Origin of the sequence: Methylomonas sp. MED-D (genome assembly GCF_050276835.1) — a bacterium.
Taxonomy (GTDB): Bacteria; Pseudomonadota; Gammaproteobacteria; order Methylococcales; family Methylomonadaceae; genus Methylomonas; species Methylomonas koyamae_A.
The window spans coordinates 56,333-112,213 of record NZ_CP189966.1 but is presented as its reverse complement, the minus strand read 5'-3'; the positions used below and the strand labels follow the sequence as shown (position 1 = coordinate 112,213).

General features: G+C 53.1%; 58 protein-coding genes and 4 pseudogenes (2 of these 62 only partly in view). 16 read left to right on the top strand and 46 right to left on the bottom strand.

Features of this window, described 5'->3' with window-relative positions:
- The 3 genes in view from ACQE3E_RS23685 to traF are tightly spaced (at most 33 nt apart) and all read right to left on the bottom strand, a layout consistent with a single transcriptional unit that may run on beyond the window.
- Positions 1-511, bottom strand: the 5' end (the start) of a protein-coding gene (locus tag ACQE3E_RS23685; protein WP_427501681.1) for a conjugal transfer protein TraG N-terminal domain-containing protein. It extends 3,131 nt beyond the left edge of the window; 511 of the gene's 3,642 nt are visible here — the first part of the coding sequence; its start codon is at positions 509-511; its stop codon lies off the left edge, out of view.
- A complete protein-coding gene (locus ACQE3E_RS23680) occupies positions 508-1,956 on the bottom strand; it encodes a conjugal transfer protein TraH (RefSeq protein ID WP_427501680.1) in 1,449 nt (482 codons plus the stop codon). Before ACQE3E_RS23680 ends, ACQE3E_RS23685 begins: the two co-directional genes overlap by 4 nt.
- Before the next feature lie 33 nt (positions 1,957-1,989).
- The gene (traF, locus tag ACQE3E_RS23675) at positions 1,990-2,952 is read right to left on the bottom strand and encodes a conjugal transfer protein TraF (RefSeq protein WP_427501679.1); all 963 of its coding nucleotides are present in this window, start codon (positions 2,950-2,952) and stop codon (positions 1,990-1,992) included.
- Positions 2,953-3,059: 107 nt separating this feature from the next.
- Between traF and ACQE3E_RS23670 the strand changes: the two genes are divergently transcribed.
- Positions 3,060-3,584: a hypothetical protein gene (locus ACQE3E_RS23670; protein WP_427501678.1), complete on the top strand. Its 525-nt coding sequence runs from the start codon at positions 3,060-3,062 to the stop codon at positions 3,582-3,584.
- Between the two features lie 129 nt (positions 3,585-3,713).
- On the opposite strand, the gene ACQE3E_RS23665 is transcribed toward ACQE3E_RS23670, so the two are convergent.
- The 17 genes from ACQE3E_RS23665 to traL form a co-directional block, all read right to left on the bottom strand.
- A complete protein-coding gene (locus ACQE3E_RS23665) occupies positions 3,714-4,664 on the bottom strand; it encodes a S49 family peptidase (RefSeq protein WP_427501677.1) in 951 nt (316 codons plus the stop codon).
- A 5-nt stretch (positions 4,665-4,669) separates the two neighbouring features.
- Positions 4,670-5,689, bottom strand: coding sequence for a hypothetical protein (locus ACQE3E_RS23660; protein WP_427501676.1), 1,020 nt, complete (start codon positions 5,687-5,689; stop codon positions 4,670-4,672).
- 11 nt (positions 5,690-5,700) lie between these two features.
- Complete coding sequence (gene traN / locus ACQE3E_RS23655) at positions 5,701-8,490, bottom strand: conjugal transfer mating pair stabilization protein TraN (RefSeq protein ID WP_427501675.1); 2,790 nt, start codon at positions 8,488-8,490, stop codon at positions 5,701-5,703.
- Position 8,491: 1 nt separating this feature from the next.
- Complete coding sequence (locus ACQE3E_RS23650; protein ID WP_427501674.1) at positions 8,492-9,544, bottom strand: TraU family protein; 1,053 nt, start codon at positions 9,542-9,544, stop codon at positions 8,492-8,494.
- The gene (locus tag ACQE3E_RS23645) at positions 9,537-10,739 is read right to left on the bottom strand and encodes a TrbC family F-type conjugative pilus assembly protein (RefSeq protein WP_427501673.1); all 1,203 of its coding nucleotides are present in this window, start codon (positions 10,737-10,739) and stop codon (positions 9,537-9,539) included. Before ACQE3E_RS23645 ends, ACQE3E_RS23650 begins: the two co-directional genes overlap by 8 nt.
- Positions 10,732-10,974 carry a hypothetical protein gene (locus ACQE3E_RS23640; protein ID WP_427501672.1) on the bottom strand — a complete coding sequence of 81 codons (243 nt, stop codon included), beginning with the start codon at positions 10,972-10,974 and terminating at the stop codon, positions 10,732-10,734. Before ACQE3E_RS23640 ends, ACQE3E_RS23645 begins: the two co-directional genes overlap by 8 nt.
- A gap of 102 nt (positions 10,975-11,076) precedes the next feature.
- Positions 11,077-11,604 (bottom strand): S26 family signal peptidase, encoded by a 528-nt coding sequence (locus ACQE3E_RS23635; protein WP_427501671.1) that lies wholly within the window; start codon positions 11,602-11,604, stop codon positions 11,077-11,079.
- On the bottom strand, positions 11,591-11,896 hold the full coding sequence (locus ACQE3E_RS23630) for a hypothetical protein (RefSeq protein WP_427501670.1): 306 nt from the start codon (positions 11,894-11,896) through the stop codon (positions 11,591-11,593). Before ACQE3E_RS23630 ends, ACQE3E_RS23635 begins: the two co-directional genes overlap by 14 nt.
- Positions 11,886-14,285 carry a type IV secretion system protein TraC gene (gene traC, locus ACQE3E_RS23625; protein WP_427501669.1) on the bottom strand — a complete coding sequence of 800 codons (2,400 nt, stop codon included), beginning with the start codon at positions 14,283-14,285 and terminating at the stop codon, positions 11,886-11,888. The genes ACQE3E_RS23630 and traC overlap by 11 nt, the downstream gene beginning before the upstream one ends.
- On the bottom strand, positions 14,278-14,424 hold the full coding sequence (locus ACQE3E_RS23620; protein ID WP_427501668.1) for an RRXRR domain-containing protein: 147 nt from the start codon (positions 14,422-14,424) through the stop codon (positions 14,278-14,280). The genes traC and ACQE3E_RS23620 overlap by 8 nt, the downstream gene beginning before the upstream one ends.
- 174 nt (positions 14,425-14,598) lie before the next feature.
- On the bottom strand, positions 14,599-14,910 hold the full coding sequence (gene traA, locus ACQE3E_RS23615) for a TraA family conjugative transfer protein (protein WP_281023517.1): 312 nt from the start codon (positions 14,908-14,910) through the stop codon (positions 14,599-14,601).
- Positions 14,911-15,027: 117 nt separating this feature from the next.
- Positions 15,028-15,582: a TraV family lipoprotein gene (locus ACQE3E_RS23610; protein WP_427501667.1), complete on the bottom strand. Its 555-nt coding sequence runs from the start codon at positions 15,580-15,582 to the stop codon at positions 15,028-15,030.
- 11 nt (positions 15,583-15,593) lie between these two features.
- Complete coding sequence (locus ACQE3E_RS23605) at positions 15,594-16,355, bottom strand: DsbC family protein (protein WP_427501821.1); 762 nt, start codon at positions 16,353-16,355, stop codon at positions 15,594-15,596.
- Between the two features lie 29 nt (positions 16,356-16,384).
- On the bottom strand, positions 16,385-17,713 hold the full coding sequence (locus tag ACQE3E_RS23600) for a TraB/VirB10 family protein (RefSeq protein WP_281023514.1): 1,329 nt from the start codon (positions 17,711-17,713) through the stop codon (positions 16,385-16,387).
- Positions 17,714-17,722: 9 nt separating this feature from the next.
- The gene (locus ACQE3E_RS23595) at positions 17,723-18,604 is read right to left on the bottom strand and encodes a TraK protein (RefSeq protein WP_427501820.1); all 882 of its coding nucleotides are present in this window, start codon (positions 18,602-18,604) and stop codon (positions 17,723-17,725) included.
- A complete protein-coding gene (locus ACQE3E_RS23590) occupies positions 18,591-19,208 on the bottom strand; it encodes a TraE/TraK family type IV conjugative transfer system protein (RefSeq protein WP_427501819.1) in 618 nt (205 codons plus the stop codon). The genes ACQE3E_RS23595 and ACQE3E_RS23590 overlap by 14 nt, the downstream gene beginning before the upstream one ends.
- Positions 19,205-19,486 (bottom strand): type IV conjugative transfer system protein TraL, encoded by a 282-nt coding sequence (gene traL / locus ACQE3E_RS23585; protein ID WP_427501818.1) that lies wholly within the window; start codon positions 19,484-19,486, stop codon positions 19,205-19,207. Before traL ends, ACQE3E_RS23590 begins: the two co-directional genes overlap by 4 nt.
- Before the next feature lie 60 nt (positions 19,487-19,546).
- Here traL and ACQE3E_RS23580 point away from each other — a divergent pair, with 60 nt between their 5' ends.
- Both ACQE3E_RS23580 and ACQE3E_RS23575 read left to right on the top strand, forming a co-directional pair.
- On the top strand, positions 19,547-19,747 hold the full coding sequence (locus ACQE3E_RS23580) for a heavy metal-binding domain-containing protein (protein WP_427501817.1): 201 nt from the start codon (positions 19,547-19,549) through the stop codon (positions 19,745-19,747).
- Positions 19,748-19,785: 38 nt separating this feature from the next.
- Positions 19,786-19,968 carry a heavy metal-binding domain-containing protein gene (locus ACQE3E_RS23575; RefSeq protein WP_427501816.1) on the top strand — a complete coding sequence of 61 codons (183 nt, stop codon included), beginning with the start codon at positions 19,786-19,788 and terminating at the stop codon, positions 19,966-19,968.
- Between the two features lie 180 nt (positions 19,969-20,148).
- Here the strand turns inward: ACQE3E_RS23575 and ACQE3E_RS23570 are convergent, their stop codons facing one another.
- The 5 genes and pseudogenes from ACQE3E_RS23570 to ACQE3E_RS23550 all read right to left on the bottom strand — a co-directional run bounded on the left by ACQE3E_RS23570 (position 20,149) and on the right by ACQE3E_RS23550 (position 25,503).
- On the bottom strand, positions 20,149-21,048 hold the full coding sequence (locus tag ACQE3E_RS23570) for a replication initiation protein (RefSeq protein WP_427501815.1): 900 nt from the start codon (positions 21,046-21,048) through the stop codon (positions 20,149-20,151).
- A gap of 1,690 nt (positions 21,049-22,738) precedes the next feature.
- Positions 22,739-23,653: a ParB/RepB/Spo0J family partition protein gene (locus tag ACQE3E_RS23565; protein ID WP_427501814.1), complete on the bottom strand. Its 915-nt coding sequence runs from the start codon at positions 23,651-23,653 to the stop codon at positions 22,739-22,741.
- 8 nt (positions 23,654-23,661) lie between these two features.
- On the bottom strand, positions 23,662-24,705 hold the full coding sequence (locus tag ACQE3E_RS23560; protein WP_427501813.1) for a ParA family protein: 1,044 nt from the start codon (positions 24,703-24,705) through the stop codon (positions 23,662-23,664).
- A 391-nt stretch (positions 24,706-25,096) separates the two neighbouring features.
- A pseudogene (locus ACQE3E_RS23555) lies at positions 25,097-25,336 on the bottom strand (IS110 family transposase); the annotation flags it as partial.
- A complete protein-coding gene (locus ACQE3E_RS23550; protein ID WP_427501812.1) occupies positions 25,282-25,503 on the bottom strand; it encodes a transposase in 222 nt (73 codons plus the stop codon). The pseudogene ACQE3E_RS23555 and the gene ACQE3E_RS23550, both read right to left, overlap by 55 nt.
- 1,040 nt (positions 25,504-26,543) lie before the next feature.
- Between ACQE3E_RS23550 and ACQE3E_RS23545 the strand changes: the two are divergent.
- The 4 genes and pseudogenes from ACQE3E_RS23545 to ACQE3E_RS23530 all read left to right on the top strand — a co-directional run.
- A pseudogene (locus tag ACQE3E_RS23545) lies at positions 26,544-26,764 on the top strand (transposase); the annotation flags it as partial.
- A 100-nt stretch (positions 26,765-26,864) separates the two neighbouring features.
- Positions 26,865-27,102 (top strand): annotated as a pseudogene (locus ACQE3E_RS23540) (integrase core domain-containing protein); the annotation flags it as partial.
- Positions 27,103-27,136: 34 nt separating this feature from the next.
- Entirely contained in the window at positions 27,137-27,652 is a 516-nt protein-coding gene (locus ACQE3E_RS23535) for a type I restriction endonuclease subunit R, EcoR124 family (protein ID WP_427501811.1), read from the top strand.
- Entirely contained in the window at positions 27,645-28,496 is an 852-nt protein-coding gene (locus tag ACQE3E_RS23530) for a PDDEXK nuclease domain-containing protein (protein WP_427501810.1), read from the top strand. The genes ACQE3E_RS23535 and ACQE3E_RS23530 overlap by 8 nt, the downstream gene beginning before the upstream one ends.
- Positions 28,497-28,836: 340 nt before the next feature.
- On the opposite strand, the gene ACQE3E_RS23525 is transcribed toward ACQE3E_RS23530, so the two are convergent.
- Positions 28,837-30,576, bottom strand: a complete 1,740-nt coding sequence (locus ACQE3E_RS23525) for a tyrosine-type recombinase/integrase (RefSeq protein ID WP_427501809.1) — start codon at positions 30,574-30,576, stop codon at positions 28,837-28,839.
- Positions 30,577-31,108: 532 nt separating this feature from the next.
- On the opposite strand from ACQE3E_RS23525, the gene ACQE3E_RS23520 reads away from it, so the two are divergent.
- Entirely contained in the window at positions 31,109-31,360 is a 252-nt protein-coding gene (locus ACQE3E_RS23520) for an antitoxin (RefSeq protein ID WP_427501808.1), read from the top strand.
- Positions 31,357-31,667, top strand: a pseudogene (locus tag ACQE3E_RS23515) (type II toxin-antitoxin system RelE/ParE family toxin). The gene ACQE3E_RS23520 and the pseudogene ACQE3E_RS23515 overlap by 4 nt, the downstream one beginning before the upstream one ends.
- 489 nt (positions 31,668-32,156) lie before the next feature.
- On the opposite strand, the gene ACQE3E_RS23510 reads toward ACQE3E_RS23515, so the two are convergent.
- The 3 genes from ACQE3E_RS23510 to ACQE3E_RS23500 form a co-directional block, all read right to left on the bottom strand.
- Positions 32,157-33,518 carry a hypothetical protein gene (locus tag ACQE3E_RS23510; RefSeq protein WP_427501807.1) on the bottom strand — a complete coding sequence of 454 codons (1,362 nt, stop codon included), beginning with the start codon at positions 33,516-33,518 and terminating at the stop codon, positions 32,157-32,159.
- A gap of 761 nt (positions 33,519-34,279) precedes the next feature.
- A complete protein-coding gene (locus ACQE3E_RS23505) occupies positions 34,280-36,007 on the bottom strand; it encodes a hypothetical protein (RefSeq protein WP_427501806.1) in 1,728 nt (575 codons plus the stop codon).
- Between the two features lie 258 nt (positions 36,008-36,265).
- Complete coding sequence (locus ACQE3E_RS23500) at positions 36,266-36,712, bottom strand: hypothetical protein (protein ID WP_427501805.1); 447 nt, start codon at positions 36,710-36,712, stop codon at positions 36,266-36,268.
- Between the two features lie 279 nt (positions 36,713-36,991).
- On the opposite strand from ACQE3E_RS23500, the gene ACQE3E_RS23495 reads away from it, so the two are divergent.
- From ACQE3E_RS23495 to ACQE3E_RS23480, 4 genes are all read left to right on the top strand, one after another.
- A complete protein-coding gene (locus ACQE3E_RS23495; protein WP_427501804.1) occupies positions 36,992-37,339 on the top strand; it encodes a hypothetical protein in 348 nt (115 codons plus the stop codon).
- 239 nt (positions 37,340-37,578) lie between these two features.
- Positions 37,579-37,923 (top strand): DUF6794 domain-containing protein, encoded by a 345-nt coding sequence (locus tag ACQE3E_RS23490; RefSeq protein ID WP_427501803.1) that lies wholly within the window; start codon positions 37,579-37,581, stop codon positions 37,921-37,923.
- A 9-nt stretch (positions 37,924-37,932) separates the two neighbouring features.
- Positions 37,933-38,736 carry a retropepsin-like aspartic protease family protein gene (locus ACQE3E_RS23485; protein WP_427501802.1) on the top strand — a complete coding sequence of 268 codons (804 nt, stop codon included), beginning with the start codon at positions 37,933-37,935 and terminating at the stop codon, positions 38,734-38,736.
- Positions 38,737-39,150: 414 nt separating this feature from the next.
- Positions 39,151-41,034, top strand: a complete 1,884-nt coding sequence (locus ACQE3E_RS23480; RefSeq protein WP_427501801.1) for a DUF4209 domain-containing protein — start codon at positions 39,151-39,153, stop codon at positions 41,032-41,034.
- Positions 41,035-41,366: 332 nt separating this feature from the next.
- Here the strand turns inward: ACQE3E_RS23480 and ACQE3E_RS23475 are convergent, their stop codons facing one another.
- The 7 genes from ACQE3E_RS23475 to ACQE3E_RS23445 all read right to left on the bottom strand — a co-directional run bounded on the left by ACQE3E_RS23475 (position 41,367) and on the right by ACQE3E_RS23445 (position 46,093).
- On the bottom strand, positions 41,367-41,657 hold the full coding sequence (locus ACQE3E_RS23475) for a hypothetical protein (RefSeq protein ID WP_427501800.1): 291 nt from the start codon (positions 41,655-41,657) through the stop codon (positions 41,367-41,369).
- Positions 41,654-43,306: a hypothetical protein gene (locus tag ACQE3E_RS23470; RefSeq protein ID WP_427501799.1), complete on the bottom strand. Its 1,653-nt coding sequence runs from the start codon at positions 43,304-43,306 to the stop codon at positions 41,654-41,656. The genes ACQE3E_RS23475 and ACQE3E_RS23470 overlap by 4 nt, the downstream gene beginning before the upstream one ends.
- A 104-nt stretch (positions 43,307-43,410) precedes the next feature.
- Positions 43,411-43,668, bottom strand: coding sequence for a hypothetical protein (locus tag ACQE3E_RS23465; RefSeq protein ID WP_281023478.1), 258 nt, complete (start codon positions 43,666-43,668; stop codon positions 43,411-43,413).
- Positions 43,652-43,969 (bottom strand): hypothetical protein, encoded by a 318-nt coding sequence (locus ACQE3E_RS23460; protein WP_427501798.1) that lies wholly within the window; start codon positions 43,967-43,969, stop codon positions 43,652-43,654. Before ACQE3E_RS23460 ends, ACQE3E_RS23465 begins: the two co-directional genes overlap by 17 nt.
- Positions 43,970-44,060: 91 nt before the next feature.
- On the bottom strand, positions 44,061-44,690 hold the full coding sequence (locus tag ACQE3E_RS23455; RefSeq protein ID WP_427501797.1) for a hypothetical protein: 630 nt from the start codon (positions 44,688-44,690) through the stop codon (positions 44,061-44,063).
- A gap of 89 nt (positions 44,691-44,779) precedes the next feature.
- Entirely contained in the window at positions 44,780-45,403 is a 624-nt protein-coding gene (locus ACQE3E_RS23450) for a hypothetical protein (RefSeq protein WP_427501796.1), read from the bottom strand.
- A 108-nt stretch (positions 45,404-45,511) separates the two neighbouring features.
- A complete protein-coding gene (locus tag ACQE3E_RS23445; RefSeq protein ID WP_427501795.1) occupies positions 45,512-46,093 on the bottom strand; it encodes a hypothetical protein in 582 nt (193 codons plus the stop codon).
- Positions 46,094-46,250: 157 nt separating this feature from the next.
- On the opposite strand from ACQE3E_RS23445, the gene ACQE3E_RS23440 reads away from it, so the two are divergent.
- Positions 46,251-46,607, top strand: a complete 357-nt coding sequence (locus ACQE3E_RS23440; RefSeq protein ID WP_427501794.1) for a hypothetical protein — start codon at positions 46,251-46,253, stop codon at positions 46,605-46,607.
- A gap of 12 nt (positions 46,608-46,619) precedes the next feature.
- Here the strand turns inward: ACQE3E_RS23440 and ACQE3E_RS23435 are convergent, their stop codons facing one another.
- The 5 genes from ACQE3E_RS23435 to ACQE3E_RS23415 form a co-directional block, all read right to left on the bottom strand.
- Positions 46,620-47,129 (bottom strand): hypothetical protein, encoded by a 510-nt coding sequence (locus ACQE3E_RS23435; protein ID WP_427501793.1) that lies wholly within the window; start codon positions 47,127-47,129, stop codon positions 46,620-46,622.
- 389 nt (positions 47,130-47,518) lie between these two features.
- Complete coding sequence (locus tag ACQE3E_RS23430; RefSeq protein WP_427501792.1) at positions 47,519-49,297, bottom strand: VWA domain-containing protein; 1,779 nt, start codon at positions 49,295-49,297, stop codon at positions 47,519-47,521.
- An 84-nt stretch (positions 49,298-49,381) separates the two neighbouring features.
- A complete protein-coding gene (locus ACQE3E_RS23425; RefSeq protein ID WP_427501791.1) occupies positions 49,382-50,584 on the bottom strand; it encodes a DUF3150 domain-containing protein in 1,203 nt (400 codons plus the stop codon).
- Positions 50,585-50,698: 114 nt separating this feature from the next.
- Positions 50,699-51,097 (bottom strand): hypothetical protein, encoded by a 399-nt coding sequence (locus tag ACQE3E_RS23420; protein WP_427501790.1) that lies wholly within the window; start codon positions 51,095-51,097, stop codon positions 50,699-50,701.
- Between the two features lie 58 nt (positions 51,098-51,155).
- On the bottom strand, positions 51,156-52,097 hold the full coding sequence (locus ACQE3E_RS23415) for an AAA family ATPase (RefSeq protein WP_427501789.1): 942 nt from the start codon (positions 52,095-52,097) through the stop codon (positions 51,156-51,158).
- 131 nt (positions 52,098-52,228) lie between these two features.
- On the opposite strand from ACQE3E_RS23415, the gene ACQE3E_RS23410 reads away from it, so the two are divergent.
- Positions 52,229-52,438: a hypothetical protein gene (locus ACQE3E_RS23410; RefSeq protein WP_281023467.1), complete on the top strand. Its 210-nt coding sequence runs from the start codon at positions 52,229-52,231 to the stop codon at positions 52,436-52,438.
- On the opposite strand, the gene ACQE3E_RS23405 is transcribed toward ACQE3E_RS23410, so the two are convergent.
- Entirely contained in the window at positions 52,409-52,699 is a 291-nt protein-coding gene (locus ACQE3E_RS23405; protein ID WP_427501788.1) for a hypothetical protein, read from the bottom strand. The genes ACQE3E_RS23410 and ACQE3E_RS23405 overlap by 30 nt on opposite strands.
- Before the next feature lie 115 nt (positions 52,700-52,814).
- Between ACQE3E_RS23405 and ACQE3E_RS23400 the strand changes: the two genes are divergently transcribed.
- Complete coding sequence (locus ACQE3E_RS23400) at positions 52,815-53,051, top strand: hypothetical protein (protein WP_427501787.1); 237 nt, start codon at positions 52,815-52,817, stop codon at positions 53,049-53,051.
- Here ACQE3E_RS23400 and ACQE3E_RS23395 read toward each other — a convergent pair.
- From ACQE3E_RS23395 to bet, 4 genes are all read right to left on the bottom strand, one after another.
- Positions 53,048-53,263, bottom strand: coding sequence for a hypothetical protein (locus ACQE3E_RS23395; protein WP_281020282.1), 216 nt, complete (start codon positions 53,261-53,263; stop codon positions 53,048-53,050). The two genes, ACQE3E_RS23400 and ACQE3E_RS23395, sit on opposite strands and share 4 nt — an antisense overlap.
- Before the next feature lie 305 nt (positions 53,264-53,568).
- Positions 53,569-54,567, bottom strand: coding sequence for a YqaJ viral recombinase family protein (locus tag ACQE3E_RS23390; RefSeq protein ID WP_427501786.1), 999 nt, complete (start codon positions 54,565-54,567; stop codon positions 53,569-53,571).
- Positions 54,564-54,911, bottom strand: a complete 348-nt coding sequence (locus tag ACQE3E_RS23385) for a hypothetical protein (protein WP_427501785.1) — start codon at positions 54,909-54,911, stop codon at positions 54,564-54,566. The genes ACQE3E_RS23390 and ACQE3E_RS23385 overlap by 4 nt, the downstream gene beginning before the upstream one ends.
- 99 nt (positions 54,912-55,010) lie before the next feature.
- Positions 55,011-55,881, bottom strand: the 3' portion of a protein-coding gene (bet, locus tag ACQE3E_RS23380) for a phage recombination protein Bet (protein ID WP_427501784.1). It continues 140 nt past the right edge of the window; the window shows 871 of its 1,011 coding nt (coding positions 141-1,011); its start codon lies off the right edge, out of view; its stop codon occupies positions 55,011-55,013.

The following is a 55,881-nucleotide window of genomic DNA, read 5'->3' as shown; positions in this document are numbered from 1 at the left end:
AATTGACGAACGAGGCTTCCAGATCGACTTGGGCCGTTGGCGAATTGGCTTTGCCCAAGGTAATCCGCGACAACAAATTTTTTCGGACCGCGATCAAGGTGTTTAAGGGATCGGCAAAACCGTGTTCGGTCATGCTGGGGACCGCGAACGCCTGTTCGAACAAGCGTGTCAGCCGGTAACCCATATTGGACATGATCGAACCGGCGACCGCCGGCCCAAACGGCACGTTATTGACCACCACCACATTGCCGGAATAGGCGTCTTCCACTTTGACCTGCACCCCCGGCGCAAACAAGGCGGTATAAATCAACATCGACGCGAACACGTCCTGATAGCGAATGCCGCTGGCATTGAATTGGGTCAGACCCCGCAACATCACCAGCATCACCCCCAGCGAGGCGCCGACCGACGCCGCCGCCTTGTAATGGTCGGTTTGGGCGATCATCGCGATCGCATTGAGGATCGCAGCCAGAAACTGGGAATCCCCGATGGAAAAGATTTCGTAGCTCATTTGGTCTCCTCATGGGTGGGATACTGGGCGGCGGATGCGCTGGTTTGTTCGAATTGTGCGTAATTGCGGGTTTGGGTGGCTTTCATGATGCTCGCGTAGAACTCGAGCACCGCCTTGATATTGCCGTGGCGCATCGCTAGCTCGGTGGAATCGGCCTCGATTTGTTGCCGGGACACGCTGAGGGTGTCGGCCAATTTGGCGGCGTAGGCGCTGTCTTGTAAGGAGGCGGCATAGCGGGCGGCGTCGTATAAGTTTTGAATCATCGCTTGCGCCAGCTCCAGCGCGATCGCCGGCGCCGCGTCTTCGGCGAATAGCCGGGCCATACCGTAATCCTGGCGAGCCATGTTGCGGATCATCGCGGCCACGGCGCCCGGTACCAGCTCCATAAACGCCTTCTCATCCGCGCTCAGATCGCCGGTATTTGTGCCGAATTTGTAGACCAGACCCGGTTTGACGCTATTGCCGATCAATAAGTCAGTCACGCGTTTGCGTAAACCGACGAGGGTCGTATCCTTGATAGTCGGATTTAAACAGCCGTCCGCTTCGGTGGTGTCGCACGAATACATTTTGACTTGGTTATAACTGCCGCTGCCCGAGCCGTTGAGCAGTTCTTTAATGCCGATAATGCCGTTCAGCGTTTCGACCGGATTGGTCTCGCCGTGGCCATCCGGGGCTGAAGTCGGTTCGTTGACGATGACCGTGCCGCTGATGCTCATCATCGCTTGCAGCAAGTCGACGCCGCCGAACTGAAACCAGTTTTTGGCACCTTTTTCGTTGAGCGCTCGCCAGACCAAATTACCCTGAATGATGGTCTTCATTTCGGTCGCGGCGTTGTTTTTCACTTGCTGCGTCGGGTCGCCCTGGGTACTGGTATTGGTCAGTGCGCCGAACACGTCGGTAATCCCTTTGGAGAACGAGATTTCAGACTTTTGCATTTTCTCGGTCGCCGACGCCGGCAACAAGCTGGTGGCATCATTGACGATCCCTTGCGCCAATTGGCAGGAATTCGAGAACATCTGATTGAGATCTTGAATCCGCTTTTGCAAGCCGGACATCAGCACCCCGCACTGGTTACACATCGAATCGATGGCCAGCTGGAAGGCGTAGCCGGTGGCATTGGCCGCCACCGACCGCATCAACGTGATGAATTGATCCTTGTTGATAAATGAGAAGCTGCCACCGAATAAATCGATCCCGCCGCAACCAGCGCTAAACGATGGCGGCATGAAGGACACCAGATTGGTTTCCACGATCTTGTTGCGCGAGACGATCGAACCCCCGGTAATCACGCCACGCCGCTGCCCGAGGTGTGCGGTCGGCGTGGTGACGTTGGTCATCGTCCCAAACATCGCGTCCATTTCCTGTTGCAAATCGGCGAAGACACTGGCCGGCTGTACCAACAGCCAGACCAGAACAAAAATCCCAAACGTATTCGAGTGCCTCATATCCGCTCCCAGATGGCAAAGTGTAAAAGACGATTAAGGTCGCAAGGGTTGCCGGCGCAACGCCTCCACCAGGCGGCCGGCGTCATTCATGACGGGTTCGGTCAAGACCCCGGCCTCCGGCAGCAGAAACGACGAATCGGTCACCCCGCGCGCCGTGTTGAACAGTGGCTCGGAAATCCAGCCGGCGTGTTTGGCCGATAGCAACACCCGCGAGGTCAAGTCGTCCAGCGAGACCACCCCTTGCGCCACGGGCAAGATCTCGTTGGGCGGTTTCATCAAGAACAGGGCCGGAGTGGACATCACCCCCAGGGCCTGGGCTTGGCCGGTATCGGTCCGAAATTGTTTATAAAAGCCCGAGGGCATCGGCTTGCCGTCCAAGGACACCGGGTACACTTTGAAACCGAAGCGTTGCTCCAATACGCTGAGCAACGGCGCTTGCGCCTCGCAAAAGTGGCAATCCGAACGAAAGAAAAACAACAAACCGGCTTGTTTGGCGATGGTGGACATGGCCTGCTCGTTGGCCTGGGTAGCCCGTTGATTGGCGGCATTGGAGGCGAAGGTGGCCAGCGGCCGGCGGTTGTTCTCGTCCAATCGCGGATCGGCCATCACCACCCGTTGCGCCACATTGGCAAAGCGCTGGGCCTTATCCATCATCACCCGTTGCAAGTAGTAGTACGCCGCGACGTTCTGCTCGGTCGGGCTGTCGATGGCGGCATCTTTGTAGTGTTCGAGGTTTTTCCGAAACCATTCGGCCGAGAGATACGCCGGCGGCTGCGCAGGCTCGGGAGGCGGCATCTCCTGTTTCTGAGGATTCGATGAAATTTTTTCCTCTGTCTCGGACGGACTGGGCGTTTGTTCTATACTAGGTTCCGGGGACAGCTCCCGCCAGAACCACCCGCGTTGTTTATCCAGAAAAAAAGACGGTTCCCCCTGATCGGACCAGGCCGCGCAAGGCAACAGCAATAGGCAACACACTGTGAGTAAACGTTTAAACATGATTCCAATGTCCCGATTTTTTGGTTAAACCCGCCGGCCAGGCGCTCTTCAAAGCCCCCGGCACGAGTCCCGACCCCCGTTTTTAACGCCTTACGCGAGTATCATTCATGACTGAATACGCCGACATCCGCTTGTCGCAAGACGAATATTTACTGCTCCTGGAATTTCTCTACCTGGCCGATAAATCCGTCCGTAGCGCCGAACACAAACAGGTCAAACACACCGCCCCCTATCGCGCGCTGATCGAGAAGCTGTTGAGCTACGCCGACCTCCTGGACTGCGGGCATTCAGTCGTCGATCTGCCAGGATTCCCCCAACGCCTGATCTCCGACACCTTCGAGTCCAAACCCATTTACCAAACCTTCCGCGAATCGCTCGGCGAAGATCAATTCTGGTTGCAACTCGCCCACGCTTTAGCCGTTAGGGATGTCGACGCCGAATTAGGCCCGCCCCCTCACGACATGCCCCCTGCCGAGAAAGAAGCCTTCGAACAGCGCCGCCTGTTCAAACAAGCCGAAAAGCTCCTCGAATGGCGAGACGAACTGCTTCGAAACGGCGTTAGCCGCCTGACGTTACGCGCCCCGGATGCGTTCGACGTCATGTCGGAGAAAACCAAAGCCCACATCAACTGATCGCCCAGGTCACCGACTTATCCACAAAATCTGTGGACAAGTTTGTGACAAATGGGCGAAAAGCCCTCGATCGATCTACCAATTCAAACAGTTAGCCCGCTGCGTAACATTTAGACAAACCGCCGTCGACTAACTCAGCGTCGCCGAACCCAGCAACGCACCCAAACTGGTCAGGGCGGAAACCAGCGCACTGAGCGACGCCCGCGCTCGACCCCACCGGGTCAGAAGGTCTTCTTGCTGGGTGTAATCGACGATTTTTTCGAGTTTCAGGGTTTGCTCGGCCACGCTGCGCCGATCGCCCATGCCGTCGATCAAACCGAGCGCGAGCGCATCCTCGCCGCTCCAGACCATTCCGGAAAACAAATTCGGATCATCTTTCAGGCGTTGGCCGCGATGGGTCTTCACCACGGCGATGAATTGGTCGTGTACGTGCGACAACAAGGTCTTGATCTGATCGACCGCTTCGGGCTCCGGCTCGGAGAACATGTCGGCGAAGCCTTTAAATTTGCCGGCGGTGTACAAACGCCGCTCCACGCCCAGTTTTTGCATGATGCCGGTAAAGCCGAACGAGTCCATCCGCACCCCGATCGATCCGACCATACTGGCCCGGTTGGCATAAATTTCGTCACCGGCCACCGCCACGTAATAGCCGCCGGAGGCGCCTAAATCGCTGATGACGGACACCACCTTTTTGTCCGGATACTTGGTTTTGAGCCGTAACACTTCATCGAAAATCTGGCCGGCCTGCACCGGGGTGCCGCCGGGACTATTGATTTCCAGCATCACCGCCTTGGATTGCGCCTGCGCAAACGCCGTGCGCAAACTGTCGATCACGCTATCGGCATTGGTGGGGTTATCCGGGGCGATTTCGCCGCTGATCCGCACCATCGCGACATGCGGATCGTTTCGGCTAACCAACGTTTGCCAGTTCGAATAGATCGACAAGCCCAAAAACCCCAAGACCGTCAACAGCGAGAGCGTTTTAAACGCGGTATTGATTCGTTGGGTCTTGCGCATGACAGCCGTGTTGCTTTTGATGATGTCCAGCAACCCGTTGATGGTCGTATCGTGTTGGCTCATGGTCTTTACTCCAAAATTTCATAGTCGATGGCATTACGAATATCCACCCAGTAACTGGGCTGGGAGATCGCAAATAAGCGCCCTTTCCAGGCCGCCAAGTGTTGCCCGTCCGTCAGATTCCAGGCGAACAGCCAATGGCCGTCGGCCGTCATGTGCCGCAGCACTTGGCGAGCCTTGGGGTTGTCCCAGGCAGTGTGTTCGGCATCCTGAAATTGCCGGCTAGGATCGAAAGTGGCCGGCACCGGCGGCGCCCGGCGAATCACCAGGCTATGCGCGGTGCCCTGGTTATCGTCCTTATCGGTGGCACTTTGCAAAATGGCCGGATACCCTAAAAGCGCATCCCGCACCGGATCGCGCGGCGCCGGCTCGGTATCGGCCAGCCGCAAGATCGCCCACAAGGGTTCGCCGCCGCCGGCCAGGCTATACACCCGCCAGCGGACGCTTTGGTCGTCGCCGCAGTGATCCACGCAAGTCGCGGTCAAGCCGGCTTGCTGGACAGCGGATTCGAAGCGGCGCAGCATATCCAGCCGGGCCGTCACCGGAATACTCAGCGCATTGGCATAGCTTTGATCCATGTACAGCCGACCGTACACCTGATAAAGATCGGCCGGCTTCTCGGACGGCGTTAAAAAACTCAGCGCCAATCCGGCCATCCCGATGCCGGTCGCCACGTCCATCCCTGCCGGGGCGAGCGGCGCTCCGGTCGCCACCGCCCCGACAAAGCTGGCATCCTCGGCCAGATTACGGATCGTATCGCTCGAGCCGGCCGGCTTTGCGGCCACACCGGCATTTTTTGCCTTGATCCGTTTGGCATTGACTTCTTGGTACATCAAGTCCTGCAAATCTTGCCGTTTACTTCGGCTGCCAAGTAGGTCCCGTAGCAAAAACGAGATTTGGTGGGCTTCATCGGCCGGCAATACTCTTTGTTGCGCGGCCGGCACGTTGAGCGGGCGGGCGACCGGGGCGCAAGCGTTGAGGGCGAAGGCGATGGCGATCGCTAACGGGTACTGGCAACGTCGGGGCATGGCTCTTTTCCTTACGGGTTGGGTGAAGTGGGGACCGGTCCGATCGACCAGCCTTGTTGTTCGGCGTCTTTGCGGGTCTGGTTCATATCGATATCTTTGAGCCGCAGCACGTTGCGGTCCCGGCTGTTAGTCCGGTCGCCGTTGTAGTTCAAATCCGAACCGGTCCCAGTCAGCACGTCTAACGTCAATTTGTCCGGCGTCTGGGTCGACGGCAATCGGCCGGTACTGGTCAGGATATGAATCCATTCGTTCAAGTTAACCTGGCTCCAGTTGACCTGTTGTAGTTTGCCGATCGGAATGCCTTCGCACTGCGGCGTCTTGGGATCGCCAAAACTCAACCCCAATTGCGGGCGAATCTGTTCTTGGAGGATGCGGGCCAGCGGCGAGTTGAAGCAGCAATAGGCGTAGTTTTGCTGGACGCACATCCCGAGGATCTTCGAACCGCAGTATTGCCCGATGTAACTACAGGCTTTCACCGAGTTCTTGGCCATCAAATCGTATTCGGATTGTTCGCATTGGTAGATCATCTGCACGATCATGTTCATGATCTGATAGATCGCATAGGCAATCATGATGACGTTGAGTAGGGTGCCGATATAGGCCGCGCCGCCCCCTAATTGTAGATTTGCCCCAGTACTGTTTAAGTTGCCCGCGGCGTCTACCGCTTCGGTGGTTCCCTGGCTGGTGGTAGCACTGAACAAGGCGTTGGCCGCTTCCGGCCCGAACACGTCCGCCGTCCAAGTCACCATTTTTTCCATGGCGGTATTGCGCAAGGAACTGATCACATCTAGATAAGCCGTCTTCGTGAAACTCGCCGAGCATTCGCCGCTGATGTTGTCGACCACCGAATCGAGTTCAGCCAACACGTTGTCCCAGGCGGTTTTGGCCGGGGTATACACCCCGTCGATGTAAGGATCCGACAGGGTCTGCCAGGCGCCGCGGATTAGATTGTCTTTATCCAACCGCATGATCACGTTGTGGGTCTTACTGACCTTGTACAGCAAGTCGATATACTCACCGATGCCGATCGAGCTGGGCGAGGTGCAGCAGTCGATCGTACTGGTCAGATTGACGATTTTGCAGGAACCGCCCGTGCCTTCGAACACCGTGCAGGTGGTGACGTCTTTCTCGTCGACGCATTTTTTGTCCATCGCCGCTTGTTGCGCCGAGTTCAGCGCCGCGACCGCGTTGGCAAAATCCTGGCTCTCGGTGCGGGTGATGTCGACGCATTCCTCGCCCATGCAACGCACCGTCTCGCCACAATCGGGCTTGGCCACCGGGCTCGCCGTAATCACGCCAAATTGCTTACCGCAATCGTAGGTGTCCTGCGACAGCCAACACTTGCCGCTGCGACCGATAGTGCCGTCGACGCATTCGGATTTGATAAATCCGCAACCCTTCGCCTCCAGGGTTTCGCAGGTTTGAGGGACTTGGCTTTCGATATCGCTGACGCACTGCTTGACCCCTTGCGCATTGGTCCAGCACGGCAAATTGTGCGGATTGCAGCTGGCGGTCATCGTCGCCTGGGTACAAGTCTCCGGGACGCCGGCGAACGGCGCATCCTTGAAATACGGCTCGCACACCGCCATTTCGCCGGCGGAGGTACTGATGCTAATACAGTATTTGCCATCGCGTTGGGTACCGGCGTTGATGTCGCAGGTGGTTCTGACATTGGTACAGACTCCATCGTCCACGGCTTTGAGCAGCGTCGAACAGGCTTGATCGTTCATCGCCCATTCGTCCTTGATGATGAGCTTGGCCGGATCGTACCGAATCGTGATTTTGGCATAAGCCTCCCCGCAACCGGACACCAAGGCCTTGATGTTGAACTTCAAAGCGCCGTCTTTTGGGGTCTGCGTAAAGTACGAGGTCACGTCGAAGTTCGGTCTCTTACTCCAGTTGGTGTTCATCTCGCACACCGACGCGGTGCTCCAACCGTTATTGCCCTGCCACACTTGCTTGTCGTCAATAAAAATGCGCATGTAGTCGTCCCAAATCGCGCGGGTAATTGTGGCCGAGGTAATGGCTTCGGGGTGCTTGACAATGTATTGACTGGCCTGCTGTTTCTTGGCGCAGCCGCCCGAGCACCAGTAATTGTTGCCGACTTTGCCGACCCAGATATCGACACAACCGTCGCCGCACGAGGCGATCTTGGTCTCCCCTTGCGCCGGTAGAATGACCGGTTCCAGCACCACGTCATGCGTCGCCACGCAGCGGCTGTTGATCGGCGGAGTTCGCCGGCACATTTGGTAATCCGGTCCGGTACCGGCACCGAGGTTTAACGTGGCCTTGACATCGGTTTTACAGTCGGTAAAAAACCTGCCGAACACGTCCTGGTGCTGCATTACATAATCTGTGGTGCCCCACAGCGGATCGTTGTACACATCCGGATGCGCGCGATTGGCCGACTTGATCAAGGTCCGATACGCTTCGCCGGTCTGACTGACCTGACTTTCCATCGTCGTGTGCATCGCGTTGCCGGCTTTGAGCGTGGCCGTGTTATCGCCGTACAGCTGGGTAAAGGTGGTGGCATTGCCGGATTGCGAATCCGGAAACAAATCGCTGATCGGTACCGAAAGGTCCTTGCCGGAATGGGGAAACAAGGTCAGGGTTTTTTGATCCGCGCTCAGCGTCGGCATCACAAAGCCGCTAACGGCATCCTTGCCGGCTTGCTGGCCCAGTTTGGCCGACTCGGTCATCGTGTCGGCCACCACGGCATGGGTCGGTACCCAGATCAGCAACGCGATCAAGCCACGGCAGATCGCGCGGGTGGAGGTGCGTTGGGTAAATTCGATCGCCATGTTAAAACCCGATACAGCAGTCGGTGAACCGCCACAAGATATAGACGTGGTTTTCGCCGGCGCCGGGGTAGGAATGCCCCGCTCCCCACAGCAAATCGCTTTCGCCGATGGCATGTTTGGCATCGGTATCCGCAACCGGATAGAACATCGTGGTCGCATATTGCGATTTGGGAATGAACGGCGAAATCGTGCCGCCGCACACCTGCGCGTCGCCGACAGTTTTGTGCGCCAGGCCGCGCCGATGCAAAGCCGCCGTGGCCCGCGTCAACAATAAGCTGGTCTGACGCGGGGCAATGCCCTCGCCGGGATGGGTATGCCCGGATAAGGGATAAATCCCACCCCAGGCACCCGCGCACCAAAACATCTCGTCGATCGGCTTCCCCGCGGACGCCGAGATCGCATCGGCCGCACACGCCGCCAGTGCGACCGGGTTGGCAAACAGCACGACTTCCGGATTGGTGAAGAACGCCAATTCGTCGTTATTCCAGGTCGGATCCAGTTCCGAGATGTACATCAAGTCGAAGTCCTTGTAACCGTCGGCGAAACAGCGGTCTTCCCAGAATAAATCGAGCATGACGTAAATCGGGAAGGCGTAGTAGTGGTAATTGACGAAGACGGTTTCGTCGGTGTCGTAGTTAACCGGCGACGAGCCGCCCCACAAGCGCACGGTCGAGCTGTTGATCTTGGTGCCGCCCAAGGTGGGAGCGCACCAAGGATTCGGGACCAACTCCACCACGCGGGCCGGCCCCCAATAGCCCATCGTCATACCCACTTTGGGTATTAGATCCTTATCGTCGCAGACGCAAAACACCTTGCTGGTCGCCGCCGTGGGAATCAGGTCGTCGCCGATGCTGTCTTTGGATTGAGGCGAGCGAAAATCCAACACCCCGCCGGCCAGACGGATCGGGAACAGGCAGCCCCAACAGATATCGGTAATCAATTTACCGGACCACAGTTCGGCATCCGGACACAAGGCGTCCGCCGCGTGCGTTTGGCTCGAACACAAGCCAGCGCACAACCACACCGTCAAGAGCGCGACGCGTGCTTTACTCATGACGGGCCACCGCGATTTCTCTGACCTTGATCCGATGGCCGTCTTGCTCGACCACACTGGGCACCGCTTCCAGATTAAAACGCTGACGCACTTCGGCAGTCAGCAAGAACACCGGCTTGCCCAAGCGTTCCTCCAGCGCGTTAAAAGCCTGCCAGCCTTGGTCCCGGTCCATTCCGGTAATCAGGTACGTCACCGGCCGGCCGGCCACAGCCTGCCCTTCCCGCTCGGCCGCGGCGACTTGGGCGGGTTGCGTGGCATCGAACACCACCAGACGCTGGGTAAACGGCAGTTGACTCAGCGGGTTGATGCGTTGGCCTTGCCGAACGATGAGCTGGCCGTTGGGTGCCGTGACGTCTCTCGGGGCGGTCACGGTAATATCAATCAAACGCTCGCGGTCTTGGACAGCCGCCGCCAAGGCTAACAGCGGGGCCTTTTGCCAGAAATGGGCTTGGGCCGCGCGCTTTTTAGCCGCCCAATCGATGCCGGCCATCCGCTGTTTCATCACCTCGATCAAATCCGGCTCGGCAATCACGTGGGTATCGCCGTGTACGCCCAGATCCAAGACGCGATCCTCCGGCGCCGGCCGGTTTTTTAACTGCGTCTCGAACCAGGCGATATCGCTGGCCCCTGCGACCTTGGCCAACACCCGATCACCCTCTTCCACGGTCAAACTCGGGACCAGCTGAATGCGAGCGTGTTGAAACCGGGTGGGATCCAGTTCGATAGGCGGGATCTTTTGCGCGTCCAGGGTTTGCGCTAGCCCATGAATCTCGCGGATGAAATCTTGCACATGTTGCCCCTCGCGAATCCCTCTGAACACCACTAACACATCGTCTCGGCCGGCGGCGGCTTCGAACAGACGTAACAGTCCGTCCCGCCCCAACGAGGTCGACGCGTACAACACATAATGCCGACGCGGATCCCGGATCGGTTGGGCGAAGGGTTGCGGCGACGGAGCTTCCCGCAAGGTCGCCAGGGCTTGCGCTTGGGCATGGGCCGCGTGCGGGTTGCCGTCCAACCAGGCCGGACGGGCGGTGTGCGGCACCTGTTGCAGTATCGCCCGCGACCGGTCTAAGCCATCGGTATCGGCGTGCACGGTCGGCAAATCCCCGCCAATCAATGCCAAAATAGCGACGTAAGCCATCACCCGATGGGCGATGTTTGGGAACATCGTGATGGGCAAATGGCTAACCATCGGCAACCGCCCGCTGCTCTGCATCCACCCGCTCGGACACCCGCTGCCACGTGGGTTCGAATTCCGGCCAATTCGATTCGACGACCGCACATTCCAGAATCGCTTTACCGTTGGCAACCCGGTAGTCGTTCACTTTTCGGCGAATCGCGTCCAATTGCTGGATTTCGGCGATCGAAAGGCATGTCGCCAAGTCTAATATTTTGAAAACGATATAGCGCTCTTCTCGAGTCATCATCTCACCGTTTGTTAACTACTGAGGTTCATCGCAATCGCCGCCAACCGCTCGTCGTCGCTCAGTTCCAGCACGCTTCGCCGAGCATGACAGGCCGCCATACGCTTAAAACGGCAACGCATAGACCTTCCCGATCAGTTGATCCGGATGCACCAGTCCCCAATAGCGGGAATCGAAGCTGTTAGGCGTGGTGCCCGTGACCCACAGATCGCCGTCCGCGACGAACTCAGTGCGAATAAAGACGGATGCGGACTTACCGAGTTTGGCCGACAAGGCCAAGCCTTCCGAGACCACGGTATCGTTGACCCGCGTGTCCTTTACCCCTACCCGTACCGTATCACCCGGTACGCCCGTCGCGATCTTGATGACGACGTGGGTAAACGAAAACCACGGCGCCATCGCCATCCGTTGGTCGGCGACGAACGCCACCAAATGGTCCCGCTCGATGGCTTTGTCGTAGGTGTCGATCAGAAACCAACGGTGATTGCCGGGCAAACACTGATCCTTTTGATCGTCGATCCCCACCCGGAACCGATCTTCCAGATAAGCCCCACCAATCAGAATCGCCAGGAGCGCGGGGAGCGCGCGTTTCAGCCAAAAGGCTTTTTGGTCCAGGGGCCTAGTCGTTGACATACACGTCCTCCGGCGCCCCGACCACTAAATTGGCATCGACCACCACGAAACCGGAGGCCGCCAGTTTGGCCACTTTCGCTTGCCAGGCTTGCATCGCTTGCTCGATAGTTTCCTGGCTGGCGTCTTTGGGCAAGCCACGCATCCAGCCGGTCCGATCGATGACGAACACCGGCGTCAACAGATTCAGTTTGTCCAGTTCGGCCGATAACGAATGCCGCACTAGCCAGAAGCTAGACGACACGCTGAGGGCGATGGCGGCCAACGCCACGGCCAGTAGGAATTTAAGCGACATGGCGGATCTCCGGTGGTTGTAATAGCTGTCGGATGGCGGCATCGGTCGTGAGCCCCTGCCGCTTGAGGTTTTTGATGGCATTGACGTGCTCGGCTTTGGTCGAATACAGCAAGCGCTTGTAGGGGTCGACGACCAGCCGGGCGATGCCTTGCCCGTATTCGGTGATGAAGAAAATTTCCGAGTACACGCCGGGAACGGTGTGAACCGATTTGAGCAATTGAAAGGCCCCGTCGGATATCGGTAGGCGGTTTTCCGCTCTGATGGCCTCGAGCGCTTCGGGTTTTTGGCCCAATAAGTACATATTCGCCGAGTTCTCGACGATGGCCCGCCCGGTCGGCGAGCGGTACAAGTCGTTGACCGATTGGGTGATAGTAACCGCGGCGCCGCCGTATTTGCGAAACCGCCGGTAGCCGTGTTCGATGAAGGTGGCGGCATCGCCCATGCTCAGCAAATCCCAGGACTCGTCGATAATCACGATCTTGCGCCGGTCACGCTCGCCCAGATACATTTCCTGCTGGATTTGGTAGATCAATTGCAGCAACACTACTTGTTGCAAGTGTTTACGGCCCTTTAATTCTTCCAACTCCAACACGGTAAAGCTGTTTTCGAAACGCACATTGTTGCGGCCGTTGAAAAACCGGCCGTATTCGCCGGCCAAGGTAAAGGGGAACAGCTGTTCGCCGACATCCATGAGCCGCTGATCGGCTTCCGCGCGCAAGCGCTGGGCGATGTCATCGACCGTCATCGCTTGCGCCTTTTCATCCCAAAGACCTTTCAGGACCCGCTTTAAGCCGGCGGTCTGAAAGTCGCTAAGCTTTTCGGTCGGCGCCGCCATCGCGGTGACCAAACCGGCCACCACGTCGGCCTCGTCTTCCCAACTTCGCACCAGTTCGAAAGGGTTGAGGCAAATCTGCTTGTCGGCGGTAAACTCCATGAATTCGCCATCCAAAGTATCGGCCAGATTCTGGTACGAGCGGCCGACGTCGATCACCCAGATCTGCGCCCCTTCGGTCAGGTAATTGACGATCAGTTCGTTGGTTAAGAACGATTTGCCGGAGCCCGATTGCGCAGCGATGCAACAATTGAAATTCGAACCGGAATCGAACAGCGAGACATTGACCAGCTGGCCGCCCCGCGATACAAAATTCAGCACCGGCGAACCGGTACCGGCCCAGTCGGCGAACAAGGGCAATAGCGGAATCGCGTGCCGGGTCGCCAGCGTGATATAGCGGTTACTGACTTGCACCTGGCGCAATTCGGCACCCAGCGGCAGACAGTTCAAAAAGTAGGGCAAACAAAAATAGCGGTCTTCGAGCAGTTGGAAGCCCAACTCCCGGTAGTAGGTACGCGCGTTGGCCACCGCTTGGGATTCTTCCTGCGGGTCGCAAAACAGCACCATGCCGAAGTAAGCGCGGATGGGACGATCGCCATCGTTCAGCGCCTCGAACAGCAAATCGAAATGGTGCTTTCGCACCGCTAGTTGCGGGACAAGGGTCAACAGCGGACCGACCGCCTGATTGGCGGTGAATTGACGTTTGGTTTCCAACTTCATCCGCGTCGCTTCCGAATCCGGGTAATGCAAGGTCACCGTCAGCAACACGTTGTCCCGAATCCCGCGCGCGCCGCTTAACAGATCCCCTAAATAACTGAGCGCCGAACCGAAATAGATTTGATCCGGAAAGCGTTTGACCGACAGGGTTTTCACCCGTTTGTTGCCCAGCGTCACGCCGGTCACGTCGACCGCCAGTTCGTTATCGAAGTCGAATAACTGTTCGCGGATCAACTTGCGCGGATCGCATTCGGGAACCACCAGATCGTGCCAACTGGCTTCTGTCTGCCAATTTAACAAGGTATTGAGGAGTCGCACATACACGTCGGCCGTCAGCGTCTTCGGTCTCAATCCGATGGTGGCCAGGGCTTGAGACGAGGCCAGACGCAACTCCGTCGCTTGCTTCATCTCTTTGACATTGGGTTTGGCGCCGGCCAGCGGGAGTTTGGCCGTGACCAGAACATGAAACCGCCGGACCCGCGTCGCCAAGGCAGCGTCGATCGCATGTTGCGTCGCCCCGCGCAAATAGTCCACATTGGATGAAACCAGAGCTTGATACAGCGGGTTTTGTTGCTCCAATCGCCGCGTTTTCAGGGCCGCCAGAATAGTGTCGATATCCGGCGACGCCCACAAGCTGATTTGGAGCAAGGAATCGATCGGCCATTCCTGGTTCAGCAAGACATTGATGCGATCGGCAATCGAGGGATCGTTACCGAACAAGGGCTCGCACAGAAACCCGAAGCTAAGACTCCGGTCTTCCCCCAAAAACAGCTGCGTGTCCGGGTCAAACGCCAGGATGGAAAAAAGCTGGTCGATTCTGTGATAGTTGAGCTTAGGCATTGGTATGGCCGTTGGGTGTGTGATTTAACTGTATGGAAAAAGGTTGCTTCGTTCGTACCCGCGCGCGTCGGTTTTTGACCAGCTTTCTGGCTTTCGCCGCGTGGCACGGCGTTAGCGCCGTCCCATCGCAACCAAACACCGCCACCTTTTCCCTGCCATTGTTATTTCGCCGAGGATCCACTTTCAGTACCCATTTCGAAAGTCAGATGGCGGTTGCCCGCCGAACCTCGTTACCGATCGTGTGTCGAACATCACGCAACAGCTTGCGGATTCAAACTTCGGTCACGGTTTATCGATTGCACAATCGATAGGATTACAACGTCGCGGTAACGACGGCGTTGATGATGCCGGGGGCGGTGAACAAACCCAGACCGGCGGCGACACCGACCGCAAAGCCCATTAGGGAGTTACGCAGCACCCCGGCAATCAGGCCGACGACGATGAACGCCGATGCAATCAATTTACCCAACGAGCCTTGCATCCAGTTGGTCAACAAGGTGTACACAGCGTTGAACTCGCTACTGTTGGTACCGGCGAACGATTCGGTGGAGAACAGAAACATGCCGGCCACGGCCATCAATGCAACCAAGAACTGGATCGCGGATTTTTTTTGCAACATTTTCATAGTGATACCTTTAAACACAGTGAGTAAATGGGCGTTAAACCCTGATCTCGGGCGCGGCTACGCCCGGTTCGGCGATCTAACGCCCTACTCACCGGTTAAAGGTGGTCAATTCGTTGGCTAAAACGGCGATCTGGCTTTCAACAGTGCTTCAAAACCCTCCGGCATCTTGCCAGCCCCACCCGGCATTCGTTTACCCTCCGCCAAGCCCTCAAGATCCAATTTGTCCTTTTTTGGCGGTTCGCGTTGTTCCACTTGCAGCGCCCGCAATGGTGGATTTTGGGTGACGGATTTCTTGCCGATCATCCAACGCCTGGGCTCTATCTCAGTAAACACGTAACCCGAGACGTTCAAATCGCCGTCTTTGTCCTCCCAGGGCGCCACCCAAATTCGCATCACTTCCGACGGCGTGCGGATCGGCGTCGGGTCTTCGATATGCGGTACCGGCGGTCGCTCGGGTCCGGCCCCGGTCAGTGTCGGCGGTACCGGTCGAGTCGCACCGTTGCCGGCCGCGGCGTCACTGGGCGGCGGCAGGTTGTCCGTGGCTTGATACGCCAATTCGGTCGACATACAAATCGGATCGTCCGGCATCCCCTTGCAACCGTAGGAATCGGGAATCAGCGTGCAGCCGCTCATCAGCGACAACGTCGATAGCCATAGCATCGGTCTAAACATGTCTCTCACCCTTAGGGTTTTGCGGTTGCAACGGTTTGGGCATTTCCGAGCCAGGCGGCTAAATCCTCGGGGACGCCTTTATGAGTACGGCCGTCCTGAGCGATCACAAACGGCACCGCGCTCAGCCCCAACAGCGCCGAGGTGATCAGCGTTTTTTGCATCGGTTCCTTATTGCAAGAACCGGGGAGTTGCTCCGGCAAGCCGCTGTAGGCCTGATTCAGCAATGCGTCTTTCGCCTTCGCCTTGTCCTGGGTTTGCAGCATGCAGCCGATTTTGTTAACCAGGATGCTCGACTCGGGTCCCAAGACCGCGATCGGAACGATCTTGAAGGTATACCGATCGGCTAGTGCCGGCATCTGCTGTTGCAGCTTTTTGCAATACGGGCATTGCGGGTCGACGAACACTACCACCGGGGTTTTACCGTGGCCGACCACCACCGGTCCCAGCTCGTCGATATTGAGCTTCATCTCCGCCAGGGGAATCCGGTTCATCACCGCGTCGACTTGCTCGATTTTGGTAATCGGCGTCCTTGACCAGGTGTCCATCAACTGCCCTTTGAAGGCGAAACGGCCATTGCGGGAGATGAAGTAGGTTTCGCCGTTCGCTTCCACCATATTGAAGGCATCAATCGGTAAGGCCTTCATCGCGCTGATGGCGCCTTTGGCAAACAGGGCCGCTTCGGTGGTCGTCGATCGGGCGGGCGGGTTTTGGGTGGCGGGATCCGCATAGCTCAAGCTGGACGCCAACAATAATATGGCCGGTAGAAGTTTCATGGACGCTCCATTGATAGATACCTGTATGACTAACCTTTTTCGAGCAATCGCAGTTTGGTACCGCGTTGCACCACCAGATTGATTTTGCGGGTGTTGTCGATTTCGATCACCGGGAACAGGTTCTCGGCATAATCGATGTAATAATTGGCCAAACGCTCCATCGCGTAACCCGTCCCGCGTAGAGCCCCGCCCTCCATCGAATCCTGGCTGAAGGAGCGTTGGAACGGGGTAGTGGCCACCCCGGCCGGCCCCGCCAGGGCCAATACCTGCGTTTGGGTGCGGCCGAACATGTCGGAAAAACCGCGCAGAAAGCCTGCCAGCAACGCATTGCGCAGCAAAGCGCCCTGTTTGCTGACGAAGCGGCCGCGAATGCCAACCTTGCCGTCTTCGCCGACCGCGTACGCATCCAGCGGAACTTCGATGACGCCGCCGTCTTGGCGGACGCACGAAATGGACTCGGCGCGGATATAGGCCCGCTCGGAACTGAGGTCGCCGTAACCGGAGGACACTACGAAGCATTCCCTAACATCGGCGGTATAGCGGTTCGGCAAAATGGCGTCGGTTTTCAGCCGAACCAAGACCGGAAAGGGGTTCTTCTGAGCGCTGCTGCCGGTCGGTGCATCCATTCCGTTGAGTAGATTGCCGGATAAAATGCTGCCCGCCGGTATCTGCACACTCTCTTGTTCGGCTTTTTTGGTTTCCGCGACTTCGGTCTTTTTCTTGGTCTCGGTGTCGGAGCTGGCCGTTTGCTTGATCACCCGGATTTGCAAGGCATTGCGATCGGCATCCTTGACCGGATTGGCGGGGACCGGATCGGCGGGCATTGCCGTCTGATCCTGATAAACCCGCGGATTGAACAAGGCGTCGGCCGGGTTGACCCGCTCTTTGACCGGATGCGGTTTTGCCGGCGATTCGGGCGGCAACACGGCTTGCGAGCTTGACGGTTCGGCTTGGCCTTCGGTTTTCAAGCGCTCGACTTCGGCCTTCAAGGCTTCGATCTGGGTTTGCGCGGTTTGACCGGTTTGGTCGGCCAACTGTTTGATCCGTTGCTGATCGGAGGCTTGATACTGCTGATTTTGGTTAGCCATACTCTCCAACAAGCCGCGTAGCGTATGTTGTTCGGATTGCAATTGCCGAAGCTGCGCCCCCAAGCCGTCGATACCCAAGGATCGGGGGTCCGAATCCGTGAAGATATGCCGGGCGATGTCCTTCTTGGCGCTGCTGGATGTGGGCGGCGGCGCATCCCCTAATAGCCCACTGATCACCACCATCAGCGTCACCAGAATCCCCGTGACGACGATCATCCGTTGATGAGCCGGATTCAGAGCGTCCCATTTTTCGAGTATCGCGTGTTTCATAACGGGCCCTTAATGCAGTAGCGACGGTCTAATTTGCTCGTCGGTAATGCCGCGCTGCTTCATCACCACAAACAACTCGGTCGATTGTCCGGGTTCCAACCACACCTCCGGCCAGGCGGCTACCGCCACCACGTCGCTGACCCCAGCCCCTTGGCCGACGCACGCGCGCTCATCGAGCTCGACCCGCTGCGGCGTGGTATTGACAGTTTTGGCGATCAGGATCGTGGTATGGCGTCCGTCAAAGGCTTGGCCCACCGTGGTTTGGATCCCGGCCTGGTCGCAATAAACGGTTTCGTTGGCCGTCACCGGTCGGCCGCTGAACCCGCTGGGACTTTGCATCAACGCCAGCTCGCGCAGCGTGGTTTTGAGCTGGGCGATATGTTCTTGCTGCACGGTATCGTCGCTGTCGCCGGCTTTTTTAGACGCCGGTTGCGACTGCGCCAGGCGCGAATACTCGACGCCAGCCAATTCCAGGCGTATCTCTCGGGGCGGGATCAGTTTCGGCGCCAAAGTCAGGGAAATGGCGAGCGCTTCGTTTTCGCCGGGCGTAATGTACAGCGTCACCGGATCCTCGCTATTGCTGGCGACGTACACCACATTGCCTTCCACTTGAGTTTCGGCCCGGCTGACGGTTCTGACCCGCGGATTGGGAAACGGGGTCACGATTCGGTTCAGATGGTTTTGCGCCACCGTCACAATTTCATTGATGCCCGGCGAGACCTTGATGGTTTGCGGGGTGATGCCGCCGCCGGTCGTAGGCTCCGGGACCGAACCGGTCTTTAGAACGCTGGCCGGCACGGGGGGCAACGCCACCGCTGAGTCCTCCGCAACCGCGGCACCGCCGCTCAGTCCCATCAGGCCCATCATCAGTACGAAGTTACGGATTGGCATGCGTCGAGGCCTCCATTTGTCTTTGCATTTCTAAATACTCTTTTGTCTTAGGCTCCCCCTGATACACATTCAGGTCGGTGACCACCGGGTTGTAATTGACGATGGCAATCTGGAATTCGTAGGTGCGGTAGGCGACTTCGGGTTTATCGTTGGGGCCTTTGGTCGTCAATTGACCGGTCACGAACACCTTGTGGGTGTCCTGTTCGTAATAGACTTGGTTCGGCGTGAACGTGGTCGAGATTTTGTCGATCTTTAACGCGTTGATTTGGTCGTGCATCGCGTTCACGGTTTCTCGATGAATTTGCGACGACAACAACGGCGAGACCGAATCGGCCACGAAATCCAGGGTGTTCGGCGTGACGTTGCCGAGCAATTGCGCTAGGAACAACCCCCAAGCTTCAAAGGTCTTGGCGGAGGCATCCTGCCTGGAAATTTCCACTTTCTCGGTCAGATTGGGCGGAATCATGATGACCGTCCGTTCGGTTCGGAGCGCGGCAAACGCCGTGACCACATTGGTAACCAGTAACCCGATCAGCAGGTACCGGTGCAACCGGTTTTCGGCCTGCACAAAGCCCCAGGACTCTAAGAACACGTTCAGCTTCATTGGTAAAACCGCCGGATGTAGGGATTGGGAATCGAGATGGCGCCGGTCGGCAGCAAGCCGATCCAATAAAACGCATGTACCAGAAAACCATTCGGCCGATTGTCGGTGAAGCGGCGGATGAACTTGATCACGAAGTAGGATGCAATCAGGCAATACAACAAGTGGTCGATGAAGATGCCGAGCAACATCATCGCCACCACAATCACCAAATCGTGAGCGGTCCAAATCAACAGGATCGGTGGTTCGTCGATAAAGCGCGGGATTTTCGTCGGTTCCATGCTAGCCTCCAAGGTAGGTGACTATTGTGCACAAAACAAAAAATAAAACCCGCTGGCTAGATGCTTTTAAAACGCATCTTCCCAGCGGGTTTTTCTCAGGAATATGATAAATACGGCGTTTTGTTCGAAAGAGCGGCCATGCTTGTTAGCACTACACCAAAACTGGAGGGCTATACCATCGACGAATACTTAGGGATTGTCAGTAGCGAAGCCATACTAGGCGCCAACGTGTTTGTCTCCCTTTTTGCAAGCTGGCTGTAGCTTTTTCGGCGGTCCATACCTAAGGGTACGAAAAAGAATTGAGCAAAACCCGCCAAGATGCGCTCGACCGCTTGGTCAAGCGTGCTCAGGCCTGCAGATCCAGTGCAATTGTTCGCGTTTCCGTGAACCACGAATTTTTAGCGATGGGAAAAGGCTGTCTTAACATGATCGTTGCTACTGGCACCGCAGTGACACTACATAAGTCATCGTCAAAAAACTAACGACAGCATATATTTGATCGGAGATTCTGAAGGACAATGGTTTGCAAAAAACGAATCCTAGAAACTCTCACTTAATGGTCATGAAAGTACCGCTGTCTCCCCTGCAAATAGAGGCATTCTGGCACGATTCTTAGAATTAAAAGGGATATGAAGCAAAGAACTCAATAAAAATCCTTCCTGCTAACTTAAATTCTTTTTTACCTCTGCTAACTTCCGTTTACGTTCCAGAGCTTGATCAAAAGACTCGCCTGGTTTTGCCATACCGGATAACGAAGTCCCTGTGAGTCTTGCTATCACAGCTGCTCTAGTTTCTCCTGGTCTAGCTTGTCGATTTATTTCATCTTCTGAGATTTGTTTCCGCTCCGCTGCGGGCTGCTTGTCTCGATCCTTTACTCCAAACTGAAATTGAAAATGGGTAACCTGACGTCCAGATTTCCGCTGACCATACTTTACCCACAGATTCGATAGTTCATTAATTTCTTTGACAGCAGGATCAATAACCCGTTTTTTCAAATCTACAACCCTATCGTATTTATCTACCACCTGAAATTGACGCTTAAGCCATTCAATTTCGATTTCCCTCTCACCTACGGAACTCCATTGCACTAACAGTTCGTATAATCGAATTGAGTACACACTTTCAAAACGTGAAACGTGCTTAAGCTTATACTGGGTAAACTCTCTGGACAATTGCGACAGGTAGGGAATAATTCCAACTGCAAAGCTTAGGACTAGCTTACCCTCGCCAGGGACATAGTCTATGCTACTAATCCAGCGAGTCTTTCTTTGACAAATTTGTGGGTTATCTGGATCAGGATCATCAATAATCACGCTACGTTCATACAGCTTTTCAGCAGCTTTTTTTAAATCCCTATATGCATTTGAGAGGTTTTCAAGACCTGCTAAATCAGCTACTCCAGAAGCAGTGATCTCAAAACGGTAATGTTCTGTTAAAACAGCTTTAGAATCGATTTGCGCAATACAAGCCAACAACACACGTTGTTCAGCCAATGTAAGCATATACCCGGCTTCAACAACCTTATTGGATTTTACAACGGTAAGATGGATCGATTGTTCCAAAACCATACAACGAAAGAAAGAAGCGATGTCTAACTATACGCTTCTTCTGAAACAACGACAATATAAATTCGTAGTCGCTTTTTCACAATGAATTTATCGTCATATTGGTCCGCCAATCAGGCGAGCACACGGTCTAAAGCCATCAACGATCAATCTGTCGTCATATCGGTCCGATAAGCAGGCGGCGCACGGTCTAAAGCCGTCAACGATCAATCTGTCGTCATATCGGTCCGTTAAGCAGGCGGCACACGGTCTAAAGCCGTCAACGATCAATTTGTCGTCATACCGGTCCGATAAGCAGGCAGCACACGGTCTAAAGCCGTCAACGATCAATTTGTCGTCATACCGGCCCGCCAAGCAGGCGGCACACGGTCTAAAGCCGTCAACGATCAATTTGTCGTCATACCGGGCCGCCAAGCAGGCGGACATACGGTCTAAAGCCGTCAACGATCAATTTGTCGTCATATCGATCCGCCAAACAGGCGGCACACGGTCTAAAATTGTCAACGATCAATCTGTCGTCATATCGGTCTGCAAAACAGACGGGCACGGCCTAAAGCAATCAACGATCAATTTGTCGTCATATCGGTCCGTTAAGCAGGCGAACATACGGTCTAAAGCCGTCAACGATCAATTTGTCGTCATATCGATCCGCCAAGCAGGCGGCACACGGTCTAAAATTGTCAACGATCAATCTGTCGTCATATCGGTCTGCAAAACAGACGGGCACGGCCTAAAGCAATCAACGATCAATTTGTCGTCATATCGGTCCGTTAAGCAGGCGAACATACGGTCTAAAGCCGTCAACGATCAATTTATCGTCATACCGGTCCGCCAAGCAGGCGGACATACGGTCTAAAGCCGTCAACGATCAATTTGTCGTCATATCGATCCGCCAAGCAAGCGGGACACGGTCTAAAATTGTCAACGATCAATCTGTCGTCATATCGGTCCGTTAAGCAGGCGAACATACGGTCTAAAGCCGTCAACGATCAATTTGTCGTCATACCGGTCCGCCAAGCAGGCGGACATACGGTCTAAAGCCGTCAACGATCAATCTGTCGTCATACCGGTCCGCCAAGCAGACGGCACACGGTCTAAAGTCGTCAACGATCAATTTGTCACTATATGAGATCATTTTGTCCACAGACAACATTCAATTTGTCGCCATTTAACAATCAATCTGTCGCTAAAATACTATCAATTTGTCGTTAAAAATCAGCTAGAGAGCTTAATTTTACTGGACTCTAAGCCTCCTAAAAAAGATAAAAAATATAAAAATAAAAAAACAAAATTCAAATCATTTATAACACCGGAAAATCCTACAAAACAAAACCGGCTAATATAAAATCATGCGAAATGCCGAACTTCAGTCCACAGTAATAGTGACTCTAAGAAATTCTCTAAATACGGAAATATCACCTTCGCCAAAACTCATTGAAGCGGAGCGATAGCAAATTAATAAGACTTCTCGATACCGCATCAAGTCTCAAAAGAAGCGATGTTTCGATCCTGTGTAGAAAAGTTAGACGACACAACACCAACAAACAGAGGCTGCAGAGTGAAATAGCTGTAACTATGAAGTCCAGATGTTCGCCCAATAAATAGGTCAAAATTTACATACGGAAGCCATCCATCCCCAGATCATCCTAACTAAAATAATAAAATACATGCCGTTTTATCTAATTATTCAATTGTCCGATTTAATAAAATTATTCACTAATTCCTTCAGTTTATCGGTCTGTTCATTTGATAATATTCCATTAGTAATTTTAATTACAATCCCATTTGCAGACGCTGAAAAATATCCTATTTTCCTTGATTTATAGAAAAACTCTTCCTTGTTACGCGAAATACTATCAATAATACAATTTTTTACTTTATTCGATATAAAGCCAGCAACTTTTGTCTGATCTAATTCAGCATTTTCAAGTAATTGTAACGCTTCAAGTAATACTTCATTAGCAAATTGTCGCTCCTTATCAGAATATTTAGATAAAGTTCGTTTAATTTGATCTGCAGCATTTCTCCCAAGCAATCGCGGGTTTTCATTCAACTTGTCTAACACAAATTCTGGCAATGAATCATATGCAAAATAACGATACATATCTTGTCTTTGCATACCAAGCGCCTCTGCAATTCTTTGTTTAGTCGGAAACAACTTCTCAATTTTCCTAATCGATTGCGCAATCTCATAGTCACTTAAATTTTCACGACTAACATTTTCAGATATAGCCCAAACTGCCATATCCCCATCATCACAAGTGAACAGAACACATGGAATTTCAGTTTTATTTAGTTTTTTAAACGCTCTGAATCTTCGTTCACCTGCAATTATTTGATATTGCTGAGCTCCACATTTCCTGACTGCAATTGGTTGTAATAACCCAACTTCAGAAATTGAATTTGCTAAAGAAATTATTTCATCCTCGGGGAAAATTTGTCGGGGTTGATATGGATTAGGAATTAGCCAATCTATTGGTAAATTCACGGTTATTTCATCAGAATATTCCTCCTGATTCTTAAATTTTGGTAATACAGCAGGATTGGTGTTACTAACCAACCCTTTATCTATAAGACCGCTAACTTTAATTATAGGTTTCATAAAATCGCTCAAATAATTAAATGCCCATTCATCTTTAAGTTATATTCTTTAATTAAACTTTTAGATAAATCAATAATTGAACGAGCCGCTGTTGAATTTGGCTCCCTCTCCAAGACAGTACCACTTTCACTTTCCTTAAATAGTTCTATTTGACGCATAAAGCTTGACGCGTGCGGTATGATATTATCATTTAACTTGTCACCATAACTTGATACAAGTGTTGATAGTGCATCCTTACAGGTGCTATAACTAGGATGGTATCCATTAGCGACAATATGTACATCTAAATAAAAATCATTTGAATGAAATGCCTCATTAAGTTCATTGACATTACTGGCTAAAACTTGCATTGCCTTTAAAGACTGACCATCAAGCCATACCACCGCAAGCAACTTTTTACTGGCACACATAAAGGCATTTGTCAACAAATTCGTTGATGGAGCACTATCTATTACTAAAACATCATACTTTGAAAAAAACTCAACATTAGCTTCAAAAAACTTCTTAAATGTAAATTCTCTATTTGTAACACCCATTAGCCATGAATCAATATTTGACAAAGAAATGTCAGATGCAATCAAATCGAGCATATTTCCTTCATAAAGTGGAAATACTGATGATTCAATGTCGTATTTTTCTTTTAAACCATACTTCTTAAGTAGATCACCAATGTGAATAATATTTTCAGAGGCCCAGTTAATTCCAAATAAACCAGTTAAACTAGCCTGCGGATCACCGTCTAACATCAAGGTTTTATATCCCTGCATAGCTAATGCAGATGCTATTCCTCCACATATTGTCGTTTTGCCAACACCTCCTTTTGACATCCTACAATTTATAATAGGCGGTAATCCACTATTAATATTTAGAGCTTCTGGATCATACCCAGAAAGCTTTAACTTCGCTTTACGAATATCTAAAGCAGAATAAGTAGTGTGTTGATAAGGTTCGGATGCGTTCTTTTCAGGAAATAAAGCTTTGAAATCTTTTGCTTTACCGACAAATCCCGCAAACTCCATTGCATGCTTAGGTCTAACTGTAAAATGTCTCATTATCTCGTCGTAAGAAAGTTAGATATTGATTTGGGATAGCTTACTGGTACGAAGAATGCCCATTCTTGCGACCCGGTTTAGAATCAGATGGTCAGATTGACTTCAATTCTAATCACATTTTGGCTTAACTGATACTTTTTTTGTTGAAGTCCACAAAAAATGTTCAGTGAAGAAAAAATGAACATTGGGCGGAGAATTGTTCCCTACACTACGCTACCGTGTCCTGTTCTACAAATTTGCCACAACTAGCCACCTTACGTATCAGCAACTGGATCTACAAAAATGGTCATTCATGAATTCTCAAAGCTTTACTCTGAAAGATCTGCTGTGCGGGAGGCGAGCGGCGGCATGGCCTAAACAGACCACAAATCCGCTTCGGCTGTAACAGCCGTTAGGCTGTGATATAGCCGAATTGAATCAGCTTTTTGATCCAGCGCGGCGCATTGCGTTGGACAGAGAGTGCTTCGTAGTCCGTTTGGGCATCCCGGTAGTAATCGCCCCGCTGGATCAACAAAAACACGGTTTTCAACAATTTGTCCGCAATGGCGAAGATGGCGCGCTTTCGCCCGCGTCGGATCAGCAAGCCCTTGAACTTGTCTTGCAAACTGCAGCGGGTTCGACTGGCCGCATGGCGGCTTCACACAAGATGCGCCTTAGATAGGGATTTCCCTTGCGCGCCCACGCCGATTTGCACTTATCAGCTGATTCGTTTTGTCCGTAACAGACACCGGCCCAGAAGGCCAGCTTGGGCGGCGAACCGAAAGCTGCCATGTCGTCGCCAATTTCGACCAGGATCATCGCCGCACTGAATTCGTCGATACCTAGTAGCGTTTGCAGTTTTTCAGGATCGCTAGATAGGGACTCAAGTTAACGAGTAACGTTTGGCGAAATCCCAGGATGCACGCATCCAATTCGTCGAGATACGCCTCCAGTTCCTAAATCCCGAAGTGGTGACTGTCCGATAAATCGTTTCCAAGGCTTTCCGCAGTTTACCGGGTGATTCCTTGACTCTGAGATTGGCATAAGCCAGCAACTTGTGTAGCTGGTTTTGCTCATTAGATGTGATACCGTTCGGCTTTTGTAGTTGCCTTGCAATTAGATGGATCGCGCGAAAATGCCGCAGCGGCACGAAGCCGCTATGCGCCAGAATGGCTAGCCGTTAAGCATCGTTTATATCAGTTTTGCGACATGGCAATTGCTTTACATGACGGGGATTGACTTCGGCCGACTTCAAGCCGAGCCATTCCAAAGTTGCATACAAGCTCCGTTAGTATTGGTGAGTTTTACTTGGTGAATATTCAATGTCGCCAAACAACGATAAACCGCCGATCACTACGCATCACTTTTCTGGGAATCCACTGGGTATGTCCGGAATCAGCAGATGTCGGAATGAAATCACCCGCAAGACGATTGGACTCGAGAATTCGTGGAGTGTCTCTATTAGAGACACGGACGGAGAGTTTATGGAGTGTCTCTAATAGAGACACGGAGGGATTGTCCAGAATTTACCCGCGACATGGTACTGTTTGTTAGCGAGAAAAAGCTGATTTTCATGCGTCTGTACCAAATTTATGCTGTCAAGGCTACCGTCAACTGCAATCACCAAATCCGCAACAATGACAACATATGGCAGGGCAAAACACTTACCTGGTTTAAGACCTTCACGTTACCCAAATACTCACAGATATTGAAAACAGAGCCGGCCCCAAAAAATTGAACAATCGGTTAAGTGAAAAACCCTGCTACTTTTGAACGTCCGCGAGGACAAAGAAACGGAGCAGAAAATGTCCTAAAACCCGAGAAGTAAACATTCAGCTGCCTTCAAAGACAAAGTCGCGTTGGCGGCCTTGGCGGGCGATAAAACCCTGCCCCAGTTGACCCAGGAATTCGAGGTTCATCCAAATCAAGTTGTCGATTGGAAAAAGCCACTGCCAGAGCGGGCGGCCGCGGTGTTTGGGAAGCCTGCCGAGTCCGAGTCGTCGCCGATCGATCTACAGGCCCTGCATGCGAAAATCGGCCGACTGACCTTGGAAAACGATTTTTTAGGGCGCGCGCTCACCAAGGCTGGTTGGTCGAGCGCAAAAGGATGATAAACCTGGAGTCCAAGCGCCGATTGGTCGGCAGGCCGGGTATCGTCAATACCGCGCAAGGCTGTCAGTAGAGTAAGTATGGACGGTCGCGGCACTTGGCGGGATAATGTCGCCGTCGAACGGCCCGGGCGATCTGTCAAATACGAGCGGGTCTACCTGCATGCCTACCACTCTGTCGGCCAGGCTCGTGCCTCAATCCTGGAGTATTTAGAGTGGTACAACACAAGCGACCGCATTCCAGCTTGAACCGTAAACGCCGCATCAAGCGTATAACGATGGGCTCCCAGCCCTTAAGTTGGCCGTCTAAACCATGGTAGGGTTTTCATTTCCTGTTCAAACCAATGGGATCACTTTTTCTGGCTGGTAGTCCCCGCGCCGAGTTCATCAACCACTTTAAAGAAATGCAGCGTCTGAAAGCCCAACAAGGCAAAGGTAGCGACAGTACCTGCACAGTGCAACAACTGAAATATGAATTCGTGCTATTCGCCTCTGCGATTATCGATTTCCACTACATAATGGACCTAATCGCCAAATTCACCCAAAATATCAGCAAACAAAATATGACTCGTGAAGCGCTCAGTGCTAATTTGCTAGACCAGCGCAACTTCTTCATTGCTTACATCATCAATCTGCCCGCCGGGCAAAGCCTCAATGAAAGCGCCATTCGCGACTGTTATCAAACTTTCATAACCTCCAAGGCTGCTAGCGACTTAGCCGCTATTGCCGACAAACACGGTCTGAAAGCCTTTGTCGCCACCATCATGATCAGGATGATTTTCGATGGCGAAAAGCTGAGCAATTTATTAGCACCACTGACCCAAGGCCGTGAAATTTCAGGATTGGCTGTATATGAATAAACCGAACATAGCCAACCCCGTGTTCAGCGAAGTGCTGCAACATATCTATCAAGCGCGGCATAAGATCTTTAGTCAAGCAAACACGGCCCTGATAGACCTGTATTGGCAAATAGGCCTGACCATCAGCCGTAAAGTGCAAAGTGAGGCTTGGGGTAAAGGCGTCGTTACCGAACTGGCAGACTACATTTCCGTCAATGCGCCTGACGTCAAAGGATTTAGCGACAAAAATCTATGGCGTATGAAGCAGTTTTACGAAACCTATCAGGCGGATGAAAAACTCTCAGCGCTGGTGAGAGAATTGCCCTGGTCACACAACCTGGCTATTTTTTCTCGCTGTAAAACTCAACAGGAAAGAGCGTTTTATTTAAAGCTGTCGATTGATGAAAAATACAGCGTTCGCGAGATTGATCGGCAAATTAGCGCAGTCTTCAAAGACAACTACGTACTGGAGTTTCTCGGCTTGCCGGAAACCCACAGCGAAAACGACCTGCAAAATGCCCTGATCCGGCATATAAAAACCTTTATTCTGGAACTGGGTGGCGACTTTATCTTCATGGGCGAACACTTCCGTCTGCAAGTCGGCAATCAGGACTTTTATATCGATTTGCTGTTTTACCACTGCGGCTTGTCAGCATTAGTGGCTTTTGAACTGAAAATCGGTAAATTCTCGCCGGAACACATGGGACAGCTGAGTTTTTACCTGGAAGCGCTGGATCGCGATGTTAAAAAGCCGCACGAAAACCCCAGCATCGGCGTGCTGTTGTGCCGAGACAAGGACGACGAAGTGGTGGAATACGCGCTATCGCGCAATCTGTCGCCGACCTTGATTGCTCAATATCAATAGCAATTGCCGGACAAAAAACTGATACAGGCCAAATTGCATGAATTGCTGACGCAGGAACGGGATGAAACCCTATGAGGTGGCTCAAGAAAAAGGGTTTGGCAACTTGCCCATCGGGGGCATATTCCAGTCCAAATCAGGCACCCATTCCGATTGGAAACCGCCACTGGCGTTGCCAGATTTTTTACCGGGTTGAAGGCTTGATATCGGCCCCTACAACTGTTCCAGCAATGCCCACCGACAACTCAGAAATGCCGACTGCGACGAAATAGTTCGGAATATTCAAACCTTCGCGCATGCTAAAGTAATGATGGTAAACCAACATAGACGCATAGCCTGCGAACTAGAGTCCGTTAAATGCTTCACTTACTACTTTTTGTCGCTGTTTGGCGTCGGTGTTTAAATACAGCGACGTGGTACTGATGTCGGCATGTCCCAATTCATCTCGGATATAGGCTAACGGTACTTGTTTGTCATTGGCCAAATAACTACCGTAACTATGGCGTAGCCAGTGTGCGGAGGCTTTGCGGATTTTATTCACTAGTCGTAAATCCGCTTCCGGATCCTTGCTTAAGGTGACATACATTTGATCGAAAAAAGCCGCTAATGTTTTATGCAGGCCCGCAGGGCTGAGATGTTTACGGGCGGTAGGGTCACGTAGACTCGGGATTAGTGGCGCTTCGGCCGGTAATCGTTCAAATAGACTTGGACGCCCGCACGCTCTTAAGTAGGACTGTAGCGCTTCTATTAAGGTGGATGGCAGGGAGGTTTTCCGTAACTTACTGTGCTTTCCAACGACCCGCAAAAAATAATGTGCGCCCTGGTCATCATCCAGGGTTTCGATATCGCCGAAACTCGCTGCCGCCAATTCATGGAGGCGAAGCCCCGTGTAAAACGCAAACGTCAAAATAAACCACAAGCGCCGATCGGCGGTTTCCGTTGCGGATCCCGGCTGAATCTGTTCTTGGGCATAGGCTAAGATGGTTTGCATCTGGGTCAAGGTGAAGGCCCGGTTTGCTGTTTGTAGCGGGGTCTGCGCGCACTTGATATTCGGCATGTCGTCGAAGTTATTGTGCGTTAGATAGTGTTGTTTGACGAGCCAGGCCATGCACCCGTTTATCACGGTTTTCGCGTAATTAATGCTTTTGGCGGATAGCACGAGTTGCGGCGGTGCGGGTTCGGTCGAATCCCCCAAAACAGGAGCGGCTCCCTTTGGAGTTCGATAGTAAAAGGGCTTCCATTTGCCGTGACGCTTGTTGGCGGGTTGCTGTGTCACCCATTGCTGATCGGCCGTCGTCAAATTTTTCAAAAACTGGATGTACGCGCGGCAATCGTCGGTGCTCAATGAGGACAGAGCGCGTTTACGTTCTAAGATGGCCCAGAGTAACAGGCGTTCCAGCTCTTTTTTGTAAGCTTGGTAAGTTTTCGGGTTGTCATTTTTTAACGACAACCAGCTGTGAATCGCGGCTAAATCGTGATTGGCGTCGATCCGGCACGCGTCTGGCGAGCGATTACTCCCGTGTTCACCGTTCAGTTCGATGGGAATTAAGACCTGTTCCAACGGCGCCATTGACTGCGACGAGGCGAGTGAATGGAGCTTGGGCATGCTGGGGCGAGATTGGTATCCCAGCCTCTCGGCATGTTGCTTTAAAAAGAGGGTCAGAGTTTTCTGCGCCTGTTTTCGAGCGGTGGGGATTTCGGAGCCGGCGGCTTCGTTCTCGGCTAACCACTGGACCGCATCTGCGCAGGTGGCGACTGATGCGGGTAACGCCGCACACACGTTTTCAGGCAACCAACGTCGTAACGCCTGATCGCCCGCCGGTACCGGATCGGGCCATCGGTTCAGGGTGTTTAAAGCGTGTTCCGCGCGCGTCGACCACGTCGACGTCGCTTGACGTGGACTCATCCAGAGTTCAACGAAATCCAGCTGGCCATAAAAACGGGCTTTGATCGCCAGGGCTCGGCGCAGGGTTTTCAGGCGTCGGCGGGCAGGTTCGTCGCTTTCCGCGCGTTGCTCGTCGAGCGCGGGGTAGGGTATTCCGGCGATCCAGCCTCGCAGCAGTATTAAATCGGCTAAGTTCATGAAGGGCAGCGCTCTCCTGAGTGGGAAAATCGGCCTGGAGCCGGAGGATGGGTCTGGCGGAACTATACCATAAGCCTTTTTGATCTAGTTGATATAATTAGGGCTATATCAACTTAGATATCCAGCTAGTTAAATAATTCATTGAAACACTAAATAAATTATTGATTGAATCAGCGTTGATCCGCTGCAACTCCAGACAAACCGTAGTATTAGTCGTTGAGGCTGTTTGAGCGCGGGATAAAAGTGACCGGCCACGAGCGCATCGAGGTCGATCATCTTGCAGTGATTCTGGAAGGTATAGTGCTCGTTGAGCAGGATGTGTCGCCATGCCGCCGGCGACATCTGTGTGATCAACGCTAGCGCCTTGACGTTGCCGCGCTCCACTTACTTCGTCAGCTGCCGCGACAGGACCGCCGAGTTGTAAATGTGTTATGACAACCTGCGTCAATGTGATGATGGACAACGGTTTGATCCGTTAGCACATAGGTGCTAATGTGGGGATGTGGGGATGTGTAAATTTGGAGATTAACCCATGAGTCGCCTAACCATCGACATAACAGACCAGCAGCACCAAAGCCTGAAAGCACTGGCTGCCTTGCAGGGCAAGACCATCAAGCAATACGCGCTGGAAAGGCTGTTTCCCGGCGATGCGGATGCCAATCAAGCATGGAAGGAGCTGCAAACCCTGCTCGATACCCGCATCCACGAGGGACTTGCTGGCAATGTGTCTACCAAGAGCATCAGCGAAATTCTCGATGAAGAACTGACCGCGGGCCAGGCTTGACCGGCTACATTCTCACTGCGGCCGCAGAATCCGACCTGCGCGGCATTGTCCGCTACACCCGCAAGCAATGGGGCGATGCGCAAGTGCGCCACTACATCGCTACGTTGGAACAAGGTATCGCCAGCCTCGCCGATGGCCGGGGTGTATTCAAAGACATGAGTGCACTTTTCCGGCTCTACGGATGGGGCGGTACGAACATCATTACGTCTTCTGTCTACCGCGTGAGGGAGCGCCTGCTCTGATCGTGGCTATTTTTCATGAGCGCATGGACCTGATGACACGACTGGCTGACCGGCTCAAAGAGTGATGGCTTGGGCAGCCATGATCGAAATGACGGCAGGTGAAATGGTTGCTTGTGCCCACTTAATGATGACGGTAATTTCTGGGGTTCCGGCTTACAACCCCAATATCGGTAGCCACGATTTCGACGCCATTGAATAAGCGGTTGCCCGTAATTTTCGAGCTATAACTGCGTATTCCGACGAAATCAGCCACCGATTCCAATTTCAAAACCGCTAGGCATTCCAATCGAAACCGCCAGTGTCGCCGACCGGCCAATACCCGACCTTCGGGCTCACTATCCAATTTCAATAGTTCAGGTATCCGGTGGCTCAGCCGAATGTCAGGTATTCGGCGACCAAATTGGCATTATCACAGCATCACCCAGGCCGTTAAGAAACCTTCATCGCTTCAGTTTCAATGTCAATTGAGTTCAATGATCGGCCGTTACCCTCTCTTCCGTGATAAGGCATGAAGCACAAAGACAAAAATGTAGCCCATGTTTATCTCCTAGAATTTAGAGGGCGTTCGCAACAGGTTGAACTTTCATCGTCAAACTACGACTCGTTGGGTTGTATTCAATGGTGTGCCAACCCCGATTTTGGGGGGCACTTTCGTCAACAAGCAATCGGCCATCAACTCGCATTACTTCGACCCGAAAAGACTTTGCATTATTTGGTAATGTAACGGGCACATCTTTTCCCCATTCCAATACACCACTCCATGGACCAGCATTAGCCGTGCCATCTATCGTTCGGTATTCTCGATAAGTAGCGCGTACACCAAGCCACCCCCTCGCATCCTTAAAAGGCCCAACGCAGGTTCCTTCGTTCCGCACAATACCCCCCATTTGAAAACCGTTTTCCGTTCGGTTAAAAGCACCGTGATTTTGGCTATCTCCATTTTTCGTATTTTCGTGTACCTGAATGCTGTTTACGTCTATTTTCCAACCGGTCGTTGCATTTACAGTCCAAACAGGATTTGCACGCCCCTCACAATGACCATTACTGTGATAAAAATCCTGAGTTTGACGAATGACTTCTTCTGTGTTGGATGTTGCTACAATCGCACTAACTTTATACGTTCCCATAGTCTGTGGAACCGTAAATATCGCAAGCTTGTAGTCAAGTCTGGTAGGAACCTCGACGAAGACGTTCTTAATATCCTCCCAGAACGTCTTTTCACGAAATACCGTCAAATTGCCACTGAACGATTCAACCTTCGATCCAGACACAAAGGCGGATAATGGACAGTTGAAGGAAAGCGATGTTTCGGTCTTACCTTGCAGCCGGCAAGGGGTTCCGCCGAAAGCCAAGAGTGGTTCGCCAATCCCGAGCCAAGACCCTGACACATTAACCGGAATGTCGGAACCTGCTGCTGGCTTTGTTTCTGGTGCGATTCCAACAACGTAAGCAGGCCCATACCGCAAGACACGAGGATTGCGATCAGCCCCCGGAAGCGTTCCAAACGCATCATTCGTCCGCGCTACAATATCATCCACCTGCACAAGAGTAACGCTAGCAGCATTTTGCATCTGTACTACCGAGTTATTGATGTTCAAGAAGATGGCTCGTTGTTCTTTATCAAGTTGCTCAAACGTCTTGCCAATTAACGATTGCCCAAGCTGATCGATCAACTGAATAAGCAAAGCTATGTGTTCGCGAACTTCGAACGAGTTTCTAGAAACATCCGAAGAAATCTTGTCACTGACTGAGATGAGCGAATTTCTGAGTTGGGTAATGAGATCGCTCACTGCTAATGAACCGGCAATTTCCGCCCCTGCGGCAAGGGGAGCCTGTGCCGTCGATACGCTTGGGGAAAGGAATAAACATAGTGCAATAATTTGGATAACGTGCGCTAATCTTTTCTGTAATTGCATTCGCCCCCCCCTTTCTTTTTAGCTGTGGCAATAGGAAAATGGCCTGACAAATTGTTAAGCCATTAATAGATTATTTACCACGAAAATTATGTGACCACAATTACTTTGTAACCTGCAAGGGATTTTCGCTTCCATGAGTTATTCAAGCTGCGTTGGAAATTGCTTCTGGATGTTGCAATGTTGCTCGTTCTTGCCTCCTGAGTAAGGAGTTCGATTTCTATGGGTTCATTGGCCCTAATATTGCACTCCACCCAACCCGCGCCCACAAGCACATTTCGTGCTCTCAAAGTTCGTACTGCCCGCTTGGTTGAGGTTGCGAACGTCAGCTTTGTAGTCCTGCAGCTTCAGGAATCTGTATTTCTCTGAATGACCGGTTTGGAGAATCTCGATAGGCTGGTTTGGGTCGATTGCGACAGTTAGAGTTACCAAAAACCCTCATTCCGGTCTGGCGCAATGATATCGGAATAAGTGACGGCTATACGATTGGAATCGATGGCGGAATTTGGGTTGGAACTGGTGGCGGTTTTCAATCGGAATCGGTGGCTGGATTGGGCTGGAATATGCACTATAACTGAATCTGGTGTTTGGAGTTGAAGAGAAGCGGCGTATCTGGTTGATTATTTCTGACCAAACAAAACGATCAAACACAAGGATACGCCACGATGAAAAAGAGTACTGTAATCGACCTGTTGAGTCGAGAAGAGAACGCTGATCCGTTATTTTTTTGGCAAAGGCATCTTTTAATTTTTCCCACTAACCATTTACTTGGATACCAAATATATATGTCCGTTTTCCGGATCATTATTGACGTTAGGTGCAACTAGAACTGGCATTAACCAAATCAACTTGCGAAGCGCGCGACCTTCACCATACGGTTGATTTCGCCAATGGCCACGCCGCCAATGGCTTGCTGGGTGACTTCCTGTTGAGGCTCCTATTAACTTGCGCTGTTCATCGATCTTTTTTCCGCAGATATGTACTTGCACATATCCCATTGATGTTAATTTCGACTTTGCTCTCGCCGACTCTTTACCATTTCCGGCTTCGGCCTTCGCTTTTAACTTGACTGGTGTTTCATCGGGCCAGACCGTTTCAATATCGTCTGGGTACGCGGTCACATAGCAAAGCGCATTTATCACTAATTTTAGCGTTTCGTGGTAGATCGGATGGCGTTTTGTCAATTGTTCTATCCGTTGCTTGGACATTGCCGGCGAAACGTCCACAATGTTTAGCGCGTCCGGCATTGACTCGCCCATCTTGCCGAATTCGTCCGATACCTTTTGTGTAATATCACCACCGCCGCCTGTGGCTCTCTTTACAAGTGTTGTTTTGTTATCGTTAAACACTTGATAAACGGCAGTCGCTAGGGTTTTTTCGCGGAATTCGCCGACAAAATCCTGTGTGTAGTGTGGCTCCGGGATCACAAACCAAAGGCGTGATTTTTGCCTATCTGACGGAATGGCTGTGATTGTAAAACGTATATCCCCGGCGGTTCCTCTTGTTTCAACGTATGCCCCATCGACAAACCAGCCCTCATCTAACTCCAAGTGCTTTTGCATGCCAAAGTATAGGTATTGGGCTGAGAATGGTGTTTTCAACAAGTTAAGCGGGATTTCGTCAACATCCGTTTTTGCCAGCATTTCGATCAATGATGGTGGAAACTTCATAATCTGGCGGCCCGCTTGGACAAACCGACCGTATGCAGTCGATAACACCTCTACTGACTCTATGACGTGAGACGGACTGGGTGAATCTAAGGTTAGGCGACGTGGATAATTCAATACCTTGTTATTCGTTTCGTCACACGCGTGTTGCATCAATTTATTTAACAGTGGAACGGTTAAAAAGCCGGTATTAGGATCAACTTGCTGGCGATAGATTTTGCCTATCTGTTCTGCGCACGCGTGGAACGCCTTAAATCGCTCTGGATGTAAACTGTAAAGTGGCGGGTCTGGCTGCTCTTTTGGTTTTGGATCGCAAACATATTTAACCTCATCGCCGACTTCATCAAAGAATTCTGCTAATCGAACGTACTCTATTACGGGATCGGACACCTCGATGGTTAGGGAATCCCATAATATGCGGCCGATTTGTGGGCGCTCGTCGATCCATCCAATTCGCGCCGTTACTTCGGAGTGATGATTGATAAACTCCAGAAAATACCCCAGAGTCCGTGCATTTGCATTGCAGAATTCCTTTAACTCCAGATATGAGTCGAATATCGCCTCGGACACTATCATTACCGTATGTTCATTGTCCCAGGTATTCGATGTTTCGGCTTCTTCCAATTTACCTGGTTGTACCTCGTTATTTTCCAGTACATCCACCCAAGCGCCTATAAGGCGATTAAAAGAATTCGCAAAGTCTTGAACCATTCGCGGTTTCGTTTCGATGCTTTTAGTAAATTCTCTTACCTCATCGGAGTAACCATTTTTTATAAGTGATGCAATAAAGTTATCGAATGGTATTTGCGTTGTTTTTGTTGTCATGTCTTATTTGTTTTTTATGCCGGTGTCGCAGCCTCTAGCTCTTCGAGCTGCCGGCATAGTTCGCTATAACTATTTCCAATTGCGTTAACCAAATCGACAGTGGTCAATGTATCGGCAATGGCGGTGTGTGCGTTCCCAGTCCATTCGACGCCCGCCTCCAGTGTGGCATTATCCAGGGAAATTGTACCGTATCTATTAGTGGCTCCAAACGCATCGGCCGCCAGGTAAATTGCGCAACGTGTGTCTATTTCGTCGTTGTTAATTGAGTCGTGCCCGGCCGCTCGCCTTGATTTCTTCGATAGTCATTGGTTGGTCGCCTCTAAACCCTCGCCATCTATTATCGTCGGTGTCTCGTAACACGACCAGGCATTGATTTTCGTCTTTTAGTCCGTCAGTCGCGTTATCGACCATCCAATCAATGCAATGACGCGTGTGTTCCTCGATGTCGTCATGATATTCTGACAAATAGTCGCGAACACCGTCCCCCAATAAGATTGAACGGCCGACTACTAATGCGACCAGTACCGAATCCGCATGAATTACTGCTACTAATATTGCATCGGCGTCGGTTTGCCGACCGGCGCTTATTGCCTCCTTTGTATATTCTTGCAAAACTGGAAGGCACGCGGATACCGTTGCATAGTTTCCTACTCCTGCGCCTGTCAATTGTTCCCGAATGGCTCGGCGAATCTTTTTTACCTTCATACATCGAGTCCTTTGTAGTTTTGATCGCTGAAAAATGGCTTAGCATACTATTTTTTCCGTATTCTGTGGCTAAAGCTTGTTCCCCGTCATTAGTTAATGACGTTATGCCCGCGATTCCGCATGCAGTTTTTATATGCATATTTGTAGCGGCTTGCAATCGAAAATATGATACTTTATTATCAGAGATGAATATTTATTGCCGACCTATAGTCAGCCAAACGAAAGTCCGTTATTAACCGGGCTTTTTATGTTCAATGTTAAACAAAGCAAAGAGGATTTATGATTGAAGTTTGTGAAGGTATCTTTCGTCTGGAACCATCTGACTATGCCGAATTGTTCACGCCGGATTTGCTCGATATTCCAGAAAAGTTTCATGCGCCTTATGGCTTTAAACTTGTCGAAATAGAAGGTAAAAAGCTTTGGCAGCCTGGCACGTTCGAAGACTACAGTGTTGCCGTTGCGAAAATGAAGGGAATTGATGTCTCTGAGGTAGAACAAAAGCGCCCAAGCGATTGCCATAATTCAAGCCCAACCAGATGCGCTGGTGGCTGCGGTCAATTCGGTTCCTGCCTTGCCTATATTTTACAGCCAGGTCAAACGTACCTGTATTGCCATTGTGAGTATTAAAAAATCAAAAGCCCGTCTAGTACTGGTTTTTTATGGGGATGATAAGGATTGCTTCGTAAATGACTAACGCAGTCCTATAGCTCTTGGTATCACTGGCTTTGAAATACCATAGCAAGAAAATCGAGCGTTTTCTGGACTGCTGGAGCCGAATAAGTTTCATAAGTCGAAACCGCCGAAATTTCCGCAGATGCACCTAATCCTGGTTTGCGGCGGCTGATTGCTGGTTTAGGTATTTTAGATTGCAAGCCGCTACACTTATATCAACAAATCTTCCAAATGCTACCAGACACCGAGGTCGTACATTGGCAACAAATGGGTCAACGTTGAAACTCGAAAATCCGCCGACCACACTTTCCGAAGCGGTCGAGCGACTGCAATGGATTTTGCTTGAAGAGGACAAACAGGCCATTGCTGGCATGGCGGTAGACGATTTGTACAACCTCCATTTCAACCTTGGTTTGGCGATCCGGAATGCGTGGTTGAACCGAACGGGCGGTGATTTGTTGGCGGCGTGCGGTACTTATCATCCTGACGACGCTTCGCAGGTTATATTGGTCGCATTATGGCGAACGTTACAACCGTGAGAGCGTGGCATGGGCATACAAGATCGAGACTATTACTGGGAGAAACATCAGTCGGCGTCGAAGCCAGGTGGCAACGATTTTGGATCTTCGCTCAGACACATTAACCGTCCGAATCCGCCCCAACGGAAATCTGGAAGTCTGAAATACCTTTTAATTCCGGCATTGATGCTGTCCAGTCTTTGGCTGGGTGCCGATCGACTTTTAAAACAACGAGCAGCCCGTCCGCCCGCATCCCCAAGCCTTTCAATTCCTCTGGGCAATCCGGCTGATGTCCCCATTTCAGGAGGGCTTGAAATAACAGCCGATCGCCAAGGACACTTCCGAGGAACCGTACTGATCAATCATGTGCCGATGCCTTTTTTGATCGATACCGGGGCGACCATCACCTCGATTCCAGCGAATTTAGCCTACGCCGCCAATCTGCCCGTGGGTAGGCCTGTCAATACCAATACGGCCGGCGGGAAGGTCGTCGATCGGCTGACGCAAATCACCAGCCTGAAAATTGGCAACGCCGAAATCGGAAATCTTGATGCAACGATCAATCAGCATCTGGACGAAGTGCTCATTGGCATGAATACCTTGAAACTTTTCACCATCACCCAAAGCGGTAATACCATGACCTTGGTGGCCAACGGTTCGTCACCGGAACAAATTGTTAGAGCCCCAGCGATTTCCGCAGTCCCAATTCGGCCCAATACACTGGCCGTCGAGCAACCGATCGCTACACCGGAAGTCAAGCGAGTGACCAAGGTGAAAAAGACGGTAAATTGTAACGCGCAACAAGTCTGCACGACGACGTACAGCGACCACTAGCGTTGTTTGATACTTCAGTGTAGTAAAAGATAGCTAGCTATAAGATATTTTGCATAGCTAGCTATCTTTATAGAGGCGTTGCGTGCATATTGCGTATTCCGATCGCCACCGATTCCGATACAAACCCAGCCAGATTTTGAATGCCTTTGATCGGCCAAAAGCCGCCTCATACGTTACTGTTACGTATGACAGCTCTTGAATAGATAGCTGCCTTACGTATTCACTATAAATGCTTTATTGCAAGACTTGACCTCGTTTCTGTTCCGTGAAAACACCATTGATAAAATTGGACGTGAGTTTGTCTCAAAATTTACGGTAACTTTTTGCTAGGCGCATATTTGATAAGGCAACCTAGTCAGAGCGTATATAAAATTCAGACTAATTTCTTAACCAGAATAATTCTTTAAGGCCAAAATGAACAAGGATAGATATCCCGCAAATGTTGAGATTAGTTACAATGATTTTTTGAATTGCAAATGGAAAGACATACTGAGCAATATACCTGATTGGCAGGGATATTTATCTTTGTGGCGAGCCTTTTCTTCTGGATCAAGGCAAGCCACTGAGGAAGGGGAATCAGTCAGGGCAAAAATTCTATGGCTATTTGCGGATATCTGTTCGATGGCGCTTTCCCCTAAAAGCCTCAACGAACCTTTCAAACCATTTATGGAGATGGAAGGGCGCCGCTCCGTCATTCCTGATGATCTTTTGGATGCTGATATCGAATTCCTTGCCGATATTGTCGAATTTGTGGATGACAATTGGCTCAAGGCTCGTATTGCCGACCTTGTTTGGCTGAAAAGCTCCCCCCGAAACGTAAAGTTTGCGCAACTTGCTATCGATAGTTATCGGTCGATTTCTCTTGATACAGAAACCTGGATTCGAGGTGGTTGTGAATGTTGGAAACGAGCCCTCAGCTTGGCTCGTATGCTCAAGGCGGGAGCTGGCGATCGACTTACAGAAATGGAAGCTGCAATTTTTGATGCATTTTTAGCCGCGACTAGTGCCGATGGCTTCTTGGGTGTTTGGTTGGCTGATTTGCTTGAAACATATGGATTGGGTCGTGATAAAGGTTCGAGCATTGCTCAGAAACTCGAATTTCTGGCACAGAGTTTCGACGGGATGGGCGACCTGCACCGTGCACGCGAATATTTCAGCGCTTCAGCAGAATGGTTTAAACGCAATGGAGATGAATCAAAGGCGGCGTCAATGATCGTGGCGTTGTCCGAGGGTTGGGTCAAAGAAGCGGTATTCCAATGTTCGTCGGAAAATCCTAGCCATATGTTGGCCGCGACGTTTTATGAAAATGCCATACAAACCTATCGGACGATACCCCGATCCGAGCGTGCAGCTTACCGTGTCGACGAACGTATTATCGAACTTCGCTCTCATTTGAACGATTCGGGAGAAAAATCATTAGCTGAGATGGGAGTGATCAGTACACCTGGTATTGATCTCACTCAGCTGATTGAGAATTCTCGTGAAGCCGTGCGCGGAAAACCTCTTGTCGAAGCGTTGAAAGCATTTGTAAACCTTCATACTGGAGCAAAAGTAGATCAACTTCGCAAGGACGCACTCAAGCGCATGAGGCAGTTTCCTTTGCAATCATTCTTCTCATCGACAATGGTGATGAGTCCCGATGGTAGGGTAATTGCCAAAAAATCAGGAATGGGTTTGGATATTGAATCAACTTCAGATGATGAGGCCAATATCTATCCAGAGATGATCCGAGACTACGGGATACTAGTCAACATCGTCGTTCGAGGTGACATCTGGCCCGCACTTGAAGTTTTATTGCTTGAACATCGCTTACGGGAAGCTGATTTTATAGGATTGGCGGGGCAGTCGCCCATCGTACCCAAAGGGCGGGAACGCCTGTTTGGTAAAGCCTTGTTCTCTGGGTTCGACCGCGACTTCGTATCAGTTCTACATTTGCTGATTCCACAAATCGAACATATGGTACGAATACATCTTAAGCAAGCGGGGGCAAAAACTTCGAACCTCGATAAAGATGGCATAGAAAACGAGAATGGCTTGAGTACCTTAATGGACATGCCCGAAGCGAAACAAGTGTTTGGTGAAGATTTAGCTTTCGAACTCAAGGCTCTTTTTTGCGATGCGTTTGGTCCAAACTTGCGCAACGCACTCGCACATGGTCTGTTAGAAGAGGACGACTGCTACTCCGAGTTTGCCATTTACGCATGGTGGTTAGGTTTGAGGCTCATTTTTAACACTTGGTGGAATGCTGCAGCGCAAAAAGATGCCAATCCTGGGGCTATGGAAGACAACGTTCCTTAGTGGCCGATGAAAAAAATGTCGGTATAACTCATCAAGGACAAGCAATGTCAGTTCACGAAAAATGTAATAGGTGACTATGACCGATAATCATAAACTTGCTGTCATTCGGAAAATTTATCGATAGTCTGCTTGGGGTCGATTGAGACAGTTCATCACTTCCAAAAGCTGTCATTCATCTATGGCATTATCATATCCGAATCGATAGCCCTGGTTTACATCGGAACCAGTGGCGGTTTTTAATCGGAATGCCTGGCTGATTTCGGTCGGGATACGCAATTGATATCGGTTGCGCAAAAAAATACCCCCTCACGCAAGCGTCAGGGGGGTATCCGTTAATCGCCGACCGATGGCTCGGTTTGCAATTTCTTCAACATGCTGTCCAGGATGGCCGGCAATACTGCGCCGAACCGGCCTTGAAAGTCTAAGGTTTCCCGCTTGGCATAACGCCGGGCGGCAATCCCTAGTCGTTGCCGAACCCAGGGACTGGTTTTGAATTGGCTTCTCAACCAGTTTCGGTACTCGGTGCTCCCGTCTTCCCAATCCGCCGGCGGCGAAAAAGGGGAGTCGGGATGGCCAGGTTCGGTATCCAGCGTTTGCACGTCCACGATGAATTTGCAGGTCATGACGGCGGCTCGAGGTCGGTTAACGTGGCATTCGCTAACGTGACGGCCGTCAATTGCCCATTCTGATCGATTTCCAATACAAACCGGTTGCCGTGTAGCATTTTGCATCCTGTCAGATCCGGCAAGAGTCGTTTCAGCGCGTCGGCAGGATCGTCGGCGGTATTCGCCACGATGAAGTGGGCGAATTGCGCGATATCCTGATCGTGACAAGGACCCTGATAGTCATCGTCGTTTTCGCAGAATCGCGACACCTGTTCCAGCACGTCTCCCCACTTTTCTTGGCAGGGAATTAGGACGATGTCGTCTTGCTCGTTGCCGGTATAAGCACCGTGTGCATCGATGTCCACACTATCGGCGCCGATCCGGATTCGGTAAGCCCGGCAAAACACCGCCATGACCCAGGCCCAGATGCCTTGAAATTGCGCGCGATGCGATTCGTCGAGGATCTCGCACTGCACTGCTTCTTGGCTCAAGTGCCGCAAATAGGGCTGCACCCAATGCCCGGCGTCCAACCGGTTATCGACCAGCACCCAGCCCTTTTTCCAGGCCAGCAAATATCTTAAGGCCCCATCGGACTGAAGATCGTCGTCAATCGTCACCAATTGCACTTGTCCGCTTTCGACGGCGGATTGAGTGATCGGATGGTCAACCGTTTCCTCAAAGTCACCAAACAGTTCGGTATCGCAGACCGGCGGCCGTTGGATGCGGGAGACCAGCTGCGTGGGCAGTCGATCGACATCGTTGAGCAAGCGCATCAAGCCGGACTCGCGTAGCACCGGGTAATAGGCCAGGAAATCGTCCGCGCTCAAGGCCGTTTTCAGTGCCGTGAGCTGGCTTTTGATCGCCGTGCCGATCGCTTCACGAACTCGCTGAAGTACATCGGCTTCATCCACCAATTTGTCGCGATCCGGTAAGCGAGCCATGAATCGTTCGCTATCCAGATGCACGATATTGCCAGGGTAGCGGGTGTCCCCGATCCGGTAATAATGGCCTCGATAGACCGGTAGGCCTTGTAAATACACCAGGCAATCCCGGTAATACCGATAGCCATCGAGCAGATTGGCCAAGCGAATGGCGCCGACCGCCGACGCCACGAACTCCGCCGCATCGACAGCATCGACGGCGTGGGGTCGCGGTAACGGGACTCCGTTAAAATGCACCGGAATCGGAAAACCGGCCGCTAAGTCCGCCAAGGTGTTTTCGAGCGAACCGTTGGCGATATCGACCAGCCTGATTTCGGTCAGACCGTTCCAAGCGGTCGCCGGCGAAACCTCCACCGGTTGAAACCCCAGGATATGATCGGTATCGACCGAAAAACACCCGCCCTTACTGGATAAGCCCAGATGCCGGCAGGCGAATAACGCCGAGAGAAAGCCCACGCCAAACGCGTGTTCTTTCGCAATCAATTCCACGTCCCAGCCGGACTCGGCAACGGTCAGCAGGGTGTCGAGCGAATCGATTCCGCAGCCGTCGTCCGTCACGGTCAAGGTGTTGGTTTCGGCGCAGTAGTCGAATGCGACATAACTGGCGCCGGCACGCCGGGCATTCTGCATCAGTTCACCCAAATACGTGGTCTGATGTGTGAAACTCCATTTCAGACTGTGGACTAATCGTTCAGCGTTGACTTTCAATTGTAGTGGTGCGTTCATGATTTTTTCCTCGATGGATGTTGAATTTCGGGGAAACCAAGACGCACCCCTGGCGGGGAATGTCCGTTTCCCCGAGTCATTGGGTTTAAAAGTCGATCGCTGAATTAACGCCGTTTAAATCGCTGGTAGCCTTTAACCAGCCAATATGGCGCATTCACAATGATGGCAACCATCAAAATCAGCGATCCTTCGACCGAAACAAACGCGAGTCCGAGTGTCGCTAATAGCGCAAACGTCATCCCGTAAAATTCGAATGATTTCTTCAAACTGGCTTGATTGCAGTCAATGCCGTGTGCTTGCAGCCAGTTTGCAAGCGAACAGCGTGTCCGCTTTAGACTGAACTGTTCAAGTACGGGCATCACGACGACTCCCGCGAAGTTCGAACGTCTCGGTCGCCAGACGAATCAACGTCGTGCGCCGCTGCGTATCGGTCACAATCCGAATACCGTCCGTGCCGGACAGCTTGAATTGCGACACGATCGGTCCGCCGCAGACGAGGGACAGGCCGTTTTCCTGTTCGTCGTCCAGATTGATATCGCCCCAATCGCCGCTGGCATGTCGGTCCAACAACGCCGTCATGTCGACGCCGACATCGGATAACCGGGCCCGCACGGCGGCGGTGGTTTGTGAGGGGTAAGTCGAAAACATTGCATGCGTACTCATGGTGATTCCTCCTTTGAACAGCGAGTAGCGCAGCATCCCTGTACGGGACAGACTGCGCTCCCCGCCAGGGTGGATTGAAAAAAAGATCGGGTTAATACTCGTCCGGCAACAACACCGTTGTCACCGAGCGGTCGGCTTCGGTAATGACCCAAACCGTGTCCTGCTCGGAAATCCGGTACACCGACATCAGCCGGCCGCCTTGTTCCAATGCAGCGTCGTTCAACGCACGATCCTCGTCGCATAGATCGCCCCAATCGCCGCAGGCGTGACGCGAGAGCAAGTGGCCAGGATCGAGCAACGTCTCTTCCAGTAGGGCGATCGCACCGGGCGTCGCCACGGCGGTGCCGAGCGGGAAGGGCCGTTTTTGCGGTTCGTTCCGGATCAGACGGACGGCGTAGCTATCCGCTATCCGCGCGTCGATCTGGTCCGATAACGCGGCCGTCAAACGCCGAATTTCATCGGTATCGGTATCGGCCGTTTCGGGCAAGGTCACGCGAACCGATTCCAGGATATTGCCGCCTTGACTGTCGTAGTCGGCCGTCAACACCCATTCGCAGCCCCAAAGGGCTAAGTAGACATAGGCTTGCTTCGGTCCGACCGCGGTGGCGTAGCACTTAGTGGCGATGGCCACGCTGTCGAGCGCAATCCAGCCTTGGTCCGTCAAGCATTGCTGTACGGTGCGTTTAATGGCATCGTCAGGGTTTTGTCGGTGGTCTGTCATGGTGTTTCTCCTAAGAAAAAGACCCGACAGGCACCACCCAAACGGGTGTGATACCCGTCGGGGTTCGATAAGGTTTGAGTCGCGCGCGGTTACTGCAACGCGTACCAATAGCGATTAGCTTCGGCTTCGGATAAAAACGCGGCCTTCAGCTTGTCGTTCAACCAGACTTGCCAGGGCAAGTCATCGCTTTCGCACTCATTCACGCCGTGCTTGTCGATCGGCATCGCAAACCGTTTGCCCTGAATGAAGGCGGCAAACACATTCGCTTGCCGTTTGGTGGCAAAGCCGGCGTGGACTTGGCCGTCGATCATGACCGACCACGGATGATCGACGTGCACGCCTTGTTGGACGGCGATGTCGCCGACCCGAAAAGTCGGGTGCTGGTAAAGGGTCCGAAACGGACTGTCGATCCGCACGATACAGTGGTCCAGAATGGCCGGACCGCCGATTTCACCCGATTCGATCAGCAACGGCACCTTGATGTTGCCGCCCGATCGTCCGATGGTGCCGATCACGTCGTTCTCGTCGAACCAGGACTGTCCCGTTGCCGGGTCGCCATAGTACAAACGGATTTTCCGTTGCGTACCCTGGACTTCCTCAAGTAGATCGATGACGTCTTGCGGTGTGTCCTCGTGATAACAGGTGCCGGACGGCAGACGCTGATAGCGAACTGTATTTCCGTGACTGGTCTGTTCAATAATGGGGTTTTGCATGATGTTCTCCAGTTGAAGCGGGAACACCACGCCCCAGTCGGGAACAGACATTCCCGCAGGGATTGATAATGAGGCTCGCCGCGAATGCCGCGAAGAGCCGAAGGTTGATTAAGCGGCTGGGTCTGAATCAGACAACCCAAGCGCTTCTTGAGCTAACGGTATCAGCGGGTCTAAGTCCGACCAATCGATACTGCCGCCGGCGTCTTCACCACGCTGGTAGGCGCCGATCAGACCGCGGCACACCGCCATCGCGGTGCGTTCTTGACGGAGCTTCACCACCGAGGAGTCGGCCTTGGGCCAGACGTCGACCGCTGTGACTTCCCATTGCAAGGTTTCGCCGTCGACTTCCTCGAAGTCGTCGAACAGCAGCGGCATTTGCGGGGTGTCGTCCCAAATCGAGCCGTCGTCGAACGCGGCTTCGGCGATCGATTGGGCTTGTTCCGGACTGTCAGCGACGACGCCGACCACCACCCGGTGCGTGTAATCGAGGGTGTAGGTCACGGCATAGGCCGGCGATCGATGCTCGTCGGCGGCCACTTCGCTGTGGTACGGTTCGATTTCGGCATTGCACGACGGGCAATGGTCGTTGCAGGCGCAACTCCATTCGTCGTCCCATTCGATCTGGCAATAGGGGCAACGGTATTGGTTAAGGTACACAATCTCCGAAACCGGAGCGGGTAAGGATGACATGGTAATTCCCTCCGTGATCGGCGGGAACCGTCACCCCGAGGGATGTGGATCCCGCCAGGGTTAAATAAGTCTTTGCCGCCGGCCGTAAGGACGGACGGTTGCGTTATGAAAAAGTCGTTGTACGGTAATCGGACCTTCCCTTTTTAAAGGTCAGCCGATGAACCTAACATGGACCCGAATCGTTGAATGGGTGAAGTGGCTGGATCGACTCATCGATCCGCCACCTAAACCCCGACCCCAACCCGAACGTAAGCCAATGGCGGTTCTGGTGGGACCTGGTAAACGTCACTTCGACTGCTATCGCAAGATCCTCGCGGATCTGAACGACTACGAGGTCGACGTATTGACGAACATCCCCGATCCCCAAGTGGCAGGACCGCTGTTAGTTCGCATCCGCGCATTTAGGCGGGATACGATTGTCCAGATTGCACCGTTGCTCGATCTCGATGTCGAGCAAGAATTGCGGCGTTGCAACGTGTTTCGCCTGCCGTCGGTGACGACCCGGCTGCACTGATGCCCAGCCCGATTAATGCACAATCGAACCGGTCGTACCTTTATCGCCTTGCAAGGCTTTGCGCAAACCGGCCGCGGGACTGGGCTTTTTAACCGGTGTAGCCAAGGCCGCATCCGATTTTCGCCGTTTTTTCACGGGCTGTTTGAGTAGTGCCTGCGCTTCGGCCAAGCGGCGTTGCAGCTCGGCGATTTGAATATCCGCCTGCATAATCGCTTGGGTTTTCAACTTAACCTGCAGATCGACATCGAGTTTCTCGAGCCGATAGGCGTCGCTTTGGTTGCGTTCCAAAAGGCTCGCCCGAATCGTTTGGGAAAGATCCTCCCAATCCGCTGCGGGCCGTGCGGTTTGTGCGGTAAAGCGCGCGGGTAGCGCGGGCCTGACCGACGGGTTGGCTAAGCGTTGGCTTTGCCAGAACGCCCCGTGTTGGCTAAACCAGAACCGGGCCGTCTTGTAGGTATACCAGATCACCCGGATGGCCAGGATGAATAAGGCAAGCAGAATGGTACCGATGATCAAGTGCATGGAAACCTCCTTCCAAAGCGGAAGAAAAAGCTTCAAACGCACGACCCGGCTCGGGCAGTGGCGCCCGAAGCGGGATGGATAAAGGCTTGTAAACAAGCCGGATGAAGGATCGGCATTGACGCAACCGATACCAGCAAAAGGTGATTTTGCTGGCCGCCTGAAGACGGAACGCCGGCCGTGGCCGGAATCAGCATTCTCGAAAGAACGCATGAAGTCGATTTTGCGATGCGAAGTCCTGGACCACGCATGAGAAAACCGGCTCTTATGAGGGTTGCGTTACTCTAGCCCGATCGCTAGCCGCTGGCAATAGGGTGGCCGATACGGGCAGGACTTCATCGAAATGAAATCCTGCAACGCGTACCGGCACGCTTCAAATCACCTTAAACCGCTCAAGCCGCCAATAGCACGGCTTTGGACAGTTCGAACAGCTGATGCCTGAGTTCGGACACGTGTTGGATGCTGAGGGCGACCGGAAATAAATGGCCCACCTCCACGCCCAAGCCGATACCCAGGGTTTCGATGCCGTTGTCCTGGCACCGTTTTAAGATCGACAGCGTACCCGCTTTATCGTTGGGCACCCCATCGGTGATCACTAACAGCACCTTGCGCGGTTCGCGGCATTGCAGCAATTGCGCCGCGGCAAACCAGACCGCTTGGGTCATCGGCGTGGTATTGGCCGCCGACAGCGAAAAACGTCCGAAACTGCCGTGGACTTTTTCGCCGTGGCGTAACACTTGATGCACCGACGCATCGTCGGCGCCCGGAAAGGCGGTGATCGCGGGATTGACACCCTGGATACTTTCCAACGCCAGGGCCAAGGCCATCGCCGCGTCCAGTGCCAGACTCAGTAACGTGACCGCGACATTATCGATCACGATTTCAGCACCCATACTCTCGGAGGTATCCAACAACAAATGTACCGCACTGTTCGGCGAGACCTGGTGCCCTGATCGGCAAAACACCCGCGTATCGCCCAACGCCAGCTTGGATAAGCGGCGAGGATCGATGCGCCGACCGTTGCGCACGGCTTGCGGCCGGATTTGCCGGTGAGCTTGCACCGCGCTTTGCAACGCGACGCGCAAGGCTTTGCTGTCTTGTGCCACCCGCTGGGCCAAGGCTTGACCGACCAAGCGGCTACCGGTCGGGATGAGCCCGTTCGGTAAGATCAGGTCGTGATAGGTGCCCGGTGCCAGGCGCAATTGCGCTTTCACCGTTTCGAACCAGTCCGGTTCCAGGTCCTGCTCGGACGTGGCACGCAGTAGGTCCATTAAAGACGGCGTAGCGCTATCGTCCTGCTGGGCCGGCTGATCCGTTCCGGACGAAGCGTTATCCGCACCCGCCGAATCGTTTCCAGGCTCGTCGTCCTGATCGGACGGGGCCGGGTCTTCGGGATCGGTCAGGCTTTCGGCGCCGTCTGCGTCTGAACCGGACGATGACGAATCCTCGTGCTCGGTGTCCGTGTCGGATGGATCGTTATCATCCTCGGAGGCGGCGTTGTCGTCATTCTCCGAGTCCGAATCACCGCTAGCCGACGTGTCCGTCGGTTCGGTACATTCCTGTTCGATCATCGCCAAAATCCGATCGGTCAGGTCCAGACAGTCCCGTTCGCAGGTTAAGGCGTTAGGCACTTCGGATAACAGACCTTCCAAACGAATCAGCGCGCCGCGCGGAAAACCATCGCGTAACGCCTCTCGGGTGGCATCGACCAAGGGGGTGAGTACCGCTTGACCCAACACCGTCGCCCTGAGCCGTTTCAGAATGTAGCCGGTTAGGATATTGGCAGGGTGGTCGGTGGCGGTCTGTGCGACGAAGCTCCCTTCGGCGATCATTTTTTCGATCATTTTGGCCAAGGTTAGCCGAGTGCCAGGATAGGTCTTGGTCAGTTCATGCTCGATCCGCACGTCTTCGATCACGTTGCATAGGTAGCGGCGCAGCACCGAATCGCCGTAGTCGATCTCGAAATCCGAAAACCGAAGATGGGCGGCTTCATGGGCCAAATAGCCCCAGGCGACCGTCTGATAATCCGGATCGGTGCCGTCATAGCCCGGCAGCTGGATCGAATGGCCGTCGGTGTACGCGTTCGCGCCGCCGACCGAGACCGGAATGCCAAAGCGGTTGCCGATGGCGGCCGCCACGATGGGAAACGCACGTTCTAAAGTTGAATTCATGGCTTGCTCCTTAAAAAAACCGGGGCAAGCCACAAGCCCGAAGGGGCGTGTCGCATTGCCCCGATAGGGTGGATAAAAAAACGCTTAAAACCAGAAATCGGCAACCGCTTCCGCCGATGGCTCGGAGACCGCATTGCCTCGGGTTTGAGGTTCGTCTTCTCGGTCCGCTTTGGGCGCTTGCGCGGCCAAGGCGGGTGATTCAAGCTTGCCGTCCGAAACGGAAACCGGATTGGTGTAGGTCGAATCGTTCGCTTCTTGATAGCCGTCACCGGTCAGCAAGTCGTCGAACAAGTCGCCAAACAGCGCTTCCGGATCGATCGCGGGTGCCTCGGTCGGTTCGAGCAGGCTGAATTGAAGCGGATCGGCGGCGGGTGGCGATACCGGCGTTGTCTCGTCGCCCAAGGGCGCCAAGGCCTCCGTATCGTCGTCGTCCGTCACCGCCGGCTGCATCGTCAACAAGCCTTCGCCGTGGCGGCGAAGCTGGTCGGGATTGGCCAACAGCAGGGTCATCGCCAGGATTTCCTGCAGCAAGGCTCCCTCGATCGCACCGCGACTGGGGATGGTTTGCAACAAGGTATCGATCCAGCGGACGATGGGCGCTACGCGATGATCCAGAAAGCCCAAGCCATCCAGTTTGTCGCGAATCCGTTTGATCGGCCGCAAGGCATTGCGAGTGACTTGCTCTTTTCCGATCAATGACTGTTCCAGCAACAACTGGGCATCGACAGCCACTTCGTGAAACAACTGGCCGCCGATCGAATCGATTTGCTGTTCCAGCCGCGCGACATCGCCCGGACTGGCGGCTTCCGGTTGCCGGATAGCGACCACCATGAAGTCGAAACCCAACTTCGTGGCCACGTAGGGCATGGGGTCGATTGCCTTTTCGATGATGCCGGCGAAGCTTGGGTGTTTAGCGATCCAATCGCGCACCGCATCGTCGTAGCCCGCCAGGAAACTCGCTTTTTTCGTGGCGAATTCCAAAGCGATTTTTTCAAGTTCCGCCACGATGTCGGCCGTGTGTTCGACCGGCACCACAAAACCGCCCATAAAGCGGGTACCGACCCGTAGACAGTGGCGTTCACCCGCCTTTTTCAGGCGATTGAAATCCGCCAATTCATCGGGGTCGAGCAAGCGCTTGGAGCCTAAACTGGCCAAGTCCTCGGGCGGTAATTCGCTGCCGTCGGCCAGCACCAGATCTTCTTTGCGCAATTTTTTCCGCGCGCCGTAGATGTTGGCGTCGATTTTGACCAGGACCACGCGGTCCAGGATTTGATTACACTGCGTCATAGTGCCTCCTTAAAAGAGGCCTACGACAGCCCCGAAGGGCAGTGTAAGCCCCTTCCGGGTTGATAAAGCCTGGTGTTAAACAGGCTGGATTAAAAATGTAAAGACCGTGACCGGTTAAAACCAGGCACTGTCGGTGTCGCCCAGCGCGTCGAGCAGATCCAAGGCCGGCAACAGCAAGCCCAAGGCTTGCGCCACAGGCCGGATTTGCGCCAGATCAAGACCGAATGGTTGCAACAGCTCGACTTCCTGGTGTAAGTCCGTCGAGAGTTCGCGCATCGCGTCGGTCACGATGCCCACGTCGATGCCATTCCAGCCGGCTTTTTTTAAAGCCGTCAGCCAGAGCCACGGGGTAATGCCGTGTTCTGGATGAATTTGGCCGCTGGTGTCGAAGCTGCATCCGGCTGCGCTCAGTTGCAACAACGACTCCCAATTCGGCCAAGGTGACCCGCTCAGTCCTAGGCCTTGCTGCCATTGGTCGATGCAAGATCGCCAGTGGTGCAAGGCGTGGTTCATGGCGAGCACGTCCGGTTGGGGCGCTCGGCATTCGACCTGCCAATACAGCACCGTCATCTCACACCTGCCAATCGCTACCGAACACGTCTTGCGCCATCCGGTGGATGGCTTCACGTTCGGCCATATCGCCGCGCAGAACCAGCGCCCGATCCAAGGCATAGGCCAGGGCATTCGGAGCACCTTTGTAGTTGGCGCTGAGCCGGGCCCAACGCAACAAACCGCGGGTCGACATGGTGATCGACAGCAGGCCGGATGAATCGCCGCCCCCGATGAAGACCTTGCGGATCTCGTTGGCGAGTTGAATCATGCGTTCCCGAATACTGACGGGCATGGTCGGTACCGCTTGTTCGAGCATCGTCATTTCGTCGGCCGGTTCCGGATAACCCACTTCCATTAAGCGAAAGCGGTCCATGAAGGCCAGGCTTTGACGATTCACGCCTTGATACAAACCCGATTGATCGCCGGCGCCGGCACTATTACCGGTCGCGACCAGCCGAAACTTCGGATGCGGTTTTACCACTTCGTCGGTAGCGGCGATCAGCAATGGCTTGCCTTCGACGATATCGTTCAAGCCGAGCAGTTCGGCCGGGTCGGTGGCGTCGATCTCATTGATCAACAGCACCTGGCCGTGCCGCACCGCGCTGGTCAAGGGTCCATCGATCCATTTCATTGTGCCGTTGCCGGTCAGGATGAATTGGCCGAGCAGATCGTTGAACTCGAGTCGACCGTGACCGGCGACTGCCTGCACGCCCCAGTGTAAGCGGGCGGCGACTTGCTCGATCAGCGAGGTTTTACCGGATCCGGTGGGGCCGGTGATATACAAGCCGTCGCCGTTCGGATTGCCGAAAAACGCCAGCACGTCGCGGAGCGGCTCGCGCCGGAACAGATACGGTTTTTCGACCGGGACAAACGGATTTTTAGAAGGCGTAAAGCCCTCGACTTTCATGGATGCCGGTGCGGGTATGCCGAAGGTCTCGGCGATTGGGTATTGTTGGTACATACTGCCTCCTGATTCAGGGTGAAACCCGAAAAAGAGGCGGACGCCCTCCCGGTGGGGAAGCGAGCCTCCCTGTCGGGGTTGATGAATACGTCATCGCGGTTATGATGGTCTAAACCATTGAGGACACCGCGATGATTCGATTAGGACAAAAACTGCGTTTAAGCGACCGGGAACGCCACGCCTTTCGGGTGATGACCGATCGAGCCACACCGCCAAAGACGGTCGCGGCGTACAATACGGCCTTGAGCGTAGCGGCCGAGGACTTGCGGGAGTGCGACACGAGTGCCGAATCCCGCTTGCTGCAAGCCGTGTTACTCGGCGAATGCCTCCAGGAGGAGTAATTCCGCCAATAACTCGGCTTTGGCTTCGCCGATTGCCTTACTGGCCAGCAGTTGGCGCAAGGTGTCGGTTTGACCGCGATCGATCAGCGACAGCACCAAGGTGGTGGCGATCGCCGGGTTGAGGTCCCGAAAGACATCGGGATGGTTCAATAAAGCGCCCGCGACCGAGGCCGGTTTTAACGCGGCCAGTTTGAGCAGCTTGCCCGCCGTGGACATGAACGCTTCGCGGCGTGGAAATTTAAAAAGGGATTTGAAGTTCATGGTCGTATCTCCTAAAAAATTAAAAGGGAGACACGCCCCCAGCGGGAGAGGTCTCCCTGTTGGGGTGGGTATAGTCATCAAACGATGTCAAACATCAACACCGATCGAGGTTTGCATGATCGAACATGCGGGTAAAGTCCGATTGACCCAAGCGGAATTTCGCCGCTTACAACGTCACAACGCCCAGCGCGGTTACGCGGTCAATACGATTAAAACGACAGCGGAATACGATGCCGCCTTGGTTCAGGCCTGTGCGCCCGCCTTTCTCGCCGATTTACTACAGGCGTTGGAAACGGGAACCAGCCCCCTGGTACGCGGTGAAGTCACCTACGAGCAGTTGCTGAAGGATTAACGCTCCGCGATGCGGGTTAACGCCATCGCATGGAGGCGTTTGAGCAGATCGGTTTCGGAATCGTCTTGAAACTGCCAGCCATCCGGTAGCGCTTCGACAAACGCTACCACCGCTTCCGGATTCGACTTGGCCAGTTCTTCTAACCGTTTAGCGGTTTCCCGCCGATGTTTCAGATCGGTTAAAAACGTCCAAACCGCTTGTTGATGAGTCATGGTGCACCTCCAAAAAACGGGGGCACCGATGGCCCGATAGGGCGCGATGCCCCCTTCGGGTTTTGAGAAAATGCCGTTGATAGCAACGGCCGGATTAAACCGGGTTTGACGCACCCGGTACCACCAAGGACATCCCTTGATCGCCGCCTGAAGACGGAACGCCTGCACTGCAGGATTTTCAGCGTATCGATGACGATAGCGCTAGAAAAGTCGGTTGAGGGCTTGGCTTACACCTTAAAACAAGCCCTGAAGCGACTCAAAGAAACGAACACGACGGAAGTCGTGTTCGTTCGTTGCTAACGTATTTAAAACCAACTGCTTTCCGTCACGGCCAAGGACGCCGGATCAAACGCCACTTGCGCGTTTTTGCCATTGTCGTCTCGGCACGTTACCCGGACCCGCGAGGCCGGAGCCTTTCGGTACGGGGCCAGCTCCGCTTCAGTCAGTTGCGGGAGCAGGGCCGTTAAAGCCGCCTTGTAATCGATACCACCCTGGCTGACGCTTCGACAGACCCGCACGCCGGAATGTTCGGCGATCACGTAGTCGGCCATTTGCGCGACCCATTGGGCTTCGGTCTTGGCTTGCAGTTCGGCCAGTTGGATGGCTTCGGCTTTCAATGCCTCCAGTTTCTTCTGCCGAGCACGGTATTCGGCCGCGAGTTGACGCCATTGAAGCTCGGCGTCGCCTTGCGGCAAATACAAATCCCGCTGCTGATCCTTCGGCGGTTCCTTTTTAGTGATGACCCAACCGTAAAACGTAATCGTCGCGTTGATTAACCCCACCAAAAAAGCGTCATCGCGCGCGATATCGAACACCTTGACATGCTGGTCGTCGAGATAGAAGCACAGATAGCCTCTTTTGGCATCGGCGACCAACAGCTGTTGCTGGACTTGTACCCAATATAATTGGTAGGCGGCCGATTGCTCGCGTTCCCGCACCACCGTTTGGTAGGTACTGGGGTGCGGGCATTTGATTTCGACGGGTTCGCCGTTTCCGGTAATGCCGTCGAACGAGGCACGGATCAGCGGGTACTGATCGCACTCGCCGCACAGGGGCAACAACAGTTCGTCAAGGGTGGTTTCGAACCACTGTGCCGCCTGCGATTCCAGTTCGCGGCCGCGACGGACCAAGGGATGGTGGTCGAGGTTGGCTTCCAGGACGATGCCGACCCGTTCGGCCCACAAGCGCCAAGGCGTCTTGTAAGGCGAGCGGTTCAGAATGATTGCCGCTTCGCTGGCGGTCACGCCTTGCGATCGCCATCGTCGCCACGCATCGCTGCGTTGGGCGATATCGACGATCTTCATTCGAACTCTCCGTCGATCCGGATATGGCAGCCGTGCAGCACACCGTCCAGTCGGCGTTGTTTCAATACCGCATGGCAACGCTGTGCGCAGCGGGCATCGTCGAATAGCAATAAGGTGTAACCGGCCGACAGCGTGCACAGGCCGCCGAAGGTTTGGGCGAGGCTCTCCAAATCGGCGTAGGAATGCCGGCGTTGAAACAGTCGGGTTTCTGTGTCCGGATCGAGCGTTCTATCCAGATATCCAGGCCCATACCGGCGCAGGACAGTGGGTGAATCGTATCGGCTCCAGTCGGTAAAGCTGGGGATCCGGTTGAGGGAGCGATCGAAGGGGGTGATTTCAGTCATGACGTTTCTCCAAGAGAAGAGCGTCACGAATAGCCCACCGGGCGAATCATGACGCCCTGGATGGGTAAAAAAATGAAAAACCGAACAGTGTGGGTCGGCTTAATGGCTAAAGGTTTGGCGAGCCTGCGCTAGCGCCTGGTCTTTCGGCGAAAGTGGCGGCAGGGTCATGCCTTCCGTGTGTTCCAACGCGGGTTTCGGTTTGGCTTTTTCCAATTCCGCGCGGGCATAGATCAAGTCGAGTCCTTTGAAGCGCTCATTGACGAATGCGTCAGCCGCAGCCCAGGCGTTCGCCTTGGTTGTCCGCTTAATCAGGGTTTCAACCGCCTTGATCAAATTTGGATCAAGCTTTGAGACATCGATTTCCTCCGGCTTGACTTCAGCGTGAGGTGGTTGCTCGTTATCGGCGACCGTCGCTGCGTTCGCTGGATCGATATCGATCACGTCGGCACCATCAATTTCAATGATTTTGCCGTCCATTTCCTCGGCGGCATAACCGCATTCTTCCGGAAAGGCCGCCCGCAAAGACGCCGCTTTACCGCATTTGGCCAACTGACCTTTCGGTCGTTTGATCCACATCGCGGTGGGCACTTGCGAGTTCTTACCGCCGGCGGTGCTGTAGGCTTCGAGCCAATAGACTTCCTCGGTAAACGCACAACGTTTGCCGCCGACGATCCGGTAGACCGTGACCGCCACCCATTCGGGAAACGTCAGGGTGACACTGGATTCTTGCCATTGATCGTTATCGTCCTTGTAACGGCCGGTAAAGGTACGGGTGATATCGGGGCCCCAGACAGGCCGATCGATACCCGCCCAAACACCGGTTCGGGAGGCGGTGGTCTGGATTTCCGTAATGGACGGCCAGACGGTTTCGACATTGCGGCCTAGAGCGGCACTCCACATCGGCACGATATGCACCGGCTTTTTGAAGATGTCGAGTTTGCGGGTCTTGCAATAATCCAGGGCCATCAAG

What these genes read in the sequence shown, in the direction of transcription:
- ACQE3E_RS23525 (WP_427501809.1), bottom strand. Translation starts at nt 30,576, where the DNA reads ATGAACTTAGCCGATTTAATACTGCTGCGAGGCTGGATCGCCGGAATA.
- ACQE3E_RS23630 (WP_427501670.1), bottom strand. Translation starts at nt 11,896, where the DNA reads ATGTCGCTTAAATTCCTACTGGCCGTGGCGTTGGCCGCCATCGCCCTC.
- ACQE3E_RS23480 (WP_427501801.1), top strand. Translation starts at nt 39,151, where the DNA reads ATGAACAAGGATAGATATCCCGCAAATGTTGAGATTAGTTACAATGAT.
- ACQE3E_RS23670 (WP_427501678.1), top strand. Translation starts at nt 3,060, where the DNA reads ATGACTGAATACGCCGACATCCGCTTGTCGCAAGACGAATATTTACTG.
- traF (WP_427501679.1), bottom strand. Translation starts at nt 2,952, where the DNA reads ATGTTTAAACGTTTACTCACAGTGTGTTGCCTATTGCTGTTGCCTTGC.
- ACQE3E_RS23475 (WP_427501800.1), bottom strand. Translation starts at nt 41,657, where the DNA reads ATGACCTGCAAATTCATCGTGGACGTGCAAACGCTGGATACCGAACCT.
- ACQE3E_RS23535 (WP_427501811.1), top strand. Translation starts at nt 27,137, where the DNA reads ATGGGATCACTTTTTCTGGCTGGTAGTCCCCGCGCCGAGTTCATCAAC.
- ACQE3E_RS23390 (WP_427501786.1), bottom strand. Translation starts at nt 54,567, where the DNA reads ATGAAGATCGTCGATATCGCCCAACGCAGCGATGCGTGGCGACGATGG.
- ACQE3E_RS23665 (WP_427501677.1), bottom strand. Translation starts at nt 4,664, where the DNA reads ATGAGCCAACACGATACGACCATCAACGGGTTGCTGGACATCATCAAA.
- traA (WP_281023517.1), bottom strand. Translation starts at nt 14,910, where the DNA reads ATGAAAATGTTGCAAAAAAAATCCGCGATCCAGTTCTTGGTTGCATTG.
- ACQE3E_RS23500 (WP_427501805.1), bottom strand. Translation starts at nt 36,712, where the DNA reads ATGAAGGTAAAAAAGATTCGCCGAGCCATTCGGGAACAATTGACAGGC.
- ACQE3E_RS23650 (WP_427501674.1), bottom strand. Translation starts at nt 9,544, where the DNA reads ATGAGTAAAGCACGCGTCGCGCTCTTGACGGTGTGGTTGTGCGCTGGC.
- ACQE3E_RS23550 (WP_427501812.1), bottom strand. Translation starts at nt 25,503, where the DNA reads ATGATCCTGGTCGAAATTGGCGACGACATGGCAGCTTTCGGTTCGCCG.
- ACQE3E_RS23495 (WP_427501804.1), top strand. Translation starts at nt 36,992, where the DNA reads ATGATTGAAGTTTGTGAAGGTATCTTTCGTCTGGAACCATCTGACTAT.
- ACQE3E_RS23385 (WP_427501785.1), bottom strand. Translation starts at nt 54,911, where the DNA reads ATGACTGAAATCACCCCCTTCGATCGCTCCCTCAACCGGATCCCCAGC.
- ACQE3E_RS23395 (WP_281020282.1), bottom strand. Translation starts at nt 53,263, where the DNA reads ATGACTCATCAACAAGCGGTTTGGACGTTTTTAACCGATCTGAAACAT.
- ACQE3E_RS23445 (WP_427501795.1), bottom strand. Translation starts at nt 46,093, where the DNA reads ATGTCATCCTTACCCGCTCCGGTTTCGGAGATTGTGTACCTTAACCAA.
- ACQE3E_RS23400 (WP_427501787.1), top strand. Translation starts at nt 52,815, where the DNA reads ATGATCGAACATGCGGGTAAAGTCCGATTGACCCAAGCGGAATTTCGC.
- traN (WP_427501675.1), bottom strand. Translation starts at nt 8,490, where the DNA reads ATGGCGATCGAATTTACCCAACGCACCTCCACCCGCGCGATCTGCCGT.
- ACQE3E_RS23435 (WP_427501793.1), bottom strand. Translation starts at nt 47,129, where the DNA reads ATGCACTTGATCATCGGTACCATTCTGCTTGCCTTATTCATCCTGGCC.
- ACQE3E_RS23645 (WP_427501673.1), bottom strand. Translation starts at nt 10,739, where the DNA reads ATGGTTAGCCATTTGCCCATCACGATGTTCCCAAACATCGCCCATCGG.
- ACQE3E_RS23635 (WP_427501671.1), bottom strand. Translation starts at nt 11,604, where the DNA reads ATGTCAACGACTAGGCCCCTGGACCAAAAAGCCTTTTGGCTGAAACGC.
- ACQE3E_RS23440 (WP_427501794.1), top strand. Translation starts at nt 46,251, where the DNA reads ATGAACCTAACATGGACCCGAATCGTTGAATGGGTGAAGTGGCTGGAT.
- ACQE3E_RS23415 (WP_427501789.1), bottom strand. Translation starts at nt 52,097, where the DNA reads ATGTACCAACAATACCCAATCGCCGAGACCTTCGGCATACCCGCACCG.
- ACQE3E_RS23610 (WP_427501667.1), bottom strand. Translation starts at nt 15,582, where the DNA reads ATGTTTAGACCGATGCTATGGCTATCGACGTTGTCGCTGATGAGCGGC.
- ACQE3E_RS23560 (WP_427501813.1), bottom strand. Translation starts at nt 24,705, where the DNA reads ATGAGACATTTTACAGTTAGACCTAAGCATGCAATGGAGTTTGCGGGA.
- traC (WP_427501669.1), bottom strand. Translation starts at nt 14,285, where the DNA reads ATGCCTAAGCTCAACTATCACAGAATCGACCAGCTTTTTTCCATCCTG.
- ACQE3E_RS23580 (WP_427501817.1), top strand. Translation starts at nt 19,547, where the DNA reads ATGCTTTTAAAACGCATCTTCCCAGCGGGTTTTTCTCAGGAATATGAT.
- ACQE3E_RS23410 (WP_281023467.1), top strand. Translation starts at nt 52,229, where the DNA reads ATGATTCGATTAGGACAAAAACTGCGTTTAAGCGACCGGGAACGCCAC.
- ACQE3E_RS23640 (WP_427501672.1), bottom strand. Translation starts at nt 10,974, where the DNA reads ATGATGACTCGAGAAGAGCGCTATATCGTTTTCAAAATATTAGACTTG.
- ACQE3E_RS23430 (WP_427501792.1), bottom strand. Translation starts at nt 49,297, where the DNA reads ATGAATTCAACTTTAGAACGTGCGTTTCCCATCGTGGCGGCCGCCATC.
- ACQE3E_RS23600 (WP_281023514.1), bottom strand. Translation starts at nt 17,713, where the DNA reads ATGAAACACGCGATACTCGAAAAATGGGACGCTCTGAATCCGGCTCAT.
- ACQE3E_RS23680 (WP_427501680.1), bottom strand. Translation starts at nt 1,956, where the DNA reads ATGAGGCACTCGAATACGTTTGGGATTTTTGTTCTGGTCTGGCTGTTG.
- ACQE3E_RS23595 (WP_427501820.1), bottom strand. Translation starts at nt 18,604, where the DNA reads ATGCCAATCCGTAACTTCGTACTGATGATGGGCCTGATGGGACTGAGC.
- ACQE3E_RS23660 (WP_427501676.1), bottom strand. Translation starts at nt 5,689, where the DNA reads ATGCCCCGACGTTGCCAGTACCCGTTAGCGATCGCCATCGCCTTCGCC.
- ACQE3E_RS23455 (WP_427501797.1), bottom strand. Translation starts at nt 44,690, where the DNA reads ATGACAGACCACCGACAAAACCCTGACGATGCCATTAAACGCACCGTA.
- ACQE3E_RS23450 (WP_427501796.1), bottom strand. Translation starts at nt 45,403, where the DNA reads ATGCAAAACCCCATTATTGAACAGACCAGTCACGGAAATACAGTTCGC.
- ACQE3E_RS23510 (WP_427501807.1), bottom strand. Translation starts at nt 33,518, where the DNA reads ATGCAATTACAGAAAAGATTAGCGCACGTTATCCAAATTATTGCACTA.
- ACQE3E_RS23590 (WP_427501819.1), bottom strand. Translation starts at nt 19,208, where the DNA reads ATGAAGCTGAACGTGTTCTTAGAGTCCTGGGGCTTTGTGCAGGCCGAA.
- ACQE3E_RS23460 (WP_427501798.1), bottom strand. Translation starts at nt 43,969, where the DNA reads ATGAGTACGCATGCAATGTTTTCGACTTACCCCTCACAAACCACCGCC.
- ACQE3E_RS23565 (WP_427501814.1), bottom strand. Translation starts at nt 23,653, where the DNA reads ATGAAACCTATAATTAAAGTTAGCGGTCTTATAGATAAAGGGTTGGTT.
- ACQE3E_RS23605 (WP_427501821.1), bottom strand. Translation starts at nt 16,355, where the DNA reads ATGAAACTTCTACCGGCCATATTATTGTTGGCGTCCAGCTTGAGCTAT.
- ACQE3E_RS23470 (WP_427501799.1), bottom strand. Translation starts at nt 43,306, where the DNA reads ATGAACGCACCACTACAATTGAAAGTCAACGCTGAACGATTAGTCCAC.
- ACQE3E_RS23405 (WP_427501788.1), bottom strand. Translation starts at nt 52,699, where the DNA reads ATGAACTTCAAATCCCTTTTTAAATTTCCACGCCGCGAAGCGTTCATG.
- ACQE3E_RS23505 (WP_427501806.1), bottom strand. Translation starts at nt 36,007, where the DNA reads ATGACAACAAAAACAACGCAAATACCATTCGATAACTTTATTGCATCA.
- traL (WP_427501818.1), bottom strand. Translation starts at nt 19,486, where the DNA reads ATGGAACCGACGAAAATCCCGCGCTTTATCGACGAACCACCGATCCTG.
- ACQE3E_RS23485 (WP_427501802.1), top strand. Translation starts at nt 37,933, where the DNA reads ATGGGCATACAAGATCGAGACTATTACTGGGAGAAACATCAGTCGGCG.
- ACQE3E_RS23530 (WP_427501810.1), top strand. Translation starts at nt 27,645, where the DNA reads ATGAATAAACCGAACATAGCCAACCCCGTGTTCAGCGAAGTGCTGCAA.
- ACQE3E_RS23420 (WP_427501790.1), bottom strand. Translation starts at nt 51,097, where the DNA reads ATGAACCACGCCTTGCACCACTGGCGATCTTGCATCGACCAATGGCAG.
- ACQE3E_RS23520 (WP_427501808.1), top strand. Translation starts at nt 31,109, where the DNA reads ATGAGTCGCCTAACCATCGACATAACAGACCAGCAGCACCAAAGCCTG.
- ACQE3E_RS23425 (WP_427501791.1), bottom strand. Translation starts at nt 50,584, where the DNA reads ATGACGCAGTGTAATCAAATCCTGGACCGCGTGGTCCTGGTCAAAATC.